This is a genomic window from Pseudarthrobacter raffinosi, from assembly GCF_023913835.1.
Lineage (GTDB): Bacteria > Actinomycetota > Actinomycetes > Actinomycetales > Micrococcaceae > Arthrobacter > Arthrobacter raffinosi.
This window is the reverse complement of record NZ_JAMXBG010000022.1, coordinates 1-57671: the sequence shown is the minus strand read 5'-3', so window position 1 is coordinate 57671 and position 57671 is coordinate 1. Positions and strand designations below refer to the sequence as shown.

General features: G+C 64.1%; 49 protein-coding genes and 2 pseudogenes (1 of these 51 running past the window's edge). 28 read left to right on the top strand and 23 right to left on the bottom strand.

Annotated elements, in window-relative coordinates:
* The 7 genes from NG697_RS18055 to NG697_RS18025 form a co-directional block, all read left to right on the top strand.
* Positions 1-727, top strand: the 3' portion of a protein-coding gene (locus NG697_RS18055; RefSeq protein WP_252608268.1) for a sugar ABC transporter substrate-binding protein. It extends 446 nt beyond the left edge of the window; 727 of the gene's 1173 nt are visible here — the last part of the coding sequence; its start codon lies beyond the left edge, outside the window; its stop codon occupies positions 725-727.
* A 93-nt stretch (positions 728-820) separates the two neighbouring features.
* Positions 821-2503 carry a GMC oxidoreductase gene (locus tag NG697_RS18050; protein ID WP_252608267.1) on the top strand — a complete coding sequence of 561 codons (1683 nt, stop codon included), beginning with the start codon at positions 821-823 and terminating at the stop codon, positions 2501-2503.
* A gap of 14 nt (positions 2504-2517) precedes the next feature.
* Entirely contained in the window at positions 2518-3249 is a 732-nt protein-coding gene (locus NG697_RS18045; RefSeq protein WP_252608265.1) for a gluconate 2-dehydrogenase subunit 3 family protein, read from the top strand.
* Between the two features lie 87 nt (positions 3250-3336).
* Complete coding sequence (locus NG697_RS18040) at positions 3337-4107, top strand: cysteine hydrolase family protein (protein WP_252608264.1); 771 nt, start codon at positions 3337-3339, stop codon at positions 4105-4107.
* 208 nt (positions 4108-4315) lie between these two features.
* Positions 4316-5269, top strand: coding sequence for an aldo/keto reductase (locus NG697_RS18035; RefSeq protein WP_308293016.1), 954 nt, complete (start codon positions 4316-4318; stop codon positions 5267-5269).
* 27 nt (positions 5270-5296) lie between these two features.
* Positions 5297-5695, top strand: coding sequence for a GlcG/HbpS family heme-binding protein (locus NG697_RS18030; protein WP_252608260.1), 399 nt, complete (start codon positions 5297-5299; stop codon positions 5693-5695).
* Positions 5696-5778: 83 nt separating this feature from the next.
* Complete coding sequence (locus NG697_RS18025) at positions 5779-6219, top strand: nuclear transport factor 2 family protein (protein WP_252608259.1); 441 nt, start codon at positions 5779-5781, stop codon at positions 6217-6219.
* Between the two features lie 427 nt (positions 6220-6646).
* Here NG697_RS18025 and NG697_RS18020 read toward each other — a convergent pair whose 3' ends face one another.
* From NG697_RS18020 to NG697_RS18000, 5 genes are all read right to left on the bottom strand, one after another.
* Positions 6647-8683 carry an ABC transporter ATP-binding protein gene (locus NG697_RS18020; protein WP_305884357.1) on the bottom strand — a complete coding sequence of 679 codons (2037 nt, stop codon included), beginning with the start codon at positions 8681-8683 and terminating at the stop codon, positions 6647-6649.
* Positions 8680-10428 (bottom strand): ABC transporter ATP-binding protein, encoded by a 1749-nt coding sequence (locus tag NG697_RS18015; RefSeq protein ID WP_252614860.1) that lies wholly within the window; start codon positions 10426-10428, stop codon positions 8680-8682. The genes NG697_RS18020 and NG697_RS18015 overlap by 4 nt, the downstream gene beginning before the upstream one ends.
* Before the next feature lie 377 nt (positions 10429-10805).
* The gene (locus tag NG697_RS18010; RefSeq protein WP_252614858.1) at positions 10806-11684 is read right to left on the bottom strand and encodes a 3-hydroxyacyl-CoA dehydrogenase family protein; all 879 of its coding nucleotides are present in this window, start codon (positions 11682-11684) and stop codon (positions 10806-10808) included.
* A 201-nt stretch (positions 11685-11885) separates the two neighbouring features.
* On the bottom strand, positions 11886-13115 hold the full coding sequence (locus NG697_RS18005; protein WP_252614857.1) for an acyl-CoA dehydrogenase family protein: 1230 nt from the start codon (positions 13113-13115) through the stop codon (positions 11886-11888).
* 129 nt (positions 13116-13244) lie between these two features.
* Positions 13245-14147 carry a LysR substrate-binding domain-containing protein gene (locus NG697_RS18000; protein ID WP_252614855.1) on the bottom strand — a complete coding sequence of 301 codons (903 nt, stop codon included), beginning with the start codon at positions 14145-14147 and terminating at the stop codon, positions 13245-13247.
* Positions 14148-14353: 206 nt separating this feature from the next.
* On the opposite strand from NG697_RS18000, the gene NG697_RS17995 reads away from it, so the two are divergent.
* The 12 genes from NG697_RS17995 to NG697_RS17940 all read left to right on the top strand — a co-directional run bounded on the left by NG697_RS17995 (position 14354) and on the right by NG697_RS17940 (position 25917).
* Positions 14354-15562, top strand: coding sequence for a CaiB/BaiF CoA transferase family protein (locus NG697_RS17995; RefSeq protein WP_252614853.1), 1209 nt, complete (start codon positions 14354-14356; stop codon positions 15560-15562).
* The gene (locus NG697_RS17990; RefSeq protein WP_252608250.1) at positions 15555-15968 is read left to right on the top strand and encodes an acyl-CoA thioesterase; all 414 of its coding nucleotides are present in this window, start codon (positions 15555-15557) and stop codon (positions 15966-15968) included. The genes NG697_RS17995 and NG697_RS17990 overlap by 8 nt, the downstream gene beginning before the upstream one ends.
* A gap of 69 nt (positions 15969-16037) precedes the next feature.
* Positions 16038-17231, top strand: coding sequence for an acyl-CoA dehydrogenase family protein (locus NG697_RS17985; protein ID WP_308293015.1), 1194 nt, complete (start codon positions 16038-16040; stop codon positions 17229-17231).
* A 64-nt stretch (positions 17232-17295) separates the two neighbouring features.
* Positions 17296-18072, top strand: a complete 777-nt coding sequence (fabG, locus tag NG697_RS17980; RefSeq protein ID WP_252608249.1) for a 3-oxoacyl-ACP reductase FabG — start codon at positions 17296-17298, stop codon at positions 18070-18072.
* Positions 18072-19256, top strand: a complete 1185-nt coding sequence (locus NG697_RS17975; protein WP_252608248.1) for a thiolase family protein — start codon at positions 18072-18074, stop codon at positions 19254-19256. Before fabG ends, NG697_RS17975 begins: the two co-directional genes overlap by 1 nt.
* Positions 19257-19482: 226 nt before the next feature.
* The gene (locus NG697_RS17970) at positions 19483-20481 is read left to right on the top strand and encodes a tripartite tricarboxylate transporter substrate binding protein (RefSeq protein WP_252614851.1); all 999 of its coding nucleotides are present in this window, start codon (positions 19483-19485) and stop codon (positions 20479-20481) included.
* Between the two features lie 22 nt (positions 20482-20503).
* Positions 20504-21037 (top strand): tripartite tricarboxylate transporter TctB family protein, encoded by a 534-nt coding sequence (locus NG697_RS17965; protein WP_252608245.1) that lies wholly within the window; start codon positions 20504-20506, stop codon positions 21035-21037.
* 1 nt (position 21038) lies between these two features.
* Positions 21039-22625: a tripartite tricarboxylate transporter permease gene (locus NG697_RS17960; RefSeq protein WP_252608243.1), complete on the top strand. Its 1587-nt coding sequence runs from the start codon at positions 21039-21041 to the stop codon at positions 22623-22625.
* Entirely contained in the window at positions 22622-23611 is a 990-nt protein-coding gene (locus NG697_RS17955) for a tripartite tricarboxylate transporter substrate binding protein (RefSeq protein WP_252614849.1), read from the top strand. Before NG697_RS17960 ends, NG697_RS17955 begins: the two co-directional genes overlap by 4 nt.
* Before the next feature lie 76 nt (positions 23612-23687).
* Positions 23688-24143 carry a MaoC family dehydratase gene (locus NG697_RS17950; RefSeq protein WP_252614847.1) on the top strand — a complete coding sequence of 152 codons (456 nt, stop codon included), beginning with the start codon at positions 23688-23690 and terminating at the stop codon, positions 24141-24143.
* A gap of 11 nt (positions 24144-24154) precedes the next feature.
* A complete protein-coding gene (locus tag NG697_RS17945; RefSeq protein ID WP_252614846.1) occupies positions 24155-25075 on the top strand; it encodes a CoA transferase subunit A in 921 nt (306 codons plus the stop codon).
* The gene (locus NG697_RS17940; protein WP_252614845.1) at positions 25072-25917 is read left to right on the top strand and encodes a CoA-transferase subunit beta; all 846 of its coding nucleotides are present in this window, start codon (positions 25072-25074) and stop codon (positions 25915-25917) included. Before NG697_RS17945 ends, NG697_RS17940 begins: the two co-directional genes overlap by 4 nt.
* 118 nt (positions 25918-26035) lie before the next feature.
* Here the strand turns inward: NG697_RS17940 and NG697_RS17935 are convergent, their stop codons facing one another.
* From NG697_RS17935 to NG697_RS17900, 8 genes are all read right to left on the bottom strand, one after another.
* Positions 26036-27502, bottom strand: a complete 1467-nt coding sequence (locus NG697_RS17935) for an MFS transporter (RefSeq protein ID WP_256473068.1) — start codon at positions 27500-27502, stop codon at positions 26036-26038.
* An 11-nt stretch (positions 27503-27513) separates the two neighbouring features.
* Positions 27514-29160, bottom strand: a complete 1647-nt coding sequence (locus NG697_RS17930) for a tripartite tricarboxylate transporter permease (RefSeq protein WP_252614843.1) — start codon at positions 29158-29160, stop codon at positions 27514-27516.
* A gap of 14 nt (positions 29161-29174) precedes the next feature.
* A complete protein-coding gene (locus NG697_RS17925; protein ID WP_252608229.1) occupies positions 29175-29687 on the bottom strand; it encodes a tripartite tricarboxylate transporter TctB family protein in 513 nt (170 codons plus the stop codon).
* A gap of 56 nt (positions 29688-29743) precedes the next feature.
* Positions 29744-30715: a tripartite tricarboxylate transporter substrate binding protein gene (locus NG697_RS17920; protein WP_252614842.1), complete on the bottom strand. Its 972-nt coding sequence runs from the start codon at positions 30713-30715 to the stop codon at positions 29744-29746.
* Positions 30716-30823: 108 nt separating this feature from the next.
* A complete protein-coding gene (locus NG697_RS17915; protein WP_252614841.1) occupies positions 30824-31693 on the bottom strand; it encodes an SDR family NAD(P)-dependent oxidoreductase in 870 nt (289 codons plus the stop codon).
* 11 nt (positions 31694-31704) lie between these two features.
* The gene (locus NG697_RS17910; RefSeq protein WP_252608223.1) at positions 31705-32475 is read right to left on the bottom strand and encodes an SDR family NAD(P)-dependent oxidoreductase; all 771 of its coding nucleotides are present in this window, start codon (positions 32473-32475) and stop codon (positions 31705-31707) included.
* A 64-nt stretch (positions 32476-32539) separates the two neighbouring features.
* Positions 32540-34054, bottom strand: a complete 1515-nt coding sequence (locus NG697_RS17905) for a flavin-containing monooxygenase (RefSeq protein WP_252608221.1) — start codon at positions 34052-34054, stop codon at positions 32540-32542.
* 58 nt (positions 34055-34112) lie between these two features.
* Positions 34113-34955: an alpha/beta fold hydrolase gene (locus tag NG697_RS17900; RefSeq protein ID WP_252614837.1), complete on the bottom strand. Its 843-nt coding sequence runs from the start codon at positions 34953-34955 to the stop codon at positions 34113-34115.
* Between the two features lie 163 nt (positions 34956-35118).
* Between NG697_RS17900 and NG697_RS17895 the strand changes: the two genes are divergently transcribed.
* The 4 genes and pseudogenes from NG697_RS17895 (at position 35119) to NG697_RS17880 (ending at position 38555) form a co-directional block, all read left to right on the top strand.
* Positions 35119-36240 carry an alcohol dehydrogenase catalytic domain-containing protein gene (locus NG697_RS17895; RefSeq protein WP_252614836.1) on the top strand — a complete coding sequence of 374 codons (1122 nt, stop codon included), beginning with the start codon at positions 35119-35121 and terminating at the stop codon, positions 36238-36240.
* Positions 36241-36331: 91 nt separating this feature from the next.
* Positions 36332-36985 carry a TetR/AcrR family transcriptional regulator gene (locus NG697_RS17890; RefSeq protein WP_252608215.1) on the top strand — a complete coding sequence of 218 codons (654 nt, stop codon included), beginning with the start codon at positions 36332-36334 and terminating at the stop codon, positions 36983-36985.
* Between the two features lie 335 nt (positions 36986-37320).
* Positions 37321-37437 (top strand): annotated as a pseudogene (locus tag NG697_RS17885) (carbohydrate ABC transporter permease); the annotation flags it as partial.
* 38 nt (positions 37438-37475) lie between these two features.
* Complete coding sequence (locus NG697_RS17880; RefSeq protein WP_083510369.1) at positions 37476-38555, top strand: LacI family DNA-binding transcriptional regulator; 1080 nt, start codon at positions 37476-37478, stop codon at positions 38553-38555.
* Positions 38556-38715: 160 nt separating this feature from the next.
* Here the strand turns inward: NG697_RS17880 and NG697_RS17875 are convergent, their stop codons facing one another.
* From NG697_RS17875 to NG697_RS17860, 4 genes are all read right to left on the bottom strand, one after another.
* Positions 38716-39303, bottom strand: coding sequence for an adenylate kinase (locus NG697_RS17875; RefSeq protein WP_252608304.1), 588 nt, complete (start codon positions 39301-39303; stop codon positions 38716-38718).
* 169 nt (positions 39304-39472) lie between these two features.
* Positions 39473-40996: an acetaldehyde dehydrogenase ExaC gene (gene exaC / locus NG697_RS17870; protein ID WP_252608213.1), complete on the bottom strand. Its 1524-nt coding sequence runs from the start codon at positions 40994-40996 to the stop codon at positions 39473-39475.
* A gap of 160 nt (positions 40997-41156) precedes the next feature.
* Complete coding sequence (locus NG697_RS17865; RefSeq protein ID WP_252614835.1) at positions 41157-41654, bottom strand: nucleoside deaminase; 498 nt, start codon at positions 41652-41654, stop codon at positions 41157-41159.
* Between the two features lie 362 nt (positions 41655-42016).
* The gene (locus tag NG697_RS17860) at positions 42017-42400 is read right to left on the bottom strand and encodes a MarR family winged helix-turn-helix transcriptional regulator (RefSeq protein ID WP_252598947.1); all 384 of its coding nucleotides are present in this window, start codon (positions 42398-42400) and stop codon (positions 42017-42019) included.
* Positions 42401-42484: 84 nt separating this feature from the next.
* On the opposite strand from NG697_RS17860, the gene NG697_RS17855 reads away from it, so the two are divergent.
* The 3 genes from NG697_RS17855 to NG697_RS17845 all read left to right on the top strand — a co-directional run bounded on the left by NG697_RS17855 (position 42485) and on the right by NG697_RS17845 (position 47378).
* Positions 42485-44008, top strand: a complete 1524-nt coding sequence (locus NG697_RS17855; RefSeq protein ID WP_252614833.1) for an MFS transporter — start codon at positions 42485-42487, stop codon at positions 44006-44008.
* Positions 44009-44427: 419 nt separating this feature from the next.
* Positions 44428-46071 carry an alkaline phosphatase D family protein gene (locus tag NG697_RS17850; protein ID WP_252614832.1) on the top strand — a complete coding sequence of 548 codons (1644 nt, stop codon included), beginning with the start codon at positions 44428-44430 and terminating at the stop codon, positions 46069-46071.
* Positions 46068-47378: an alkaline phosphatase family protein gene (locus tag NG697_RS17845; protein ID WP_252614831.1), complete on the top strand. Its 1311-nt coding sequence runs from the start codon at positions 46068-46070 to the stop codon at positions 47376-47378. Before NG697_RS17850 ends, NG697_RS17845 begins: the two co-directional genes overlap by 4 nt.
* Before the next feature lie 217 nt (positions 47379-47595).
* Here the strand turns inward: NG697_RS17845 and NG697_RS17840 are convergent, their stop codons facing one another.
* The 4 genes and pseudogenes from NG697_RS17840 to NG697_RS17825 all read right to left on the bottom strand — a co-directional run bounded on the left by NG697_RS17840 (position 47596) and on the right by NG697_RS17825 (position 53503).
* Positions 47596-49350: a thiamine pyrophosphate-dependent enzyme gene (locus tag NG697_RS17840; protein WP_252614830.1), complete on the bottom strand. Its 1755-nt coding sequence runs from the start codon at positions 49348-49350 to the stop codon at positions 47596-47598.
* A gap of 55 nt (positions 49351-49405) precedes the next feature.
* Positions 49406-50892, bottom strand: a pseudogene (locus NG697_RS17835) (amino acid permease).
* Positions 50893-50975: 83 nt separating this feature from the next.
* Positions 50976-51908 (bottom strand): glutaminase, encoded by a 933-nt coding sequence (locus tag NG697_RS17830; protein ID WP_252614828.1) that lies wholly within the window; start codon positions 51906-51908, stop codon positions 50976-50978.
* Positions 51905-53503, bottom strand: coding sequence for a PucR family transcriptional regulator (locus tag NG697_RS17825; protein ID WP_252614825.1), 1599 nt, complete (start codon positions 53501-53503; stop codon positions 51905-51907). The genes NG697_RS17830 and NG697_RS17825 overlap by 4 nt, the downstream gene beginning before the upstream one ends.
* A 323-nt stretch (positions 53504-53826) precedes the next feature.
* Between NG697_RS17825 and NG697_RS17820 the strand changes: the two genes are divergently transcribed.
* Entirely contained in the window at positions 53827-54825 is a 999-nt protein-coding gene (locus NG697_RS17820; RefSeq protein WP_252614823.1) for an aldo/keto reductase, read from the top strand.
* Positions 54826-55015: 190 nt separating this feature from the next.
* Here NG697_RS17820 and NG697_RS17815 read toward each other — a convergent pair whose 3' ends face one another.
* Positions 55016-55759 (bottom strand): hypothetical protein, encoded by a 744-nt coding sequence (locus NG697_RS17815; protein ID WP_252608195.1) that lies wholly within the window; start codon positions 55757-55759, stop codon positions 55016-55018.
* A complete protein-coding gene (locus tag NG697_RS17810) occupies positions 55759-56643 on the bottom strand; it encodes a LysR substrate-binding domain-containing protein (protein WP_252614821.1) in 885 nt (294 codons plus the stop codon). Before NG697_RS17810 ends, NG697_RS17815 begins: the two co-directional genes overlap by 1 nt.
* A gap of 35 nt (positions 56644-56678) precedes the next feature.
* Here NG697_RS17810 and NG697_RS17805 point away from each other — a divergent pair, with 35 nt between their 5' ends.
* Positions 56679-57506 carry an EamA family transporter gene (locus NG697_RS17805; protein ID WP_252608191.1) on the top strand — a complete coding sequence of 276 codons (828 nt, stop codon included), beginning with the start codon at positions 56679-56681 and terminating at the stop codon, positions 57504-57506.
* The last annotated feature ends 165 nt before the right edge of the window (positions 57507-57671 follow it).

The window sequence follows — 57671 nt, the reverse complement described above, 5'->3', positions numbered from 1 at the left end:
GATGCAGACCCTTTACAAGCAGGGGTCCGAAAAAGGCATTGACTTCTACCAGTTCAACTCCACCGAAGAACTGGCCAACCCATCCCAGGCCGAAGACCCGACCGGAGGCCTGTCCACGGTATCAAATATCGGCTACGACGACCGCTGGCAGTCCGGATACCTGGCCGGCAAGTACATCGCCGAGCAACTCAAAGGCGAAGGTTCCATCATCCAAATCATGGGACCGTCCGGTTCGGACTGGACAAAGCTGCGCCAGCAGGGCTTCAAGAAGGCCATCGCCGAACACCCCGGCCTCAAGATCGTTGGTGAAGCCGACGGCGGATATGTTCGGGATAAGGGCCTCACAGCCGCCCAGGACCTGCTGACCAAGTTCCCGGACGTAAAGGCCATCTACGGCGAGAACGAGGATATGGCGCTGGGTGCTTCCCAGGCCATTGACGCCCGAGGCCTGAAGCACTGGGACGGCACCGGCGGCATCATCACCATCGGCGCCGACGGCCTGGTCTCCGGTATGGGCGCCATCAAAGCCGGCAAGCTCACCGCAACGGTGGACGTCAACAGCGCGGAGATGGGCAGCCGGATGATCGAAAGCCTCTTCGCCCATGAATTCCTGAACCAGGAAATCAACCAGTTCATCCGCATCCCCACCGGCGTGGTGGACAAGTCCAACGTGGACTGGCATGAGGGTGTTCTCAAGAACGTGCTCAGCGGCCCCGGCAAATACTGACCAACCAGATTCCCTGTCCGGCCCGCACCTCCGGGCCGGACCCGGAGTCGAAACCTCACCGTTTGCCCAAGGTATAGAAGAAAGGTTCGCGCGATGAAGCGAAAAATGGACCCGGTCGATGTCGTAATCGTAGGGCTGGGAGCCGGCGGTGGTCCGGCAGCGAAAGTACTCAGTGAAGCCGGATACAAAGTTGTCGGATTCGACAAGGGACCCTGGTTGCGGCCTGAAGAGCACTACTCCGGTGACGAACTAAAGTTCCAGAACCGCAGCTACCTGTGGCCGGATGTAAATCTCATGCCACGCACCGTGCGCAGTGACGCGAACTCCGAGGCCCGCATCTTCAACTTCTCCCCGGTCCCCTCGAACGTGGGTGGCGGAACCAGCCATATGGCGGGATGGATGCCCCGCCCGCGTGTGTCTGACTTCATCTTCCACTCCCTCCACGGAGATCTTGAGGGAGCAAGCCTCGCGGACTGGCCGTACCGCTACGAACATCTTGAGCCCTATCTGACGAAAGTCGAGTGGAGCTACGGTATCTCCGGTCTCGCGGGAGCTGACAAAGGTGAAGGCTTCCGCAGCAAGGCCTATCCCAGCGCCCCGCTGCCGCCCACCAGGTTCGGCAAGAAGTTCTATGAAGGCTCCAACAAGCTCGGCATCAACTCTTTCCCGCTGCCGATGTCGCATCTGACTGAAGGCAATGCCCTCGGACGCCCGGCGGTAAACCGAACCAGTTTCTGGAACCAGTACGGGGACCCGACCCAGACCCGCTCCAGTGTGGCCACCACCTACATTCCCGAAGCCTTGGCCACCGGTAACTTCGAAGTCAGGGCAGACAGCTTCGTTAGGGAGGTAAAGGTCGGTAAGGACGGTAAGGCTACCGGAGTCATCTACATTGACCCCAGCGGCGCTGAGATTGAACAGGATGCCCGAGTGGTGATTCTTGCCCTTGGCGCCATCGAATCCGCCCGCCTTATGCTCCTGTCTTCCTCCAACCATTTCCCCGACGGGCTGGCGAACGACTCAGGGCTGGTAGGTAAGAATGCCACCTTCCACGAGTACATCTTCGCCGTTGGACTTTTTGACAGGGACATGGAAGACCCCTTGAACGGGTGGACCGGGAACTACCAAAGCGGCGGATCCACACACTTCTACGAAACGGACGAGAGCCGCGGGCACATCGGTGGCGGGATCATCGCCACTACCCAGATCGGACAGGCCATCAACGCCATCATGCCCGGCCGCCCAGCCTGGGGCCAGGCGATGAAGGATGCTGACCGTGACTACTTCGACTATTCCATGAAAATCGGCTTCATCCTCCAAGACATGCCCCAGGAGACCAACAGGGTCGATCTGGATCCCACCGTCAAAGACGCCTGGGGGATGCCGGTCGCGCGCATCACCAACAAACCTCACGCGAACGACATAGCAATGAGCAAGTGGCAGATCGATCAGAACCAGGAGATCCTCCAGGCGGCCGGCGCGAAGAAGACCGTGCCCGTCTACCTCGGGGACGAATTCACCGGCAACGCCTGCCACCAGCAGGGCACCGTCCGGATGGGAACCGACCCTGCCAAATCGGTGCTGAACGAGTGGGGCCAAGCGCACTCCGTCGAGAACCTCTTCGTCCTCGATGGGGCAGGTTTTCCAACCGCGCTCGGTGTGAACCCGACGCTCACCATCATGGCCCATTCCTGGCGGTGCGCGGACTACATCGCCAACACCTACATGAAGGGCCGCTCCGAACGGCTGACCCTGTCCCCGATCAAGAAATCCTAGAAGGAGGAGAACAAATGGTGTCAAAAGCTGACTGGGAAATCGCTCCCATCCGCATCGATCCTGATACGACCGAAAAGCTATTCTTCACCGATCACGAGTGGGACACGATTGAAGCCGCAGCGGCAAGGATCATGCCCACTGACCAAGATCCAGGAGCACGCGAGGCGCGCGTCATCGTCTTCATCGACAGGTATCTATTTGGCATCGCTTACCTCTACGCTGCAGCGGACGGAAGCGGCTTCCTGCAACTGGCAGACAAAGACGCGCACGCGGCCCGGGCCAGGAATGCCAACATGCAGCGCCTGTACCGGGAAGGCATACACGAACTGGACAAGAAGGCGCGGGAACTTCGTGCCCCCTCCTTCAAGGAGGCATCCGAACAGACTCAGGACGAGGTTCTCGAACAAATCAGCGGGGTGCCAAAACCAATCCCGGTCTCGCTGACATCCCGGGAGGTGTACTACTCACGCCTTCAGGGAAACACTGACGAAGGCAAGAGTTTCTTCGACACCCTCTGCCTCCACGTCCGCCAGGGTTTCTACGGCGACCCCGTGTATGGGGGGAATAAGGACCAGATGGGCTGGAAAACAGTCGGTTTCGTCGGGCCTAAAAGCCTGAAGGACACCATGGACGGCACTTACAGTACCGCCGAGTTCTTCATCCAGGAGTACGACTGGGAAGACCTGGTCCCAGGCTTCAAACACAGCCAGGATCCCACCTCCAAACAGGAGCAGGACGGTCAGTGACCGTCCCGGACAACCAAGCAACCCCCGTCGCCGGCGCTGCACAGCCGACCATGGACCATCTGAAATAAATCGAGAGGAAAGACGACAATGACCGCCTTCGAAGACAAGCTCAACAAGTACGTTGACCGTTCCAACCGCTTCATCCCGGACACCATCGACCTCAGCAAGACCGTCGTGCACGCCCTGGACATCCAGAATCTCTGCCTTGACCCCAAGGGCGCCGACTACGTTGAAAGTGTTGGGGGCGCCCCCTCCGGCCAGGAATCCCTCGGACCTGCAAAGCGGATCGTGGAACTCGCCCGGGAAAAGGGCATTAAGGTGAACTGGTCGCTCTGGGGCATGAACCCTGACGGCGCGGACCTGGGTATCTGGGGGCTTAAGTACCCCTCCTGGAAGGAACCGGATTCCCCCTTCAACCACGGCACCTGGAACGGGGCGCTGGTAGACGGATTCGAACCCCAAAAGGGCGAACCCGTCTTCCAGAAGCACCGCAACAGCAGCTTTTACGGAACCGCCTTCAACGAGTACCTGATGCAGGACCACGCGGAATACCTGGTCATCATCGGGTCCTCAACGGCCAACTGCGTCCCCACCACCGCCCGCGACGGTTTCGACCGCGGCTACAAAGTCATTGTCGTTGCGGACGCCGGAACTGCGATCCCAGTCAACTCGCACGGCCGCAACCCGGAATTCGATCACGAAACACCCGAAGGCTACGGCCAGTACTGGGAATCCCTGCGCAACATCCAGGCACAGTACGCCGACGTGATGTCCAGCGACGAGTTCGCAGCCCTGGTTGAACGCTCCTCCGCCGCCCAGACAAAGTCCAACGAACAGCTCACCAGCGCAGCACGCTAAATCACCACCCCGGGGCCACCCGCGTCCTGACACTGGACGCGGGTGGCTCCATTAAAGCGCCGCCGCCATCCGGCTCAATCATTGTCTAACCAATAAATCCCTGGCTTTACGCCCACCGATAGGAAAACCATTGGGACCATTCCATGTCACAGAACAACGCAAGTTTGGGAGCTCCGGCTGGTCCACCTCCCTGGCCGGTTTCGGATCCGTGGCCCTCGGGAATATGGGAAAGGTGATGACCACGGAAACGGCACGCTCCCTGGTCCGGCACGCCTGGGATTCGGGAGTGCGCCTGTTCGACACCGCACCGATGTACGGTCACGGGCTCGCCGAATACCGGCTTGCCGACGACCTCATGGACCGGGACCGGAATGACTACACGCTGATTACCAAGGTCGGCCGCACCCTTCACCCCGCTCCCAAAGGGACCTTCGACACTGGACCCTGGCTGCAGACACCGTCGATGCGAATGGAATACGACTACTCCTATGACGGTGTCATGAGACAGGTCGAAGACAGCCTGCAGAGAATGGGCACAGACCGCTTCGACGTATTGCTCGTCCACGACACCGACCGGTGGACCCACGGAGACCAATACCTCCAACGGTTCCACGAAGCAGTGAACGGTGCATTCAAAGCACTCGAATCACTGCGCGAGCAGAAAGTCGCCTCCGCCATAGGAATCGGGGTCAACGAGACAGACGTCTGCATTGCAGCAGCCAACGCCGCGGACATCGACTGCATACTCATCGCCGGGACATATAACCTCCTGGATCAGCAGGCCAATACTGAACTCCTCCCCCTGTGCCGGGAACGAGGCATCGCAGTCATCAACGGCCGAATCTTCGGATCCGGCATCCTCGCCACAGGAACCCAACCCAACGCCCGCTTCAACTACGCTCCCGCCAGCGCTGACGTCATCGCCAAGGTACGGCCCATCGAAGACATATGCCACAGCTACAACGTTCCCCTTGGAGCCGTCGCCGCCCAATTCGCAGCAGCCCACCCGGCCATCACCAACATCTGCATGGGAGCAGGCAGCATCGAACAACAGAACCAAAACTATTCCTGGCTCGAGCAGGACATACCCCAAGAGCTCTGGAACCAGCTGGCGGCCGAAGGACTGCTGGACCCGAATGTCCCCACTCCTGCCTACACATAGAAAACCTTCCAGCACAAGGAAATCCACATGATTGAAGAAGCACAAAAAATCGCCGCGGCCGCTGAAACAGCAGCCAAAGAGGCCGGCCTGAGTATCGTCGTCAGCATCGTAGACACCCACGGAAACCAGGTCCTCCTGCACAGAATGGACGGAGCACCCCTGCACTCACTGGATATGGCATTCCGCAAAGCCTACACAGCAGCATCATTCGACGTTGCAACCGAGGAACTCACGGACCAGGTGCAGCCCGGCCAGCCGCTGTATGGACTCGCCGTCAACTCAGGAAGCAAACTCATTGCCTTCGGCGGTGGCGCACCTGTCAGCCTCGTAGAAGGCGAGAAAGTTGGGGTCGGGATTTCCGGCGGCTCCACTCAAGAGGACATCGACATCCTCAGGAAAGCACTCAACGCCACCACCCAGCCTTAGCCCAAAGAAGGGTGAACTTGCCGTGCTGCAGTCGTAAAGGTTCCCTCGAGACGATAGAGTCCCAGCTGCACTAGCCTTGAGAGGTGAACATCAATAGCGCGGCAGCCACGCTTCCTACGCGCGTCCTGGCAGAATCTCTAACGGCCTGGAAGCTCGCTTTTGACCGCCATACGCCTGCAGGCATGGTCGAACTCTTTTCACTCGATGCGCTCTTTCAAGGGCTCAGCCCAACTCTGCTCACCGGACGTAACGAGGTTTTCGACTACTACGATGCCCTGCCCCCCGGAATCACGGCCAGTTTCCAAGTAATCCAAGGCCGCCAACTAACCCCGCATCTCGTCTCCGGATTCGCCGCCGTCCACTTCACCTACCCAGCCGGAAGAACGGTGCCGGTGCAGCTATCCCTCGTGCTCCGCAGGGACGGTCAGACATGGTTCATTGTTCAGTACCACGCCTCAACGCTGTCCTCAGCGAAGCAGAGCGGGACAGTCACGCTAGCCAGCCATGATGAATTTATTTACTGATGGCAAAGACTGAAAGGGGCAGGCTTTTCGGAAACCACCCCCCGTTTTCCCCGACGCTCGACAGCTGGCGGCCCGGCCCAGAGTGAGGCAGGTCCCGGGATCCTGCTGAGCGGTTGCTGATCCATCTTCCAGCCATGGCCGCCAGTGACGCACGCCTTCAGCTTTTGCCCTCGGTCTCAGAGAGGTACACCCCAACCTGACGTCAGGCAGCTATTCAAACGCCGTCAGAATAGGGTCCAAAAAGCGTTCCCGCACGACCCCAGTGGACACTCTTGAATCCCAATCTGACACGGGGCGGCAGAAACGCCTGCCTATCTGGCTGGAACTTGCCCGTCTTAAGTTCGATGATCACGTAGCGAGTTAAGCGCATCTGAAAACGAACAGCAGGCCGACGCAGAAGCGGTCGGGATGCTCAATTGCACGATACCTAAACCTCCGCCACCGGAGCCGCGAACTGCGCCTCGTACAACCGGGCATAGGCCCCACCCGCGGCCAGTAGTGAAGCGTGCGTCCCCTGCTCCACGATTTGGCCGGCTTCCATCACCAGGATGAGGTCGGCGTCGCGGATCGTGGACAGGCGGTGCGCGATCACGAAGCTCGTCCGGTCCGACCGCAGGGCCTTCATCGCCTTTTGCACCAGCACCTCGGTGCGGGTGTCCACCGAGCTCGTCGCCTCATCCAGGATCAGCACCGAGGGCCGGGCCAGGAACGCCCGCGCAATCGTCAGCAACTGCTTCTCCCCCGCGGACACGTTGGAGCCCTCGTCCTCCAGCACGGTGTCGTACCCCTCCGGCAGCGAGTGCACGAACCGGTCCACGTACGTCGCCCGCGCGGCCTCCAGGATCTCGTCCTCCGTGGCAGTAGGCCGACCGTACGCGATATTGTCCCGGATGGTCCCACCGAACAGCCACGTATCCTGCAGCACCATGCCCAGCCGCGAGCGCAGCTCACGCCGCGGCACTGAGGTGACGTCCACGCCGTCGAGCGTTATCCGCCCCGCATCCAGCTCGTAGAACCGCATCATCAGGTTCACCAGCGTGGTCTTCCCCGCCCCGGTGGGTCCCACAATCGCCACCGTCTGCCCCGGCTCCGCCACCAAAGAAAGCGAGGAGATCAGCGGCTTGTCCGGCGAGTAGGAGAAGGACACGTCCTCGAACACCAGCCGCCCCCGCCCAAAAGCAGGAGCACCACCGGGAGGCTCAGCAGACTCCTCGTCCTCATCCAGCAACGAGAACACCCGCTCCGCCGACGCCACCCCGGACTGCAGCAGGTTGGCCATGGACCCCAGCTGCGCCAGCGGCATGGTGAACTGCCGCGAGTACTGGATGAACGCCTGCACGTCGCCCAGCTGCATGGCCCCGGACGCCACCTGCAGGCCGCCCACCACCGCGATCCCCACGTACACCAGGTTCCCGATGAACGTCATGGCCGGCATGATCAGCCCGGAAATGAACTGCGCGCCGAAGCTCGCGTCGTACAGCTCCACGTTCTTCTGCCGGAACCGCTCCTCCACCTCGCGCTGCCGGCCGAACACCTTCACCAGCGCATGCCCGGTGTACGTCTCCTCGATCTGCCCGTTCAGCTCCCCCGTGTGCTTCCACTGCGCCACAAACAGCTTCTGCGAGCGCTTGGCGATCAGCGCCGTGATCCCCAGCGTCAGCGGCACGGTCACCAGCGCGATCAGCGCCAGCGTGGGCGAGAGGATGAACATCATCACCAGCACGCCCACCACCGTCAGCACCGACGTGACCGCCTGGCTGATGGACTGCTGCAGGCTCTGGGAGATGTTGTCGACGTCGTTGGTCACCCGGCTCAGCAGCTCGCCGCGCTGGATCGAATCGAAATACCGCAGCGGCAGCCGGTGGATCTTCGCCTCGATCTCCTCGCGCAGCCCGAACACCGTCCGCTGCACCACCCCGTTCAGCACATACGCCTGCACCCACATAAACGCCGACGCCAGCACGTACAGCACCAGCGCCCACAACAGCACGCCGGACAGCGCCGCGAAGTCGATCCCCTGCCCCGGCGTCAGCGCCATGGGCGTCAGCATGTCCGCCCTCTGGTTCTCCCCCGCGGTCCGCAGCTGCGCAATCAGCTCCGCCTTGCTCACCCCGGCGGGCAGCTCCCGCGACACCACCCCGGCGAAAATCAGGTTGGTGCCCTCCCCCAGCAGCCGCGGCCCGATCACCGAGAGCGTCACGCTGGCCACCCCCATGATCAGCACCAGCAGCAGCCACGCCCGCTCCGGCCGCAGCGTGCCCACCAGCCGCCTGGCCGACGGCCCGAAGTTCATCGCCTTCTCCGCCGGGACGTTCATCCCCGCGAACGGCCCGCCGCGTCCCGGTCCGCCCGCCGGACGGGGAATACGTACGACGTCGGCAGTCCCGGTTTTCGAGGCCGCCGCGGTTCCGCCGGGGGCGGCTGTGTGGGTGGCGCCCGACGTCGGCCGGTTGTGCGTGCTCATACCGTCTCCTCCGCTGCCAGCTGGGAGGAGACAATCTCCCGGTACGTCTCGGACGTCTCCAGCAGCCCGCGGTGCGTTCCGCGCCCCACGATCCTGCCGTCGTCGAGCACTAATATCTGGTCCGCGTCCACGATGCTGGATACCCGCTGGGCGATGATCACCAGCGTGGCGCCGGCGGTGCTGCGCTTGAGGGCCTGGCGCAGCCGGGCGTCCGTGCCGGTGTCGAGTGAGGAGAACGAGTCGTCGAAAATGTACACCTCGGGCCGTTTCACCAGGGCCCGGGCGATGGCCAGCCGCTGCCGCTGCCCGCCGGAGATGTTGGTGCCGCCCTGGGAGATGGGCGCATCCAGCCCGCCCTTCATCTCCTCCACGAAGTCGCGCGCCTGGGCAATCTCCAGGGCGTCCCAGAGCTCGTCCTCGGTGGCATCCGGCTTGCCGTACTGCAGGTTGCTGCGGACGGTGCCGGTGAACAGGTAGGGCCGCTGCGGCACCAGGCCGATGTGTCCCCAGAGGAGGTCCGGGTGCAGCTCGCGGACGTCCACGCCGTCGATGCGGACCGAGCCGGTGGTGGCGTCGAACAGCCGCGGCATGAGGTTCACCAGGGTGGTCTTGCCCGCGCCGGTGCTGCCGATGATCGCCGTCGTCTGCCCGGCCCTGGCGGTGAAGCTGAGCCCGGAGAGGACGGGCTGGTCGGCACCCGGGTAGGCGAATCCGACGTCGCGCATTTCCAGCTCTCCGCGGCGCCGCCCGCCGGACGGAACCGCGCTGCTCACGGGCTTCAGCGGCGGCCGCACACTGGATTCGGTCCCCAGCACCTCGCCGATCCGGTCCGCCGAGACGGCGGCGCGCGGGATCATCACGGCCATGAAGGTGGCCATCATGACGGACATCAGGATCTGCATCAGGTAGCTCAGGAAGGCGATGAGGGTGCCCACCTGCATGGAGCCGTCCTCGATCCGGAACGAGCCGAACCAGATCACGGCCACGCTGGAAACGTTCAGCACCAGCATCACCACGGGGAACGCGAGCGCCATCAGCCGGCCGGCACGTAGCGCGGTGTCCGTGACGTCCTCGTTGGCCTGGGCGAAGCGGGCGCTTTCGATGTCCTCGCGGACGAACGCGCGCACCACGCGGATGCCGGTGAGCTGCTCGCGGAGCACCCGGTTCACCGTGTCGATCCGCTTCTGCATCTTCCGGAACAGCGGCACCATCCGGGTGATGATCAGCCCTACGCCGATCATGAGCACGGGCACGGCGACGGCGATCAGCCAGGACAGCTGCACGTCCTGCCGGACGGCCATAATCACGCCGCCGACGGCGAGCATCGGCGCGGCAACCATCATGGTGGCGGCCATCAGCACCAGCTGCTGCACCTGCTGGACGTCGTTGGTGGACCGGGTGATCAGGCTGGGCGCGCCGAACTTCGTGACTTCCTGCTCGGAGAACTCCCCCACCCTCGTGAAGATGGCCCCGCGCAGATCCCGGCCCGCCCCCATGGCCGCCTTCGCCCCAAAGTACACGGCAATCACGGCGCACACGATCTGCAGCAGCGTGATCCCCAGCATCAGGCCACCCAGGCTCAGGATGACGCCGGTGTCCCCCTTGGCCACCCCCTCATCGATGATGTCCGCGTTCAGGGTGGGCAGGTACAGCGACGCGATGGACTGCGCCAGCTGGAAAACCACGACGGCGATCAGCAGCTGCCGGTGCGGCCGCAGGTATTCAACAAGCAGTTTCCAGAGCATGGGCGGCTCCAAAGGTTCTGTCCCGCTGGTGTTCGAGCTGGAGGTGGTGCGAAGGTCAGTTTACGTCCGGAGGCTGGGAACGATCCCTGCCTGTGGAGGAGAAGTTGGGCGGGTTTTTGTGGTGCTGCCCTGAGTACCTACGGTGCGGGAGAAGGGCAACAGCATCTGCAGAGGGGAGACTGCCAAGGGTTTCGGCCTTGTCTTGGGTCCGAAGATCGCGAGGACAATTGCGCCGTGCACGGCTCGTGGACTCGACGCCGCCAGCCACGTCAGTGTCAGCGGCCCCGGCCTTGATCATGGGTGAGGCCATGATGATGACGCTGAGGACCGGTCTTGCGTGGGTTTGTGGGGTGGTCCTGCCGGGTTTCGCCGGCGCATTACTGGATGCGGGTTCCGGACTGGTCATATCGGTACCAGCCATGCGCGGTTTTCCGGCCGTAATTCCCTTGTTCGTAAAGCTCCTTCAGGGCCGGGTGAGGCAGGTCTGCCGGGTCCTGCGTTTCCTCGAAGGTCGCTTGCCGGATCAGGTAGCTCACGTCCAGGCCCACCAGGTCCATCAGCTCAAACGGCCCCATGGGGTGGCCCAGCGCCGTCTTGGCCGCAGTGTCGATGTCGCTGACACTGGCGATGCCGTCCGCGTAAAGCCGGAGTGCCTCGTCCCGGATGGCGCCCATGAGCCTGTTGGCCACAAAACCCGGGATCTCGCGGTCGATAAGCACGGGCGACTTGCCCAATGAACGCGCCAGCTTCATGGTGGTGTCCACCGTGTCCGGAGATGTTTTGCCGTGGCGGACCACCTCAACACATTTCATGACCAGGGCGGGGTTGAAGAAATGCATATTGCAGACCTGTTCCGGCCGCCCTGTCTCCTCGGCCACTTTTGAGGAGCCCAGCGTGGAGGAATTCGTGGCCAGAATGGCGTGTGCCGGGGCTGCCCGTCCCAACGCCGCGAAGATGCTGCGCTTCACTTCGAGTTTCTCGGTGGCGGCCTCGATCACGAAGTCGACGTCCGCCGCGCCGGCCTCCAGGGACGTGGTGAAGGTGAGCCGCGCCAGGGCGGCCTCGGCGTCCTGTCGGCTCCTGCGCCCCTTGACCACGCTGCTGTCCATCCGGTCGGTGAGCTGGCTCCGGGCGGCGGCCAGCATGTCTGCCGCGACATCCTGAATGGTGACCTGGTATCCGGCCAGGGCGCACACCATGCCGATCTGTGAGCCCATGGCTCCGGCTCCGACCACCAAAATCTTGTTGATCTGCATAATTTCTCTTCTCCTAGTGCGCAAAGGGAATTTCCATGACGTTCCGGCGCTGAGAATTACTGCCCGGAAAACCGTCCCGGACAACGATGTTTCGGTTGGGGGACGGCGGACCGGCCTCAGGCCGGGTCCTGTCTGATGAGGTGACAGTCATGTACCGCCGAGGCCGGCCAACGACTCCGCGGCGGCCGCGCAATCCTCTGCTCAGCGGAAAGCGGGAATGCCGGTGATGTGGTTACCCAGGATGAGGGTGTGGACCTCGTCGGTGCCTTCGTAGGTCCGGACAGACTCCAGGTTGTTGGCGTGGCGCAGGGGCGAATGGTCCAGTGTGATGCCGTTGCCGCCGAGGATGGCGCGGGCGTCGCGGCAAATCTTGATGGCTTCCCGGACGTTGTTGAGTTTGCCGACGGAGATCTGTACGGGCGCAAGGGTGCCAGCATCCTTGAGCCGGCCGGTGTGGATCGCCAGCAGCGTGCCCTTCTGGATTTCCAGCAGCATGTTCACCAACTTTTGCTGCGTGATCTGGTAGGCGGCCAGCGGTTTGTCGAACTGCATCCGCTCCAGTGAGTAGTCCAGGGCCTGCTCGTAGCTGTCCCGGGCAGCACCCATGGCACCCCAGATGATGCCGTAGCGGGCTTCATTCAGGCAGGAGAACGGGCCGCGGAGGCCCTCGGCGCCTGGCAATCTGGCGGTGTCATCCACTGTGACGTTCTCGAGGGTGATGTCGCACTGGATCGATGCGCGCATGGAGAGCTTTGGCTCTATCGGTGTGGCGGTGAAACCGGGAGCGTCGGTGGGAACCAGGAATCCGCGGACGCCGTCCTCCGTGGCGGCCCAGATGACTGCGATCTGCGCGACGGAGGCCAAACCGATCCACCGTTTCGCGCCGCTAATAACCCACTGGTTGCCGTCGCGGCGGGCAAAGGTCTGCATGCTGGAAGGATCCGAGCCTGCCGTGGGCTCGGTGAGGCCAAAGCAGCCGATAATTTCACCCTTCGCCATGCCGGGCAAATACTGGTTCTTCTGATCCTCCGAACCCCATTTGTGGATAGCGCTCATCGCCAAGGAGCCCTGGACCGAGACGAACGTCCGCAGCCCGGAGTCTCCGGCTTCCAGTTCCATCGCCGCTAAACCGTATTCGACTGCGGACCGGCCCGGGCAGCCGTAACCCTTCAGATGCATTCCCAAGAGCCCGAGGGCACCCATCTCTCGCGAAATTTCCACAGGGAAGTGCGCAGCTTCGTACCAGTCCTTGATGTTCGGCTTGATGCGTTCGCGCACGAACCGGCGGACTGTGTCCCGTAGCTGCAGCTCGTCACTGCTGAGCAGCCCCCGCAGGTCCAGCACGTCCGAGCGGATCTCGTCGGCGGGGCCGGCAGCGGTGGAAATAGTCCGCAGTTCCGGTTCGGACAGGGTTTCTGGTGTGACGCTCATCTTTGATCCTCCGACAGTGACGGCCTGAAGGGCGTCGGTTTGCGTTCGCCCCGTTCACTCTGACAGCAATTTATGCTCGGAGCCAATACCAAATGACGGCGCTATTGATCCGTCTGGCGCATTAGTTTCTCATGCGAGTTCGGGCGTTGGCAGCGCTATTTCAGAGAGCCTCAGGACCTCACGGAGGGCGGGGCTGGTGTTGTCCTTGCGCCAAATTATCCGCAGCAAGACGGGGTCCACGGGGTCCTCCAGGGGCAGGAACAACACGCCCGGATAGTGAATATTCTCCGCAACGGAAGATACGGTCATCGCCACCCCGATTTCCGCAGCCACCAGTGAGACCAGCGTCAGTGAATCCGGGGCTACCTGCACAATCGATGGCAGGAATCCGGCATCGCTGGCGAGCTTGAGGAGGTGGTCGCGCAGGACGGCGCCGGGGTCCGCGGGCAGGGTCACGAATGGCTCACCATCCAAGTCAGCCATCCGCACGGACGCTCGCCCCGCCAGCGGGTGGCCGGCGTGCACGGCTATGACGAGTTTTTCATTGGCAATGACCCGCGAGCTGAGGGCGGCCGGTATGAAATTCCACCGTCCCAGACCGATTTCCATGGCACCGTTGGCGACTTTGTCCAGGGCCGGGATGGCGAAATTCGAGCTGTACAGCTCGAAGTCGATGCCCGGGTGTGTCTTGCGGACAAGCTTGGCCAGCTTGCCGACCATGACGTGCGACGACGCTCCGGCGAAAGCGACCCTCACGCGTCCGGTCTCGCCCTTGCCGGCATTGGTCACCATGGTCCTGGCTCGCCGGCAGGCATCGAGAATATCCGTCGCCGGCTGGATCAGGGCCTCGCCTGCCGGGGTGAGCCGCACAGAGCGTGTGCTGCGCTCAAAGAGGGCGGCGCCGAGCTCCCGTTCCAGATTCTGAACGGCACGGCTGACCGGAGGCTGGGCCATATGCATCTGCTGGGCGGCCCGCCCGAAATGCAGTTCCTGGGCAACGGCCAGGAACGCGCGGATCTGTTGAATCTCCATAGGGGCAAATTATGCGTCAGACAGATAGAAGCGTCAAACGCTAAGAGCGTTTCAGCATCAATGTTCTTCGCCGGGCCTGCGAAAGGATGGCTCGACAAGGATGTTTATTGCGCTTTGGGCATCAAACAGGGCCGGAATACGTATTGGACGCGACGTAATGGGTTTGGGACAGTGGGTGATGTGGAGCACAAACCGGAAGGCATGACATGAATCGAACTGACGCTGCATCAAGGCTGAACCAGGCTTTCGGCCGCTCCGGCAGCGGGCCGCTGAGCGGCCTGGTGGTTGCGGACTTCACCCGCGTCCTGGCCGGGCCCTACTGCACCATGTTGCTGGCGGACATGGGGGCTACGGTGATTAAAGTCGAAAGCCCGCACGGCGATGACACCCGCGGCTGGAAGCCGCCCGTCCGTGAAGACGAAGCCACGTTCTATCTGTCGGTCAACCGCAACAAGCATTCGATTGTGCTGGACCTCAAGGACGAGTCAGACCTTGAAGTCGCCCATGAACTGGCCGCCAAGGCAGATGTCCTCGTGGAGAACTTCAAGCCTGGTGGACTGGATCAGTTCAAGCTGGACTACGACTGCGTTTCCGCGGTGAACCCGGATGTCATCTACGCGTCCATTACCGGCTTCGGCACCGCCGGTGGCGCAGGCTTGCCGGGCTATGATCTGTTGGTCCAGGCGGTGTCCGGAATGATGAACCTCACCGGCGGGCAGGACACCGAGCCATACCGCGCCGGACTGGCCATATTCGACGTGATCACCGGCCTGCATGCCAGCATCGGCATTGTGGGGGCACTCCACCACAAGGACAATACCGGCCAAGGGCAGCGTGTTGAGCTGAACCTGCTCTCGTCGGCCCTGTCAGGAATGGTTAATCAGTCCGCGGCGTACGTCACCGGCGGGGTGGTACCCACCCGCATGGGCAACGAGCATCCAAGCCTGTACCCCTATGAGCCGATGCCTACGGGCGACGGAATGCTGATCGTGGTGGCCGGAAACAACGGCCAGTTCACCAAACTCTGCGATGCTCTGGGCATTCCCGAAATTGCCGCCGATCCGCGCTTCGGCAACCCGCAGGAGCGCAACGCCAACCGTGAGCAGTTGCGGCCCATTCTCCAAGACCGCCTGGCCGCGCGTTCCGCGGCGGAGTGGTTTGAACACCTCTCCGCATTAGGCCTGCCATGCGCTCCCATCCAGGACGTCAGGGGTGGCATTGAACTTGCCCGGAAGCTGGGGCTGGAACCGGTCGTCATGGCTGGAAACGGCGAACGCCGGATTCCCTCCGTGCGCCACCCGGTTGCCTTCTCCCAAACCCCGGTCAGTTATGAACTGGCTCCGCCGGAACTCAATGCCAGCTCCGACTTGGTCCGCACCTGGCTGGCCGCCAAGGAGGTGCGGCTCGTTGGCTGAGGAATTCCGCGCACAGGTGTTAGTCCGCTGGTCCGATCAGGACATCAACGGCCATGTGAACAATGCGCGCGTGGCAACGCTGCTGGAAGAGGCCCGGATTCAGTGGCGGCGCCACGCGGCCTCCGCGGCCGCTGCCGCGGAGACAGCCACGCTGGTGGCGTCCCTGACGCTGCACTACCGCCGGCCCATCGAGTTTGGCCAGGATGTCGACGTGCACATCTGGGTGGTCCGCATCGGGGCCAGGTCCTACACCATGGGCTACGCCGGATACCAGGAAGGGAATCTGGTCCTGGACGCCTCAACGGTCATGGTTTCGCTCGACGACGCGACCGGGAGGGCCCGCGCGCTGAACGCCGGGGAAAGAGACTACCTGGAGCGCTATCTACGCACCGAAGTGCCGGTCTGAGCGCCACCCAAACAACAACCGGACGAACACTACCGGCGAGCCCGGCTGTCCAGAAACAAAGGAAAAACTGTGGTTACAGAAGAGATCAACAGCGACTACTTCATGGTCGATGACTTCCTCTCCGAAGACGAACGGATCATCCGGAAGAAGGTCCGTAATTTTGTCGAAACCGACCTTCTGCCGGTCATCAATGACTATTGGGACCGGGCGGAGTTTCCGTTCGTCCTCGTCCCCAAGATCGCGGCACTCGGCATCGTCGGCACCACCATCGAAGGCTACGGCTGCCCCGGCATGAGCCGCCTCGCTGCCGGAATGGTGGCCATGGAGATGGCCCGGGGCGACGGCTCCATCAACACCTTCATCGGGGTCCAGTCCGGCCTGGCGATGGGCACCATCAATACGCTCGGCAGCGACGAGCAGAAGCAGCGGTGGCTTCCCGGGATGGCAAGGCTGGAAAAGATCGGGGCCTTTGGACTCACCGAGCCGGACCACGGCTCGGACTCCGTGAGGCTGGAAACGAGCGCGCGCCGGGACGGTGACCACTACATCCTGAATGGGCGCAAACGCTGGATCGGCAACGCGAGCTTCGCCGACGTCGTCGTGCTCTGGGCCCGGGATGAGGCGGACGGCAAGGTCAAGGCGTTCATTCTGGAAAAAAACAGCGACGGTACCTACCCGGCGGGCTACCAGGCCGAGGTGATCACCGGCAAGATCGGCAAAAGGGCGATCCTGCAGCCCGATATCACTATCGAAAACCTGCGGATTCCGGCGGAGAACAAGCTCGTCGAGGCGAACTCCTTCCGCGATGTCACCCGAGTGCTCACCGCGACCCGCGGCGGTGCTTCCTGGGAATCAGTGGGCCACGGGATCGCCGCTTACGAGGCCGCAGTGAAATACGCGAAGGAACGCGTGCAGTTCGGCAAGCCTATTGCCAGTTATCAGCTGGTGCAGAACAAGCTCGCCAACATGCTGGCCGAGTTGACCGCCATGCAGCTGATCTGCTTTCGGCTGGCCGCGCTCGCCGACCAGGGGAAGATGACCGGCCCGATGGCGTCCCTGGCCAAGATGCACACCGCTCAGAAGGCGCGCTGGATCTGCCAGGAAGCCCGCGACATCCTGGGCGGCAACGGGCTGCTGCTGGAGAACCATGTGGCGCGCCATATGACCGATATGGAAGTCGTCCACACCTACGAGGGAACGGACTCCATCCAGTCGCTGCTGATCGGCCGCGACATCACCGGGATCTCCGCATTCTCCGGATGACGCCGCACCCCTGTTGCAAAGACCAAGCCAATCGAAACGTAAAGCAAACCAAGAGGGAGAGCCAATGAACAGGCTGAAAAACAAGACTGCCATCGTCACCGGCGGCGCGCAGGGCATCGGCGCTGCCACGGCCCTCCGGCTGGCCGCGGAGGGCGCAACAGTTGCCATCCTGGACTTGAATGCCGAGAGGGCAGCGGCCACGGCCGCCGGGATCAGCTCTAACGCCGCCGTCGTGGCGGCCGGAGGTTCGGCAGTCAGCGCCGTCTGCGATGTCACCAGCGAGGAACAGGTTGCCGAGGTCTTTGAGCGGATCTTCACCGATCACGGATGCGTCGACATCCTGGTCAACAACGCAGGCATCACCCGGGACAACATGTTGTTCAAAATGGACCGTCCGGACTGGGATTCCGTCCTGGCCACGAACCTGACCAGCGCCTACCTCTGCGCCAAGGCCGCGCAGAAGTTCATGGTGCCGGCCCGGTACGGAAAGATTGTCAGCCTGAGCAGCCGCTCCGCGCTCGGCAACCGCGGGCAGGCTAACTATGCTGCCGCCAAAGCGGGGATCCAGGGACTCACCGCCACGCTGGCACTGGAACTGGGTCCGTTCAATATCAACGTCAACGCCGTGGCACCTGGTTACATCGCCACGGCCATGACTGCCGCGACTGCTGGACGGGTCGGCAGCACGCCGGAGGAGCACCAGAAATCCGTGGCCGAACGCACTCCGTTGGGTCGGGTCGGGGAGCCGGAGGAAGTGGCCGCCGCCATTGCGTTCTTCGCCAGCGATGATTCCTCATATGTCTCCGGGCAGACGCTCTATATCAATGGAGGAGCACGTTGATGGCTGAAGCATTCCTGGTGGGCGGGGTGCGCACCCCGGTCGGGCGCTACGGTGGCTCACTGTCCGGTGTCCGGCCGGATGACCTGGCGGCGCTCGTTCTCGGCGAAGCTGTCCGGCGGGCAGGAATCGAGGCTGCCGACGTCGATGAGGTCATCCTGGGCAACACCAACCAGGCGGGAGAGGACAACCGCAATGTGGCGCGGATGGCATCCCTGCTCGCAGGGTTCCCTGACAGTGTCCCGGGGATGACCGTGAACCGGCTCTGCGCCTCCGGACTCAGCGCCATCATCATCGCATCGCAGATGATCAAGTCAGGTGCGGCGGATATTGTGGTGGCCGGCGGAGTGGAATCCATGTCCCGGGCCCCCTGGGTGCTGGCGAAGCCCGAAAAGGCATTCGGACGCCCGGGCGAAATAGCCGATACCTCCATCGGTTCACGCTTCTTAAATCCGAAGTTCCATGAACGCCCCAAATCCACCTTTTCAATGCCCGAAACGGCAGAGGAGCTGGCGCGTGTGGATGGTATCTCCCGGGAGGATGCAGATGCTTTCGCGTTCCGTTCGCATCAACGGGCCCTGGCTGCTGTGGACGAAGGCCGCTTCCTGGCGGAGATCGTTCCGGTGGAGACCAAGAGGGGAGCCGTCAAGGAGGACGAGGGCCCCCGACGGGAAACGACCCTCGAAGCGCTGGCGGGTCTGCGCTCGGTGGTGCGCCCCGGCGGCGTCGTGACCGCCGGAAACTCCAGTTCGCTCAACGATGGTGCCTCCGCCGTCGTCGTTGCCAGCGGACGTGCCGTCGAGCGGCTGAACCTTCACGCGCGGGCACGAATCGTCGATGGCGCCTCCGCGGGTGTGCCGCCGGAGATCATGGGCATCGGCCCGGTGCCGGCCACGCTCAAGGTGCTCGGGCGGGCCGGCTGGTCACTCGATGACGTGGGTGCGATCGAGCTCAATGAGGCCTTCGCGGTGCAGGCATTGGCCTGCATGCGCAGGCTGGGAATGAACGAGGAGATCGTGAACCGGGACGGCGGCGCAATCGCGCTCGGCCACCCCCTTGGTTCCTCCGGTGCACGAATCGCCGTTACTCTGCTGGGCAGGATGGAGCGCGAAGGCGCGGCCAGGGGCCTGGCAACCATGTGCGTGGGGCTCGGGCAAGGTACCGCGATGTTGCTCGAAAGAGTTTGACGCGGATTTTTCGCTGAAATCGCGGAATAAAGCCGACGACGGGTGACTTTGCAGCGCCGGTTGTCGCCGCGACAATCCGCCTGGCGATTGATGCTCACAACACATCAATCGGCGTCCCATTTGGTATTGGATTCGAATGGGACACTCTGCGAGAGTGATCTAGCTAACACAGCAGCAACCAAAACAACGTGCAAAACCACCACCAACCCAAACGACGATGAGGTCCGTGTTGAAAAAGCGAAGCGAAATGCATTTGAAGGTCTCTGTGGGCCTCGTGGGGCTCTGCCTGGCTCTTGTGGGCTGCGGAGGCGGCGGGGCAGCCAGTGCCAAGGAGGGCGGAACGGACTACCCAAAAAAGCCCGTACGCTTCCTGGTCCCCTTCGCCGCCGGCGGCCCCTCGTCGTTGACGGCCCTGGCTTACGCGTCCTGCCTCGAAGGCAGCCTCGGCCAGCCTGTCCTGGTTGAGAACAAGCCTGGCGGCAGCGGCGCGGTAGCCATGCAGGAGTTGGCCAGCGCCAAGCCGGACGGCCACACGCTCGGGCTCGGCACCAACGGCCCGCTGGTTATGAACCCGATCGTCAATGAGTTGGGCTACAGCCTTGCTGACTTCACCTCGGTCGGAGTCATGGCCGAGATGCCCACGGTGCTCGTGGTCGGTGCTGATTCGCCGTATGCCAATGCGCAGGAATTTTTCGCGGCGGCCAAGGCCACTCCCGGAAAGTTCAGCGTCGCGGTTCCCGGGGCGACAACCTCCGCGGCGATCGAGCTGAAGCGGCTGAAGGACGAATACGGCATCGAGGTCACGGCAGTTCCGACCGCCGGCAACGCGGAAATGACCACGAACCTGCTCGGCGGCCATGTCGACGCACTGTTCATTACGGACCATTCCGACGTTGCGGCGCGGATCGAGGACGGTTCCTTTAAGCCGCTTGCAATCAGCAGCCCGGAACGCGCCGCCTGGTACCCCCAGGTTCCGACGCTGGCCGAAGTTGGATTCAAGGAACTGGTCAACGCCGTTTCGGTGTTCGGCGTCATCGGTCCCAAGGGCATGCCGGCGGCCGTTCTCTCCAAGCTCGAGGCGGAGCTTGAAACGTGCGCCGCTGATCCGGCCATTGTCGAGCAGATCGGCGACCGGTTTGTACCCGACGAGTTCGACGGGTCGGAGGAGCTGCAGACTGCGTTCACCGCAATGCAGGACCTCTACAAACCGATCCTAGGGCAGTAGCAAATCAGCAATGGGCATGGATATGACGAAGCTCGCTCTTGGACCTGCGGAACTGGAGTATGACCGCCCGCCGGCAGGAAAGAATGACCGGCCAGGGCATCAGCAGCGCCGCCTTGTTCCGCTTGTCCTGGTCGCGGCCGGCGTCTCGGCCGTGATCGGTTCGTGGCGGCTCTCGCTGGGAGAACTGAACAGCCCCGGCCCCGGCCTGTGGCCGTTTATCGTTTCGATAGCGGTGACTATCACCGCGGCCATCCTCACACTCGTTCCGGACTCGGCGGTTCCCGAAACCTGGACCCGACGGACGGCGGGTATTGCAGGCGGTGTGGGCAGCCTGTGCGTGTTTGTAGTGCTTTTTGAGTCCATCGGCTTCCTGATTCCGGCATTTTTGATGCTAATGCTCTGGCTGCGGGCCTTCGGCCGTGAGCCGTGGCGCTGGACCATACCACTTGCCGTCGGAGGCGCCGTCGTGCTGCACGTTATCTTTGCGGGCCTGCTCGGTGTTCCGTTTCCGGACGACATCGTAGTCACCACCCTGCCCCGGACGATCGGATTCTGATATGGACGCCCTGAACAACCTGGGCCAGGGCTTCTCTGTAGCCTTCGACCCGATGAACCTGCTGTTCGTCTTCATCGGCGTGGTCATCGGAACCGCCATCGGCGTTTTGCCGGGGCTGGGTCCGACCGCCACCATCGCGCTCCTGCTGCCGATCACCTACACGATGGATCCGGTCGGGGCGGTGATCATGCTGGCCGGTATCTACTACGGCTCCATGTACGGCGGCACGATTACCTCGGTACTGCTGCGTCTTCCCGGCGAGGCCGCCTCGGTGGTTACCACCTTTGACGGTTATCAAATGACCAAGCAGGGCAGGGCCGGGACAGCGCTGGGCATTTCCGCGATCGGATCCTTCATCGGCGGTACGGTAGCCATTGTCGGCCTGACCTTCCTGGCCCCGCTGCTTTCCAAGGTAGCCGTCGCGGTCGGCCCGGCCGGCTACGTCGCCATCATGATTCTGGGACTCTTCCTGGTGACCTCCCTCGGCACCGGTTCAACGGTCAAGAGCCTGTTCATGGCAGGAGTCGGCCTCCTGCTCTCGACCGTGGGCCAGGACCCCGTTACCGGAACCGCACGCTTCACATTCGGCCAGACGTCGCTGCTGGGCGGGTTGGATTTCGTCGCTATCGCCATGGGACTTTTCGGCGTAGGAGAACTGCTCCACAGCCTCGAGCGGAGCGAAAAGGGCCAGGCCGTCACCACCAAAATCAAAAATATCTGGCCCTCCCGCAAAGACTTCAAGGATTCCTCCGGCGCCATAGCCCGTGGTTCCGTGCTGGGCTTCTTCATCGGCGTCCTGCCCGGCGGCGGCGGCGTCATCTCATCGCTCGCGTCCTATGCCATGGAGAAACGCCGCGCCAAGGATCCCAGCAGGTTCGGCAAGGGGGCCATCGAGGGTGTCGCCGGTCCCGAGACAGCGAATAACGCATCGTCGACCTCGGCATTCATTCCGCTGCTCGTTTTAGGCATCCCGTCCAACGTGGTGCTGGCCTTGATCTACGGAGCGCTCCTGCTGCACGGCATCACCCCGGGGCCGCAGCTGATCAATGACCATCCAAATGTCTTCTGGGGTGTCGTGGCGTCAATGTACATCGGCAATCTGATGCTGATCATCCTCAACATTCCCCTGGTCGGAGTCTTTATCCAGATGCTCCGTGTACGGGCGGGGATCCTTTCGACCTTCGCGCTGCTGGTGGTCATGGTCGGCGTCTTCTCCATCAACAACAACCCGTTCGACATGTGGGTGGTGTTGGTGTTCGGGGTTCTTGGCTGGGTCATGATCAAGGCACACTTTGACCCCGGCCCGCTGGTGCTGGCGTTCATCCTGGGTCCGATCCTGGAGAAATCCTTCCGCCAGACGATGCTGATCTCCGAAGGCAGCTTCGGCATTTTCGCCTCGGATCCGGTGTCCGCGGCGATCTTTATCCTGATCGGGCTGTTCATTTTGTACGGATTCATCACCCGCAGCCGGCGGCGGCAGGGCACGCGCCGCGCAGCCGCTGCAGGCCCGGAAGAGAGCAATACGCTCGTCCACGCTCCCGCCGCGCTATCAAATTCAATTCGACAGAAAGACAAGGGAGCACCTTGAAGAACGCATTACGCCTCCAAATAACCGCCGGGCTTGCCTTGGCATCCCTGGCCTTGGCATCATGCGGGGCGAACGGTTCCGGCACCGCCCGGAACGCCGGATCCGACTACCCTGCGAAGCCGGTCACCATCCTCATGCCCTATGCCGCCGGCGGACCTTCGGATCTTACCGCCCGTTCGGTTGCAGCCTGTTTGGGGGACAGCCTCGGGGAGGCCTTCGTCGTCGAAAACAAGCCCGGCGGCAGCGGCGCCGTGGCGATGCAGGAGCTGGCGAGCGCTAAACCCGACGGCCAGACCCTGGCGCTCGGTACTACCGGCACGCTCGTCATGGCCCCTCTGGTCAACTCGCTGAGCTACAGTCTTGCGGACGTTGAACCCATCGGTGTGATGGCCGATAATCCGACCCTGATCGTCGTCGGAACGGACTCCCCGTATAAGGACGCAGCAGAGCTCTTCGAAGCGGCCAGGGCGGATCCCGGAGCAATCACGATGGGGGTTCCGGGCGCTACGAGTCCAGCAGCCATCGAACTGCAGCGGCTGAAAAATGACTACGGCGTTGAGGTCACCGCCGTACCAGCCTCGGGCAACGCGGAAATGACCACCAATCTGTTGGGCGGGCATGTGGATGCGCTTTTCATCAATGACCATCCGGACGTCCAGGCACGGATCGCCGACGGGTCCTTCCTTCCGTTTGCCGCCACCACCCCTGAACGGCTTGGCTGGCTCCCCGACATACCGACGTTGGCCGAACTGGGGTTCCCGGACCTGGTGAATGCAACGTCGATTTACGGCTTGTTCGGTCCCAAGGGCCTCCCGGACGCCGTCGTTTCCACACTGGAACGCGAACTCGAAACGTGCCTCGGTGATCCGAAGGTCGTTGCGCAGATCGGAAAGAACTTTGTGCCGAAGAAATTTATTGGTGCCGACGAGCTGGGCGCCAACTTTGCGCAGATCAAGGCGCTTTATGAACCGATCCTTGGCCGGTGAACCGGCGACTGGGCCGCAGTAGCTTTCGGTCACGTTCAGGCCAACAAATCCGCAACAAATCAAATGGGAGATTTTCATGGTGAGGGAACTACATGGCCTATCTGACCTCGAGCCGCTCATCGGCGCAGAACTGGGTGTGAGCGGGTGGCACAGTGTCCAGCAGGACCGGATTCAAGGTTTTGCCGATGTGACCGGTGACCATCAGTGGATCCACGTCGATCCGGAGAGAGCGGCAACCGGGCCGTTTAGGCGTCCTGTCGCCCATGGCTATCTGACCCTGTCGATGATCCCGTTCTTTGCAAAAGAGGTTTACCAGGTAAACGGACTGAAGATGATCGTCAACTACGGGCTGAACAAGGTCCGTTTCCCCAGCCCTGTCCCGGTGGGTTCCCGGGTCCGCAGCCGCCTCACACTCGTCTCCGTGACGCCAGGCGCCCAAGGAAGCCAGGTGGTGATCCGTCACGAGATTGAGCTTGAGCACGGGATCAGACCAGCCTGTGTGGCCGAAACAGTTTCCTTGATGGTCGGCTGAGGGGGGACAGCATGGCGGTGGACAAGAGTGCAACCCTTAGCGAGGCCGTGGCGGAACACGTCCGGGACGGCCAGACCGTGGCAATCGAGGGATTCGGGCACCTGGTTCCGGTGGCGGCGGCCCACGAAATAATCCGGCAGGGGTTCCGTGACCTGACGCTGGCCAGGATGACCGGGGACGTGCTGATCGATCAACTCCTGGCGGCCGACTGCCTGAGGGGGGTCATCAGCTCCTTTGTAGGCAACAGTTCGGCGGGTTCACTCCACGAACTGCGGCGGCGGGTGGAGAACTCGGACCCGGCTCCGCTGGACCTTGAGGAATACAGCCATGGGGGCATGGTTTGCCGGTACCTTGCGGGCGCCTCGAAGCTTCCCTTTTATCCGATCAACTCCTACCGGGGGAGCGATCTGGTGGCGCTGAACGGGCGGATCCGATCCGTCACGGATCCATACGGCGGGGAGGAGATCCACGTGGTCCCGGCACTTAATCCCGACGTGACGATCATTCACGCGCAGCGGGCCGACACGGCGGGCAACATCCAGGCCTGGGGCATTCTCGGGGTGCAGGCCGAAGCTGCGTTCGCCGCCAGGAAGGTCATCGTTACCGTTGAGGAAATAGTCGACGACGCCGTCATCCGCTCGGATCCGAACCGCACCATCGTTCCATCCCACGCAGTCGACGCAGTGGTCCACTGTCCCCGTGGCGCGCATCCTCATTCGGTCCAGGGCTACTATGACCGCGACGACGGGTTCAGCCGCCGCTGGTCCGAGCTCGCCCGCGATCCGCAGCGGTTACGCGACTGGCTGCAGGAAAACATCCACGGCACCCGGGACCACGGGGAGTACATTGCCCGGCTCGGACCGGATTATTGGGATCGCTTGGAGGTCGAAGCGGCACTTTCCGTTCCGGTCAACTACGGAGGCCGTAAATGAACGTCACGAAATTACCGGATCCGCGGGAACAACCACCGGCCCGCTTCCCCGGCCGCCGGACGGAACCCTTGCCGCTGGAGGCGACCAGCAGCGAGCTGCTCACTACCCTGTCCGCCCGTGCCCTGGAAGGAAAGCATGTGGTGTTCGCCGGACACGGACTTCCCACCCTGGCAGTGTCCTTGGCGCAGCGGACCGTTTCTCCCGGCGTCGAAATAATCTATGAGTCAGGCGTTACCGGCGCGCAGCCGGCAGATCTGCCGCGGAGTATTTCGGATTCGGTCCTCGTCACCGGTGCGGCCGGGGTCCTGCCTATGGCGCAGCTGTTCAACTTCGTGCTGCAGGGACAGCGCGTGGACGTCGGATTCCTTGGTGCCGCCCAGGTGGACAAATTCGGCAGCCTGAACTCAAGCCTGATCGGTAAGGACTGGGACGCGCCGGTTACGAAACTACCCGGCTCCGGGGGCGCCATCGAAGCGATGGCCGGCGCCGGCGAGGTCTTCGTGGTGATGCGCCGGCACAATCCCCGATCCCTTGTGGAGGACCTCGACTTCTGCACCACGCCCGGACCTCGCCGGGCTGCGGCGGGACGCGGTGGTGTGATGCCCGCGGGCTTGGGCGTAACCACCGTCATTACGGATCTGGGCATCATGACGCGCCGGGGCATCGACGAAGAGCTTGTCCTTTCCGCTGTACATCCGGGTGTCGAGGTGGACGACGTCAGGGCAGCCACGGAGTGGGACCTGCAAGTCTCGGAGAACCTGGTCACCACCGTCCCGCCGACCGGCTGGGAGCTGGCCCTGCTGCGGGACGTGCTGGATCCGGAACGGGTATACCTGCGCTGAGCCTTGATTCGGTATACGCGACATTCCTGCACTGATATGGGCGGTGTCGCAGTTAACGCGGTGGGCAGGACGACATTGCGGGGCATGCGCCGCCCTGGACCTGCCACTGCCACTGCCATCACATTGCCGGCGCTGTTTTCCTGCTGCGGTCGATCCGGCCGAAGTTCCCGGTTGATGTGGGGCGTTGCCGGGGCAGGAAGCTTGCCAGTACCGCAGCAGTAAGGGCTGCTGCCGCGGCAATCCAGAAGACGTGTTCGAACGCTCGGAAGGATGGGTGCTCTGTTCCGTCAAGGGTCAGTGTGGTGGAGGCCAGAAGCACGGCTACCGCGGCGCTGCCGACTGTCGTTCCGATGATGCGCAGCACGGCATTGAGCCCGTTCGCAGCGGCGGTAACGGTCATGGGGACGGATCCCATGATCAGGGTCGGCATCGCGGCATAGGCGATCGCGTTGCCGGTGCCGATGACAGCGGCCCCCACCATCACCATCCAGAGCTCCTCGGTCAGGAAGAGACGGCCGGTGTATCCGGCGGCAGAGACTAGGGCGCCGATGATCAGGGCCGTCTTGGCGCCGTAGCGGCGGGTGCCCAGAGCGGACACCGGACTGATGATCATCATGGCCAGCCCGGTGGGAACCATGCAGAGGCCGGCGGCCATCACGCTCAGGCCGAACCCGTACCCGGCCGCCTCGGGCATTTGCAGCTGCTGAGTGGTGGAGAGCAGGTTGGAGTACATCGAGTAACCCACGAGCACCGCCACCATGTTGGTCAGGAGCACAGGCCTCCGGGCGGAGGTTCGCAGGTCGAGCATCGGCTGGCTGATTTTCAGTTCGACCGGGACCCATACTGCCAAGCCGACGACGGCGGTTGCGGCAGCTACCAGCGTTGGTGCACTGGTCCAGCCCCAGGTGCCGCCCTTAGTCAAGGCAAGGAGCGCCGCGGTCAGGGCGATCGAGAGCAGGATGGCGCCTCCGTAGTCGAACCTGCCCGGGGTGCGCACGCCGGATTTCGGCATCACCAACGGCGTCAACGCGATCAGGACGATGCCAGCTGCGGCGGCACTCCAGAAGATGGACTGCCAGCCGAGGAACTCATACAGCACACCGGCCAGCGGAAGGCCCAGAGCGCTCCCGAAACCCAGGGTGGCGCTGATCATCGCGACGGCCGGAGCGAGTCTTGTGCCGGGCAGCTCCTCCCGAAGGATGCTGATGCCCACGGGCACAAGCGCTGCTGCGGATCCCTGGAGCGCCCGGCCTGCGATCATGGCCGGAAAACCCAGATCCAGAGCCGCCAATGCCGAGCCGGCGGTCATCATGATCAGGCAGGCGAGCATGATCCGGCGCTTGCCCACCATGTCTGCCAAACGGCTCAGTACCGGGGTGGCCACCGCGCTGGCCAGCAGGGTGGCCGTGAGGACCCACGAGGCGTCCTCGACGGAGATTCCGAGCAGGCGCGGCAGCTCGGGAAGCAGGGGAACAACCGTGGCCTGCTGGAGGGTCACGGTTGTTCCGCACAGGCAGAGCACCGGCACAAGGAGCCTGCTGACTGCCCTGGGCTTGGATGCTCTGCCTTTCCCGCGAGGAGGCATTCCCGTGGCGATCAGGGTGCGGTGGGGCTGTGTTGCTTGTCGGCATGCTGGGCTGCCGGCGCCCCCTCACCCGTTCCCGGTGGCGCGGCAGGGAACGCTGCCGGCCCACCGCCGTCGGACGTGGCCCGCGGATCTTCCTCCTCCGCCACCGGCGCTTGGGGGGAAGCCTTGGCTCCGGCAAAGCGGTGCCGGAACCCGCTGATGGCTTTGATGACGATGCCGGCGAGGATCAGGCTGAAGATGATCGCCGCGGCCGGATCGGTCACGAAGATGTCCAGGCTGCCGCCGGAAATCAGCATGGACTGGCGGAAGGATTTCTCCAGGATCGGGCCCAGGACGAAGGCCAGCACCAGCGGGCCGGCGTCGAAGCCTGTCTTGGACATGATCCAGCCCAGGACGCCGAAGGCCAGCACAACCCACATGTCAAAGGACGTGTTGTTGATCGAGTAGACGCCGATCAGCACGATCAGCAGGGAAAAGGCGACCAGGATGCCTTGGCGCACGCGCAGCATCTGGATGAAGATGCCCACGAGCGGAATGTTGAGGATGAGCAGCATCAGGTTGCCGATGTACATCGACGCGATGACGCCCCAGAAGAGTCCGGAGTGATCGGTCATCAGCCGCGGTCCCGGCGTGATGCCGTGCATCAGCAGGGCGCCGAAGATCATTGCCAGCACCACGTTGGAGGGAATACCAAGGACCAGCAGGGGAATGAACGCGGTGGTCGAGGAGGCGTTGTTCGCCGTTTCCGGCCCGGCCACTCCTTCGATGGCGCCCTTGCCGAACCGGCTGGGATCCTTCGCCCGCCGCTTCTCCAGCGCGTAGGAGGCCAAGGATGAAATGACACCACCACCACCGGGAAGGATGCCGATGAAGAAACCGAGAACCGAGCCGCGGCCGATGGCACCGGCGGAGTCCTTCATGTCCTTCCGCGTGGGCCAGATGTTCTTGATCTTGGTCTTGATGATCTGGGCTTTTTCGGTCTGTTCCAGGGACCGCAGGAGTTCAGCGACGCCGAACAGGCCCATCGCCACGGCCACGAAGTCCAGGCCGCTCAGCAGCGGCGCCTGACCGAACGTGAAACGCGCCGACCCGTTGACGGGATCCTGCCCGACCGTGGACAGCAGCAGGCCGACGGCGGCCATGCACACGCTCTTGATGGCGGATCCGGTGCCCAGGGACGTGACCAGGAACAGGCCCATGACCATGAGGGCAACAAAGCCGGCCGGACCCATCGACAGGGCGATCTTGCCCAGCGCGGGGGCCAGGAACGTCAGGCCGATGACGGCCACGGTGCCGCCGATGAAAGAACCTATGGCGGAGATGCCGAGGGCGGCACCGGCACGGCCCTGTTTGGTCATCTGGTAGCCATCGAAGGTGGTCACCACCGAGGCTGCCTCGCCCGGCAGGCGCAGCAGTACGGAGGTGATGGTGCCCCCGTACATCGACCCGTAGTAGATGCCCGCCAGCATGATGATCGAAGCGGTCGGATCCATCGTGTAGGTGATGGGCAGCAGCAGGGCAATCGTCGCGGTGGGGCCCAGGCCGGGCAGGACACCGATGGCGGTCCCCACCACCACGCCAATCAGTACGAACAGCAGGTTCACCGGGTCTAAGGCGACCGAGAAGCCTTCACCGAGGTTGCTCAGGATATCCATGTCATTTTCCGTTTCTAGACGAAGGCGTCAAGCGCCAGGTCGGCGGGGAAGGGTACGCCGAGGAGCCGGTCGAAGATGACGTAAAGCACTGCCGGGCCGGCCACAGCGAAAACCGCCGTCCAGCGCCACGACTCCCGGCCGAAAACGCGCAGCCATAGAAGGAGCATCAACACGGCCGGGATGAAGAAGCCGATCAGTTCGAAGAGCACCACGAACGCGGCAAGGCTGGCGATGCCGGCCACTACCGACAGGCTCTTCCGGCCCCAAGCCTCCACCGGCTCATGTCCCGGCCATACGATCAGGGCCGTGGCGCTGAGGACGATGGCCAGCGAGATGACGAACGGCCAGAGGCCCGGTGCCGGATTGTGCAGGGTGCCCAGCTTCAACTGCCATGACCCGGACGCTGCCCCGAGGCCCAGTGCGAGCAGGACGAGCGGAGCGATTCTGCGCTGCCAGCGCAGGGAGCCGGAGTGGGGCCTTTCCGGCTCCCTGATCTCGGCGGCCGCTTCCACGGGAGAAGAAACCATGGGTTCACCCTTCTTCGTGCCGGTCGTCGTTGGCCGGCGGTTGAGTCGTTGTCTTGTTACTTCGCCAGGAGGGGTTCGTAACGGGTGCGCATGTCGGCAAAGACCTGCTGGGTCGCTTCCGCATTTGAGAAGCTGTTAGGCACGAACCGGTCCCCGATCTGCTTGATGACCTCGGCGTCTTTGCTGCAGGTTTCGACGCCGCTTTCGAGCTTGTCGGAAACCTGCTGCGGCAGGCCCTTGGGGGCGAAGAGACCGTAGACCGAAGTCGTCTTGACGTCGTAGCCGGCCTCCTGGGTCGTGGGAGCGTCGGGGAAGGCCTCCGAGCGCGCTTCACCGGCAGCAGCGAGCGGGACGAGGGCGCCGTCCTTCACCTGGGCCTCAACGTCGACGTAGTCGTTGACGAATCCGGCGTCGATGTGGCCGCCCAGCAGGTTGGTGATGAGTTCGGCGCTGCCGGAGGTGGGAACCAGGGCGAACTCGATGCCGCTCTCCTTCTGCACGCGCTTGAGTTCAGTGGCCAGCGAGCTGGTTGCCCCGGGGACACCGATGGAGATCTTCCCCGGGTTCGCCTTGGCGGCGTCAAACAACTCCTGCAGGGTCTTGTACGAAGAGTCCTTTGGCACAGCGAACAAGGTGGGGATCGCTGCCATGGTGCCCAGGGCCTGGAAATCGTCCTGGGAGTAGGCCAGGTCGTTGCTCATTGGGTTCAGGACCATAGGCCCGTTGGTGCTGAGGCCTACGGTGTAACCGTCGGGCTTGGCGCCGGCCAGCTTTTGCATGGCCACCGCACCTGCTCCGCTGTCAAGGTTCTCCACCACGAAAGTGCCGCCCATCAGCTTTCCAAGGCAGGCCCCGTAGGCACGCGCCGTCGTGTCGGATGGACCTCCCGCGGCATAGGGCATAACGAACGTAATGGACTTGGTCGGGTAGCCCTCGGTCGATGCTTTAGAAGCACCGGAGCAGGCTGTAACGGTAAGGGCAAGGCCGGCGACAGTGACGGCAGCGGAGAACACGCGAGTCTTATTCAAGGTAACCTCTGATGATTTCGGGCTGAAGTTGAGAGTGCACTCCGCAAGGAGTGCCCTCTCAGTAAACAGGATTGTGACCCCGGGCACAACTGCCGCGGGTGATTTTAATCATTCGTTAAAAGATGCGGACTCAAGCTGGGAGACGCTCAGCGCCGCCCGGGGTTTCATGAAGGCGTCCCACAGCGGCCCGGTTGAGAGCCACCGCAGAGGATCCATCAGGGCCAGGCTGCGCGGGACGAATACCTTGCGCTGGCGCGCGGCCATCGCACCGACGAGCAGGCCGGCGCAGGCGTCCGTGCTGGACACCACGCTGAAGGGCCACGGAAGGGAGCGGCTCTCCCCGGCCCGGCTTCCCGCCCCGGAAATCATGCCGGTGCTCACCCATGCCGGATGCGCGACACCCACGTCAACGCCCTTATGGGCCAGTTCCAGCCGCAGCGCCCCGCCAAAGGCCTCCACGCCCGCCTTGGAGGCGGCATACGCGTTGGCCCGCGGAACATTCTTCAACGCGGCGGCCGAACTCATGAGCAGGTAATAGCCCCGGTTTGCGGTGACCTCCTCCAGGGTAGCCTTGACGGTCCTGATTACCCCGCCAAGATTTACGTCGACGATCCGCAGCAAGTCCTCGGTGCTGGAAGCGGCCACGGTGGAGGCACTGCCGATGCCGGCGCAGGCAAAGACGATGTCCAGCCGGCCGAAGTGCTCCACTGTCCGTCGGGCTGCGCCCTGCAAGGACACGTGGTCCGTCACATCCGCTGCCGTGGCCAGGTGGCCGTCACCCAGCGTGGAGACAAGCTGGTCCAGGGCTGGCTGGTCGCGGTCAACGAGGGATACGTATGCTCCTGCCGCGGCCAGCCGGTGAGCCGTGGCCACCGCGATACCTCCGGCACCGCCGGTGATCAGCACTACCTTGCCCCGCAGCCTGTCCGGCGCCGGCGACCGGCCAACCCCTCTCCCATCCGCCTTCGGGGGATTCATGGATTGGAATCTCATCCCATGTACGACCCTCCGTTGACGTCAACCGTGACACCCGTGACGAAGCCGTTTTCGACGGCGGCCAGGTACTGGACGGCCTGGGCGACATCACTGGCGAGTCCCAGCCGGCCTACCGGGATGCGGCTGAGATAGTTCCGGTTGACTTCATCGGAGACGCCGGCCGCCATGCCGGCGTCGATCCGCCCCGGGGCGATGGCGTTGACGGTGATGCCGAACGGTGCCAGTTCCCGGGCGAAGGAGCGGGTCAAGCCGAGCAGGCCCGTTTTGGTCGCGGCATAGTGGACCCCGCCGAGCCTGCCGCCGTCCCGTCCTGCCAGGGATGACATATTGACGATCCTGCCGAAACCGGTGTTCTTCATGTGCGGCACCAGCGCCTGGATACCCAGGAACGGTCCCGTGAGGTTCACCGACAGAACGCTCGTCCACTCGTCCAGGGGGACTTCATCACCCGGGATTTTCTGCCCGTCCCGTTTCGGGGAGATGCCGGCATTGTTGACCAGTACCGTAGGGGTTTCCGGGGTGGCCTCCACCGCCTCGGCAATCCGCTTCCAGTCGCCGGGCTCGGTGACATCACAGTGCAGCGTCTGCAGGGATCCGCCCTGCGGATGCAGGTCCGCCTGGAGGCCGGCCAGTGCGGAGTTCGAGGCATCCACGGCGATCACCCGGTCCCCGCTGGCCAGGAATGACTCCACGATGCTGCGGCCGATGCCCCCGGCCGCGCCGGTGACGACGGCTGTTCGTTGGTGCTGCGGGTTGTTACTCATGCTTTCTCCGTTCCTCGTTGAACGGGAGGCGTGCCTCCTTTTAGGCACCCCCCCGGTGGGGCCGTTAGCGCACTCCGGCCAGGGCTTCTTCCCTGGCTTCGTCCAGGGATCCGGCCAGATAGGGTTCAGGGTCAAAGGGTGCGTTGACCTGGCGGAAGGTATAGGCCGGTTCCGGCCACAGGGTGGTCAGCCGCCCGTTGCGGTGGTCCACGTACCAGCTGCTGCAGCCGCCGTCGAGCCATACAGTGCCCTGCGCCAGCTGGTCCACACGATCCATGAAGGCATCCTCCGCTTCCCTGCTCACCTCCAGTGCCGGCACCGCGGCTTGGTCGCGGAAGGTCACCGCGGCCATGATGTAGTCGATTTGGGCCTCGGCGATGTAGACGGCGGAGTTGTGGCCCAGCCCCGTGTTGGGCCCGTTGATGATCCACAGGTTCGGGAAACCGTGCACGGCCGTGGTGGCGTAGGCCTGCATGCCGTTCGCCCAGCGTTCACTGAGCGGCTGGCCGTCGCGGCCAAAGATACGGTAGGCGATGGGCAGATCCGTCGCTTCAAAACCCGTGCAGGCGATGATGACGTCCAGTTCGTGGCTGCCCCCGTCTCCGCCGACTACACGGTTGCCCTCCACACGCGTGACGCCGCCGGTTTCCAGGCGGACGTGGTCCTGCGTGAACGTGGGATAGTAATCGCTGGACTTCAGCACCCGCTTGCAGCCGAACGTATAGTCCGGGGTCAGCTTCCGGCGGAGTTCCGGATCCTCAATCTGCCGGTGCAGATGGTCCAGGGCAACCTGGGCTGCGGCGGAGACCAGCGTCGGGGTGCCCCGGCGCTGGGCGTAGCGCTCCTCGTTGGACCAGAACATCTCCTCCCGCAGTTCCTGCATCACCTCGGGCATCTTGCGGAAAAGACCCTTTTCCTCCTCGGTGTAGGAACGGTCCGGACGCGGAGTCACGTACGGGGCGGAACGCTGGAACACGACGACCTCCCCGGCGATCTTTGCCACCTCGGGCAAAACCTGGATGGCCGTGGCTCCCGAGCCGACGATGCCCACCCGCTTGCCCGCCAGGTCAATCCCGTCATTCCACTGCGCCGAGTGGAACACTTCGCCGGAGAAGTCAGCCAGTCCCTCTATGTCTGGCATCTTCGGTTCGGATAAGTGCCCGACGGCGGTCACCAGGGTTTTGGCTGCAAACTCACCCTTGGGGGTGCTGACTTTCCACAGCGCTTCCGCCTCATCCCACCGGGCATCGGTCAGTTCGGCGCCGAAGACGATCCGTTCAAGGAGGTTCTCTTCCCGGGCGACGCTGCGCAGGTAGTTCAGGATTTCCTCCTGGGGGGCGAACATCCGGGACCACTCAGGGTTGGGTCGGAAGGAAAACGAGTACAGGAGCGACGGCACGTCGCAGGCCGCGCCGGGGTAGTGGTTGTCACGCCAGGTGCCTCCCACGTCCTCCGCCCGTTCAAGAATGATGAATGACCGTTCGCCCTCGCGGGCCAGCTTCGCACCCATGCCGAGGCCTCCGAAGCCGGTGCCCACGATGATGACATCGACCGGCGAACCGGGCGCGGGGTATCCCATAGGGGTACTTTCCACTGTTCCTCCAATGTGTGTGTTGTTGTGTGCTGGTCCCGACGGGCTAGACAAAGAGTGCTTCCCGGATCCCGCCCGCAGGAGCAGCGGCGGGGTCCGTCACGAATTCGTTGATGAGCTGGAACAGCTGGGCCGGTCGCTCCTGCGGGACGGCGTGACCACTTTCGATGACCGCGTAGCGGGCATTGGGAAGGCCTCCGAAGAGGAGCTGGGTCTGCCGGGCCGGCACCATCTGGTCGTGGGCGCCGGCGATGACCAGGGACGGAGCGGTAATCGCTGCAAGCCTGCCACTCAGATCGGCGACGGCGTTGAGCCGCATCTGTCCGGCGATCCCGTCCGGGAAGGTCCGGGCATCAACCAGGGCCCGGATATCGGCCTCGCCCCGGCCGGCCAGGAACGGGTGTCCATAGGCTGTCCAGGTGACGAATTCGCGCAGGAGATCCTGGTCCGACTCGAAAAGCTGCTTCCAGATCCGGTTGCGAAGCCGCTGCTGGGTGTCGGCCCTGACCCAGCCGGCCACCAGGGTCAGGCTTGACACGCTCTCGGGGCGGGAAGCGGCGAGGTCGGCCGCGACCAGGGCTCCCAGGGAGTAGCCGACGACATGTACCGGCTGTGCAGGAGCGCGCTGGTCAATGACAGCGGCGACCTGCGCCGACAATCCACCGAGGGTCAGTTCCCCGTCGGGGCTCTGCAGGTCAAGGGCCAGGACACGGTACCTGGCGGCGAGCATGGGAAAGAGGGTACGGAAATGAGTCTTGGCGCTTCCACCCGTTCCGTGGACCAGGACCACAGTGTCCCGCGAGTCCTCCGGCGCAAGCGTGTCGTGGAAAGGAACCGAGAGGCCCCCGACGTGGACGGCACCCTCGTTTGCATCTGGATGAATCTTCAATTCCAATCCCTTCGAATTTGACTGGCCGGTGCTGATAGCGATGAGGGGATCCGACCGGGTGCAGGAAACGCGCATCGCGCGATATTGAAAGTGCACTCCGTGCGGATTACACTCTCATAAAAGCATAAGAGTGATACGAAGCACAATCCCTGGAAGGGAAACAATGAAGATTACCGGCGCGGTCCTTGAGACCATCGGCTCCCCCCGTCCGTACGCCCAGTCCCGCCCGCTTTCCGTTGCGGAGCTTGACCTTGCCGGGCCAGGGCCCGAGGAAGTCCTGATCCGGATGGAGGCTGCGGGCATCTGCCACTCGGACCTCTCCGTCGTCAACGGCGACCGCCCCCGTCCCCTGCCCATGCTGCTCGGCCACGAGGCCGCCGGTACGGTCGTCAGTGTCGGCGCGGGTGTCGATGACCTCGAACCGGGCCAGCGCGTGGTCACGGTTTTCCTGCCGCGCTGCGAGGAGTGCCCCAACTGCCGCACCGGGGGCAAGCTGCCTTGCAGCGTCGGAACAGAATCCAACGGGGCCGGAACACTGCCCGGCGGATCCATCCGGCTCACGCGCGCCGGCCAGCCGGTCCGTCACCACGTCGGAGTCTCCGGCTTTGCAACCCATGCCGTGCTCAACCGTCGCTCGGTGGTTCCGGTCGGAAGCGACGTGCCGCCGGCGGTCGCTGCACTTCTTGGGTGCGCCGTGCTGACCGGCGGCGGGGCCGTCATCAACGCGGGAAACCCCCAGGAGGGGCAGAACATCATGATCGTCGGCCTTGGAGGCGTCGGCATGGCAGCGCTGCTGACCGCCGTCGCAGTCTCCTCAGCGTGGGCTGAACCCGCCCGGATCATCGGCATCGACGCGAACCCGGAGAAACTGATCACAGCGCGGGAACTGGGGGCAACAGAAACGTACTCGCCTGCCGAGGCCGCGGAACTGGGCATCCGGGCCCACCTCGTCATCGAGGCGGCCGGCCACCCCCGGGCCTTCGAAACCGCGGTACAAGCCACGGCGCCCGGCGGCACCACGGTGACGGTCGGACTGCCGGCTCCGGGAGCGCTGTCATCCATTGAACCGCTGGGGATTACGGCCGAGGCCCGCACCATCGTCGGTTCCTACCTGGGCTCCGCAGTGCCCGCCCGGGATATTCCGGTCTACGCGCAGATGTGGCGCGAAGGAAGGCTGCCCGTCGAAAAGCTGGCCTCGTCGGTGATCACCCTGGACAAGATCAATGAGGCGATGGATGAACTCGCCGATGGAAACGCCATCCGCCAGATCGTGATGTTCAATTGAGTGTTATCGGCACCAGAACTGCAACCCGGCGGCTGCGAACGGCCGTCCGGTACCTAACCGCTGATAGGGGCGTTAATAAAGGATGAAGACGATGACTTCGGAGGCCACCGCCTCTGGTGCTCCCGTCGGGCTGCGTGAGAAGGCCCGGATCGAGCGCTACCAGAACATCCGCGCCGCAGCAGAACAGCTCTTCAACGAGCGGGGCTACGAGCACACCACCACCAAGGAAGTGGCCGAGCTTGCCGGGGTCGGAGAGGCCACCCTCTTCCGCTACGTCAGTAACAAGCACGAGCTGCTGCTGCTGGTTATCGGCGAGCGCATGGATATGACGCTCCAGGCCATCGAGGACGCGGACAAGGAACTTGCCGCCAATACTTCCACCGCGCGGGACTATGTGGAGCGGCTCTACGCCATCTTCCGTGCACGCGCCCGGTTCTACGCAACCGACCCGGAGAACGTCACGAGCTACCTGCACCACGGCTTCAAGGCCGGAAGCCAGCTTGGGGCCCAAAGCATTTCTCAGGGCGACCGGGTTATCGTTCTGATCGCCGCCATCCTCGACAACGCGAGGGACGCAGGGTACCTGAGCGCCGACGTCGACTCCCTGGTCGTTGCGCAGAATTGCAACGGAACCTACATCCACGAAGTTCTGCGCACCCCGGCGCGCGGATTCCGCCCAGAGGATCTCTGGGAAAAACTCCGCGAGCGCCTTCGCGTTCAGATCGAGCCGCTTTTCCGGTTTTGAAAGATCCAGTGCTAATCAGCTGCATGCTAAATCAGGAGCCACGTGCACCTGAGCGCACACGCCCAACTGTTCGCAAAGACGAAGCCTCCAAGCCCGTTCCCGTGCGCAGCTGCTCCCACATGGAGCAATAGGCGCAGCAGATGGAACTTGGGGCAAGCCCTACCTCTGAACAGAGTTAGGCCGAAGTTACGCAGGTTGAGACCCGATCGTCGCCGACGAGGCAGGCTACTGGGACATCGGGGCGGGTCTTGTTGACGTGAGAGTCCGATTTCTCTTGTCTTCCACCCTCGGCTTGGGGATGGCTCTTCGACCACTGTCCAGTTGGGTACACCCAAAACTGGACGGCCACGTTTGCCGCTGTCTGCATCACCATCACGCCCCTGCTGCTGGTCTTCCTCGTGCTGAACAAAGCCATGATCCAAGGCCTGGAGAGCGGGGGGAGCAAGGGATGACAGCAGGAACAGCCGGATATACTCCTCAAGGAGGGCTCATGAATTCGCAGGAGAATAGTTCGGTCACACCGCTGGGTGCGGCTGCACCCCTCGAACGTCCCGGGCGCCCTCAACCCGTCACGCTCCGGCAGGTAGCCGAGGCCGCGGGCGTTTCGACTGCCACCGTCTCCCTGGTAGTGAACAAGAAAAAGACTGCCCGGATATCCGACGAAACCCGCCAGCGCGTGCGGGACGCCATCCGGGACCTGGGCTATCGGCCGAATGCCATGGCGCAAACCCTGGTCAGCGGGAGTTCGCGGTTCATCGGGCTCGTAGCCGATGCCATTGCCACCACCCCTTTTGCCGGCCAGATCATCCACGGCGCCCAGGATGAAGCCTGGAAGCACGGCTACGCACTTCTCATCGCCAACACCGAAGGCAACCGCGAGCTGGAGACGGACGCGATTGCCATGATGCTCGAATACAAGGTGCGCGGAATCCTCTACTCCACCTGGTTCCACCGGCCCACGGACATCCCGGCCTCCCTTAAAGAGTCGGACTTCGTCCTCGTCAACTGCTTTTCCACGGAACCAGGCTCCCGGGCCGTGGTCCCGGATGAAATACAGGGCGGCCGTTCAGCCACGGAGATCCTGCTGAAACACGGTCACCGCCGGATCGCCTTCATCAACGCCACCATCCCGGCCCCAGCTAAGGACGGACGACTCCAGGGCTACAGGGAAGCGCTGGAAGCGGAAGGCATCCCGTTCGACGCGGGCCTGGTTTTGGAAGCCTACCCAGACCAGGAAGGCGGGTACGGAGCGACCGAGGAACTCCTCAAGCGCGAAGCCACTGCCGTGTACTGCTACAACGACCGAATGGCAATGGGGCTATACGACGGGCTACGCGAGCACGGGCTCTCCATCCCCGAGGACATAGCAGTGGTGGGATTCGATAACCAGGAAGTCATCGCCGCCCACGTCCGGCCCCCACTTTCCACCGTGGCTCTCCCCCACTACGAACTGGGCGCAGCCGGAGTGCGGATGCTGCTGGGCCTTGAAGAAGCACCGGCCGCTGACCCCACAAAAATCCACTGTCCCACCGTGGAACGAAACTCGGTGCGGGCTCTGGCCCCCGCCTAGCCGCACCCAGGAATTGGCCAGTGCCGCCGTCCGCCAGCGAGCGATGACGGCGACGAGCCGTGCGTTCGCCCGTACAGCCAGGTCGAGCCTGTCGGATTCCGGTGGTGGTTTCCGACAGGCTCGATCACCGCTACTCATCAGCGGTGCGGGCGGTTGAGTACTACCGTCCGATTACGGCGGAGACCCTAAGAAGATCTCCGAGCGTGCTCATCACCCTGTCCGTGACCTCGCCGACCCCGCCGATGCCGTCCACCTTCGTCAGGATGCCGCGGCCGGCATACTTGGCCACCACGGCCTCGGTCTGCTCGTGGTACAGGTCCAGCCGGTGCCGGATGACGGCTTCCGTGTCGTCGCTCCGGCCGGTTTCCTTGGCACGGCCCAGCAGGCGCGTGACCAGCTCCTCGTCGTCAGCGGTCAGCTGCAGGACAACGTCGAGCTTCTGGTCACCGTTGGCCAGGATTGAGTCAAGATAGTCCACCTGTGCCGTGGTCCGGGGGTAGCCGTCCAGGAGGAAGCCGGCGTCCACGTCATCCTCGCTGAGGCGCGACCTGACCATTTCGTTGGTGACGCTGTCAGGAACGAAATCCCCGTTGTCCATGTACTTTTTCGCCTCCACGCCCAGCGGTGTCTCGCCCTTGACGTTGGCGCGGAAGATGTCGCCGGTGGAGATCGCCACAACGCCGAGGCGTTCGGAGATCTGTTCCGCCTGCGTTCCCTTGCCCGAACCGGGCGGGCCAATAATCAGCATTCTGGTCATTCAGATGTCCCTTCGTAGTGCCGCTTTTTTGTCGGTGGTGCCCTCAAGCAGGGTACGACGGCGGGAGGTCCCGCCGTCGTCCCGGGCCTTTTGTGCTGCTACCGGTAGTTATGGTGCAGCGGGCGGTCAGGTGCGGGCGTGCCTGACAAGGGTGGTGCTTCTAGAAGAAGCCGAGCTTGTTCTCTGAGTGGCTGACCAGGAGGTTCTTAGTCTGCTGGTAGTGGTCCAGCATCATGGAGTGGTTTTCACGGCCGATGCCTGAGGACTTGTAGCCGCCGAACGCTGCCCCGGCAGGGTAGGCGTGGTAGTTGTTCACCCACACCCGGCCGGCCTGGATCTCGCGGCCGGCACGGTAGGCCACGTTGCCGTTGCGCGACCAGACGCCGGCGCCAAGGCCGTACAGAGTGTCGTTGGCGATGCTGACTGCGTCCTTGTAGTCGCCGAAGCGTGCCACGGAGACTACCGGGCCGAAGATCTCCTCCTGGAAGATCCGCATCCAGTTCTGACCTTCAAAAATGGTCGGCTGGACATAGAAACCGCCAGCCATGTCCCCGTCAAGCTCCGTCCGCGCACCGCCGGCCAGGATTTTGGCGCCCTCTTCGAGTCCGATGTCGATGTAGGAGAGGATCTTCTCCATCTGGCCCACGGAGGCCTGGGCGCCGATCTGGGTGTTGGTGTCCAGCGGGTTGCCCTGGATGATCTGTTCTGTCCTGGCCACGGCATCAGCCATGAAGGAATCGTAGATACCGTCCTGGACGAGGGCACGGGACGGGCTGCTGCAGACTTCGCCCTGGTTGAAGGCGTACAGGGTGAAGCCCTCCAGTGCCTTGTCGTAGAAGGCATCGTTGGTGTCCGCGACGTCGTTGAAGAAGATGTTCGGGCTCTTGCCGCCGAGCTCCAGCGTGACCGGGATCAGGTTTGCGCTGGCGTACTGGCTGATGAGGCGCCCGGTGGAGGTCTCGCCGGTGAACGCGATCTTGCGGATACGGGGGCTGGAGGCCAGCGGCTTACCCACTTCCGCCCCGAAGCCGTTGACGATATTCAGCAGGCCCGCAGGCAGCAGGTCCGCAATGAGTTCCGCCAGGACCAGGATGGAGGCCGGGGTGTTGGAAGCGGGCTTGAGCACCACCGCGTTGCCGGCCGCCAGGGCAGGAGCCATCTTCCAGACGGCCATCAGGATGGGGAAATTCCACGGGATAATCTGACCCACGACGCCGAGGGGTTCGTGGAAGTGGTAGGCCGTGGTGTCGTCGTCGAGCTGGGACAGCCGTCCTTCCTGGGCGCGGATGGCGGAGGCAAAGTAGCGGAAGTGGTCCGCCGCGAGCGGAATGTCCGCATTCAACGTTTCGCGGATCGGCTTGCCGTTGTCCCACGATTCGGCGACGGCGAGCATCTCAAGGTTCGCGTCGATCCGGTCGGCGATCTTGTTCAGCACGGCGGCGCGCTCGGTGGCCGAAGCCTTGCCCCACGCCGGTGCGGCCTTGTGCGCGGCATCGAGTGCGAGCTCAACGTCCGCGGCGGCGCCGCGGGCCACCTCGGTGAATTGCTTTCCGTTCACCGGGGAAACGTTCTCGATGTATCGGCCGGTCGTTGGAGCCACCCATTCTCCGCCGATCCAGTTCTCATAGCGGTCCTTGAACTGGACCTTGGATCCTGATTGGCCGGGCTGTACATAAACAGTCATGGTCACTCCTCTGGAAAACAGACGTCTTCGTCCTGGCCCCCATGCTAGAACTTCAAAGGTTGCGACCAGGCTGCGAAGGGTACTGCCAGCTACCGACCTCGGACCGGACGCGTCGTCCCCGTCACTTGACTCGGCGGCCGCGACAACCTTGGCCCGTTCCCTACGGAAAGGCCCGCCAGGGACCTCCGGCGCAGGGCGAGATATCAGGCGTTTCTGCGCTTTTCGCCCTTATGTACATTCCTGCGCATATCCGCGCGGACCTTGCACATTTCCTCTTCGAGGGCGGAGCGCCTTCTACTGGCCCGCCCGAAAACGTCCAGCAGGGGCAGCTCAAGGGGAACGTCTCGGCCTCGCCCACCATCACGCGCGGAATCTTGAATTGGATGATAGTCCCGGCACACATGGCACACGGCGCCAGGGTGGTGTAGAGGGTTGTGTCCCGGTAGCTCTTCTGGCGTCCGGCAGCCCGCAGAGCAGACATCTCGCCGTGGGCGATTGGATCGCCATGCTGGACACGCTTGTTGTGGCCGCTGGCAATGACCACCCCGCCTCTGGCCAAGGCAGCACCGATCGGGATGCCGCCCTCTCGGAGGCTCTTTTGTGCAGCCTCGTAGGCAGCCTCGAAGACCGGGTCTGTGGTTCGTTCAGTTTCAGACATGGGTGCAGTCTAAATCGCGCGCGTCGAAGAATTGTTGCTGACCGCTGACATAGGCGGTCAGCGGGCAAACGTCCCGCGAAAGCATGCGGAATCGGATGGTGGACCACGTGGAGCGACGTGAGTACCCTGGGTCAACTATCCATCCTTGCCGTGGAGGCAGCCCAGGAAGGCATCGAGGCAACCGCCGACGACGTCACCTCCAAGCTCCGCAGCCTCCGTCCCGTTCGCAGCTAACCCACGGCCCCGAACTCTCCCTACTTCGCGTGCGGGCCGGCGTCGTACGGCTACAGCGTGTTCACCAGAATCGCAGTCAGTGGGGCCCGGATGAAGAAGATCCCGGCCAGGACGGCAAGGGCTGACGGTTAGTCGTTGCCCAGGTTTTCCCTGAGCAGGGCGCGGTGTTCGATGGCGGCTTCCCGGTGGAGCGCGCGGCCGGCGTCGGTGAGTTCCAGGAACAGCGAGCGCCGGTCATCTTCGCAGGACTGGCGGGAAATGAGTCCGGCTTTGTCGAGCCGGTCCACCACCTTGGACATGGCGCTCTGAGTCATGGGCGTGCGCTCACCGAGTTGCTTCATGCGGCATGCCGCATCGGTACTTTCGGCCACGAGGTCCAGGATTTCAAACTCCGTCAGGCCGATGCTGAACTTCGATTCCAGCGCACGGTCGATCGCGGCCGCGGTGCGGAAGTAGGTGCTCTGGATGCCGCGCCATTGATCAACCAGCTGGCGGTCCTGCGGTGTTGCCATGCAGCGATTCTAGTTCATGACGAATTAAAAGTCCACGTCATAATATTCCTTGTCATTCAATGACGTGTCATATAAGTTGTAGCCATGACTTCAACTTCCACCCTTGAAAGATCAGCCGGAGGCCGGCTTACAGCTGTGCGCTGGACCCGCGCACAATGGATGCTCCTCCTGGTCCTGTGCACCGTCCTGGCACTCGACGCACTGGACGTATCAATGGTCGGCGTGGCCCTGCCCTCGATCGGCACCGAACTTCATCTCGGAACCGAATCCCTCCAGTGGATCGTCTCCGCCTACGTACTCGGCTACGGAAGCCTGCTCCTGCTGGGCGGTCGCATGGCGGACCTGCTCGGCCGGCGGCGCATCTTCCTGATTGCGCTCAGCGTTTTCGCCGCAGCATCCCTGCTCGGCGGGCTGGTGGATGACCCGGCCCTGCTGATCGCGACCCGCTTCGTCAAGGGCCTGGCCGCCGCATTCACGGCTCCCGCCGCCTTCTCGATCATCACCACCAACTTCGCTGAAGGGCGCGAACGCAACCGTGCCCTATCCATCTTCACCACGTTCGGCGCCAGCGGATTCTCCCTCGGCCTGGTGGTAGGCGGCCTCATGACCGCCCTGAGCTGGCGCTGGACCTTCCTGGTCTCCGTTCCGGTGGCAGTCGCCGTTGTGATCCTTGGCCTGAGGTACATCCCCCGGGACGGAGCCGCAGGCAAGGCCGCAGGCAAGGCCGCAGACGGGGAACCAGAGAGCGGGCATGACGTCTGGGGCGCCATCACGCTCGCGGGCGGCATGCTGGGGCTGGTGTACACACTGGTTTCGGCGCCGGGGAACGGCTGGGGATCTGTGGCAACTATCGCCGGATTCGTGGCTTCCACCGCAGTCCTGGCAGCGTTCGCCGTGATCGAAAACCGCGTCAAACACCCCCTGATCCGGTTCAGCATCCTCAAGGAAGGCTGGGTTGCCCGGGCAAACCTCAGCGCGGTGGGGCTGTTCGGTTCCTACCTGAGTTTCCAGTTCATCCTGACGCTCTACCTGCAGTCCGTGCTGGGATGGAGCCCCCTTGGCATGGCCCTGGCGCTGCTCCCGACCGGCCTGCTGGTTGCCTCGAGCGCACCCTTCGCGGACCGGCTCATCGAGAGATTCGGCGCCCCGCGGCTGATCCTGACGGGACTGGCGTCGTTGACGCTTGGCTACGTCCTGTTCCTTCGCGTAGGGACCTCGCCCAATTATGTGACCGACATTCTGCCGTCCGTCCTGCTGCTGGGCGTCGGTTTCGCGCTGGCCTTCCCGTCCATCAACGTCCAGGCCACCACTGGCATCCGGGATGCCGAGCAAGGCCTGGCCGCAGGCCTGATCCAGACGAGCACCCAGGTCGGCGCCGCCCTGGTGCTGGCCGTCACCACGGCAATGGTGAGCGGTCACGGCAATGCGCCCGAGGCAGGTGCCGCCGTCGATGCGGCCGCGATGCTGGAACAGTACCGGCCGGGCCTGATCCTGAGCGCCGCGGTGGCCGTGGCTGCCCTCCTGATCGCCGCGACGCCCAGTCTATCGCGGGGCCCGAGGCAAGAGCCGGGAGCGGAAAGCGACGGGCGTCCATTGGATCCACAATGAGCCTTGAGGAACTGTGAGCAGCTGAGACGGACCCAAACGGAACCCCCTGAATCGGAGCTCAGCTGGCCTCAGCTCACAACTGTCCAGCAGCCCATCGACCAGATTGCCGAAGCAGCGCTCTCTGCCAACCATTCCGACGGCAAGGTCCAACTCCTCCCCGCAGAGCTCATCATTCGCCGGTCCTGCGGCTGCGCCAGTGGATTGATGACCCTGGGCCAGTGACCGGGCCGGCACGGCGGGCCTCGTCAATCCACTGCGGATGCCAACCAGCGAGGGGATGTGGGCGGAGAACCTCTCGCTTCCCTAGTGCTGGATAAGCCAGGATATGGACTGCGCCACGGAAAACACTGGGTGAACGTCTGGCTAACCAGGTCAAAAAGCCGCCCCTTGACCCTTTGAGCGTGCGGATACTGGAAGGCATGACTAACTTTACTCGTCGTCAAGTTCTGCGCTCAGCAGGGGTCGCTGCCGTGGCTGGGGCCATGGTCTCCGGCACCGCAGCAAGTGGCTTTTCCGCCTCCCATGGTGGCGTCTTCTGCCAAGGGGTCGCCTCGGGAGACCCGATGGCGGACAGCGTGCTGCTTTGGACCCGCGTGACACCAGCGCCCGCAGCGCTGCCAGGCACCGGGCTGGGCCCGGATGTGTCCGTCGGCTGGGAAATCGCTGCGGACGCTGGCTTCAAGAAGATCGTGGCCAGGGGTACTGCCGCCACCGGCGCGGCCCGGGACCATACGGTCAAGGTCATCGCCGGCCGGCTGGCCGCCGCCACCAACTACTGGTACCGCTTCACGCTGGGACAGTCCGTATCGCCGGCGGGCCGTACCCGCACCGCCCCCGCGGCGGGTGCGGTCGTGGACCGGCTGAAGTTCGGCGTCGTGTCGTGCGCCAACTGGCAGGCGGGCTATTTTTCGTCCTACCGGCATCTCGCCGCCCGCGGCGACCTCGACGCCGTGCTTCACCTCGGCGACTACCTCTACGAATACGGGCCCGGCGAATACCAGGCGCGCGACGTCGTCGTCCGCCCCCACGAACCCGCCCACGAAATGACACAGCTCGAGCACTATCGGCGCCGTCACGCCCAGTACAAAACCGACCCTGACCTGCAAGCCCTGCACGCCGCCGCCCCGTTCATCGTGACCTGGGATGATCATGAATCGGCCAACGACGCCTGGAAGGGCGGCGCCGAAAACCACACCGAGGGCGCCGAAGGCGCGTGGAGCGAGCGCGTCGCCGCCGCGCAGAAGGCTTACACCGAATGGATGCCCGTGCGCTATGAGCCGGGGGGCCAACTGTACCGACGCCTGGACTTCGGCTCCCTCGCCAGCCTGTCCATGCTGGACCTGCGCTCCTACCGTGACCAGCAGGCCGCCAACGGTGCGGATCCCTCTATCAGCAGCCCCGCCCGCACTATCACCGGCGCCGCTCAGATGGACTGGCTGCTGGGCAACCTCAAGTCCACGGGCCCGCAATGGAAGCTTGTGGGCAATCCCGTCATGATTGCGCCCGTCCGCGTTCCCTCGACCCTGAACACCGCAGAACTGGCCGGTGTCCAAAAGCTGATGGGCGGCACGAGCATCAGCGGCGTGCCTTATAACGTGGACCAATGGGACGGCTACGAGGCGGACCGCAACCGCGTGGTCCGCCACCTGCGGGATAACGCCGTCAAGGACACCGTGTTCCTCACCGGCGACATCCACTCCGGCTGGGCATGCGACATCCCCGCCGACCCGGCCAGCTACCCGGCCACCGGCGATTCCGTTGCCGCGGAACTGGTCTGCACCTCCGTCACGAGCGACAACCTCGACGACATCCTGAACGTTCCGCCCCGGACCGGATCCGTCGGCGTCGAGAACGCCATCAAGGCGGCCAACCCGCATGTGAAGTACCTGGACTTCGACTCGCACGGCTACTCCGTCCTCGACGTGACCGCCGCCGGCGTTCGGATGGACTGGTACGTCCTCGCCGAACGCACCTCCGCCAACTCAGGCTCCACACTGTCCACGTCATTCAACGTCCAAGCCAACTCCGGCAAAGTCACCCCGACGCAGGGAGGACTCCAATGAGCCGTTCACCGCAGCAGGGCACGCCCGCCAGCAGCAGACTTTCGACGCCGGGACGCCGGCAGTTCCTGCAAATCGCCGCCGCCGGCGGGGCCGCCGTCGTCCTTTCGGCGGCACCGGGCACCGCCTGGGCTGCCCCCGCCGCTGGACGGACCCGAAGCTACGTGCTGGTGGTGGACGGCTGCCGGCCGGACGAAATCACGCCCGCGCTGACGCCGAGGCTGGCTGCACTGCGCGATGCAGGCACAAATTTCCCGGCGGCACGCTCCCTGCCGGTGATGGAGACCATCCCCAACCACGTCATGATGATGACGGGTGTCCGCCCGGACCGCTCGGGCGTGCCGGCCAACTCCATCTTCGACCGGACCGACGGCGTTGTCCGCAACCTCGACCGGCCCACGGACCTGCACTTCCCGACCCTCCTAGAGCGGCTGCAGGAGCTCGGCCTCACCACCGGCTCCGTGCTTAGCAAGAAGTACCTTTACGGCATCTTCGGTGCCCGCGCCAGCTATCGGTGGGAACCCCAGCCAGTGCTTCCCGTAACCGGCCACGCGCCCGACGCCGCCACCATGGACGCCCTGCTGGCGATGGTGAACGGGCCGGACCCGGACTTTGTGTTCACCAATCTGGGCGACATCGACCGCGTGGGCCACTCAGACCTTTCCGGAACCACGCTGCGGGCGGCGCGTGAGGCTGCCCTGGCGGAAACAGACCTGCAGGTGGGCCGCTTCATCGACCACCTCAAGAACGCCGGCAAATGGGACTCCAGCCTGGTGATGGTGCTTGCCGACCATTCCATGGACTGGTCCATCCCCAGCAACCTCATCTCTGTCAACCTCATCCTCCAGTCCCGTCCGGAGCTGCAGTCGAACATCACGATTGCCCAGAACGGCGGCGCGGACCTGCTCTACTGGACCGGCCCGGAACCGGACCGTATCGCCGGGCTGGCCGCCGTCGAACAGCTGGTCAGAGCGCATGAGGGCGTGCTCTCGGTCAACAAGCCGGCGGACCTGCGGCTGGGCGACGAGGCCGGAGACCTGGTGGCCTACTGCCGGGCGGGCTGGCGCTTCTCCGACCCGTACGTCGCATCCAACCCGATCCCTGGCAACCACGGTCACCCCGCCACAGAGCCCATTCCCTTCTTCATATCAGGCGGCAGCCCCGCGGTGGTCAAAGGCTCGGTATCCTCCGAACCAGCCCGGACCGTCGACGTCGCGCCCACCATTGGCAGCATCTACGGACTCAAGGCCCCGGCGGGTGGCTACGACGGCACGGGCCGGGTCTCTGCCCTGACGAAACCGCGCAACTGAGGACGCACTGTTAGGCTCTGCTGCCTGGTTGGTGGTTCCCATGCGCGGTCTCGCCGTAGCCCATGGGAAATTTCCGGCTCCGCGTCCAGCAGATGCCGGGCTAGTTGAGACTGTGCACAGCCGGGGCGGGTGAGCCAGATGCCTGACTTCGGGCAAGGCGTAAGGATCGTACTGAGCAGTCCCGCCGTCGTCCGCTGTTCTGTCAGGATTACCGGGCTCAGTAGGCCTTAACGCGCTGTTCCACGATGAGATGGATGAGGGCGAAGACACCGTCCTCGTCGATGGCCGCCAAGGCGGCCTCCAGCGCGGCCGGAACGTCACAGTCCTCGGTGACAGTGATCCCGAAACCGCCGAAGGCCCGGGCCATCAGGCCGAAGTCCGGATTCTTCAGCTGGGTTCCGGAGACGCGCGAGGGATAGTGACGCTCCTGGTGGGTGCGGATGGTGCCGTATTCCTGGTTGTCCATAACGATCACCAGCGGCGTGGCCCCGTACTGGGCCGCGGTTGCCAGTTCCTGGCCGTTCATGAGGAACTCGCCGTCCCCGGCGATGGTGACCACTCGGCGTCTGGGTTCGGCCAGCGAAGCGGCGATGGCCGAGGGGACGGAGTAGCCCATGGAGCCGTTGCGGGCGCTGATCATGGAGGCGTAGCGGCGGGTGGGGAAGTAGCGGTGGGCCCAGTTGGTGTGCTCCCCCGCGCCGAACGTCACCAGTGAATCCTCGGGCAGCTTTGGCACCAGGTTCGCCATCAAAGTGTCCATCCTCGCCTGCCCCGCTGCCGGCGCCGCCGGCGGTAGCGCGGCGAACCGCTCCTGCTCGCCCCGCATCTGGTCCGTCCACGCTTTCCACTCTTCCTTCACCGGCAGGTCGATCCCCACAAGGTCGCGGACAAAGGCCTCGGGCTTGGCTAGAATCTGCCGTGAAACGGGCCCCGACCGGCCACGGAGTGAGGGGTCGGCTGTGACCAGGAAGTTCTTTTTGTTCCAGTCCTGCCGGCAGACGAACCCGTCCGTAATCACGTCGCCCGGCACTGTCCCCACAAACACCAGCAGGTCGGTTTCCTCCAGGAGGTCGTAGGTGGGGCGGGGCCGGCCGTAGCCAATGGGGCCCACGTAGGACGGGGAATCGAAGGAGACCGTTCCCTGCGTCCGCCATTCAGCTGCTGCCGGGATATGGTGCCGTTCCAGCCATCCGGTCAGCTGGTCCGCGGCTGCCTGCGTCCAGTCGTTGCCGCCGGTGACAAAGAGCGGCTTGCTGGACTCCGCCAGCGCAGCCTCCAAGGCGGCGGCGTCGGAGCTGCTCATGCCCCCGGCCGCCACCGGAATGGCGGGATGCAGCGCCGGGTCAATCTGCTGCCGGATGATGTCCTCCGGCAGGCCCACCACCACAGGGCCAGGCCGCCCGCTCATGGCCGCAAACATCGCCTCGGCCACGATCTCGGACGCCCGCTCCGCGTGGTCAAGGACCATGACGCGCTTCGCGCCCGTACCGAACCAGGCCTTGATGTCGAACTCCTGAAACGCCTCCCGGTCCCGGTGCGCGAACGGGATCAGGCCGACGAACAGCAGCATGGGGGTGGAGTCCTGCCACGCAGTGTGCAGCCCCACATGCGCGTTGGCCGCGCCGGGCCCCCGGGTCACCATCGCTATGCCCGGGCGCTGGTGCATCTTGCCGTCGGCCTCGGCCATGTAGGCGGCGCCGCCCTCGTGCCGGCAGACGATTGTTTCAATATCCGAGTTGTGCAGGCCGTCCAGGACGTCCAGGAGGCTCTCGCCGGGAACCACATAGGTGCGCTCCACACCATGGGCCACCAGCGAATCAACAATCACGTGCCCGGCTGATTTCAGTGCCTGGCCGGCGCCGGCGTGGGGCTCCTCCGAATGGCGTGCCTGCCGGGAGCCTTGCTCGGAATTCCCGACGGCGGCGGGCAGGGTGTGGGATGCGGTCAGGGTTGCTTCGGTTTCCGTTGTCATGGGCTTTCTTTGGCTGTTTGGACTGGTTTGGCGTTCGTAGTGGATGGTGCGGGGTTTATCTGAAGGTCTCCGCAGGCANGGTGAAGCCTTCGCGGGTTTCGGCGATCTCACGGATTCGTTGGCGGCAGGCGTACCAGCCGACGACCATGAGTGCGGAGGCGATGGCGGTGACGAGCATGGTGAGGGGTGAGTCGATGAAGACCATCACCAGGACGCTCGCGAGGAAGAGCAGTGAGAGGTAGCCGGTGTACGGGGCGCCGAACATCCGGAAGGAGGGGCGTTTGAGCCAGCCTTTGTTCGCCCAGCGTTGGAGCTGGATCTGGCAGAGCACAATGGTTGCCCAGGTCATGACGATGCCCACGGACGCGACGTTCAGCACGATTTCGAAGGCCTGCGCGGGTACGAGGTAGTTCAGCGGGACGCCGAGGAGGGACACTCCGGCGATGATGGCGATGCCGCCGTAGGGGACGCCGGCTTTGTTCATGCGGCCCGCGAATTTCGGGGCGGAGCCGTTCACGGACATGGACCGGAGTATGCGGCCGGTGGAGTATAGGCCGGCGTTGAGGGAGGAGAGCGCGGCGGTGAGGACCACGAGGTTCATGATGATGTCCACGCCCTGGATGCCGATGGAGCCGAAGAATGTCACGAACGGGCTGACGCCCTTTTCGTAGGACGTATAGGGCAGCAGGAGGGCGAGCAGGATGACGGAGCCGACGTAGAAGACCGCGATCCGGAAGACTACGGAGTTGATGGCCTTGGGCATGATCTTTTCCGGGTTTTCGGTCTCGCCGGCGGCGGTGCCCACGAGTTCAATGGAGGCGTAGGCGAACAGGACGCCTTGCATCAGGATGATCATGGGGAGCAGGCCGTTGGGGAAGACGCCGCCGTTGTCCGAGAGGAGGCTCAGGCCCACGGGCTGGCCGTCGACGGGGGTGCCGAAGATGACGAAGTAGGTGCCGACGACGAGGAAGACCACGAGGGCGGCGACCTTGATCAGGGCGAACCAGAATTCGAGTTCGCCGAAGACCTTGACGGAGACGAGGTTCAGGGCGAGGACCACCAGCAGGGCGATCAGGGCCCAGGCCCATTGCGGGACGGCCGCCATCCAGGGGATGTAGTTGCCGAAGAAGTTCATGTACAGGGCGGCGGCGGTGATGTCCACGATGGTGGTGGTGGCCCAGTTGATCCAGTAGAACCAGCCGGAAACGAACGCGGCCTTCTCGCCGTAGAATTCACGGGCGTAGGAGACGAACGAGCCTGATGAGGGGCGGTGCAGGACCAGTTCGCCCAGGGCCCGCAGGATGAGGAACGCGAAGAAACCGCAGACGGCGTAGGCGAGGGGCCGGCGGCGTTGAGGCGGCCGCCGGCGCCGAGGAACAGGCCGGTGCCGATCGCCCCGCCGATGGCGATCATCTGGATCTGCCGCGGTTTGAGGTTCTTGTGGTAACCCTTGTCCTCGGCATGCAGCGCCGATTCAGAGGCGTGAGCGTGGCCGCCGTCGGCCTGTTGCAGTACAACCTCGTCATTGGGGTTGATGGGCATGGTTGATCCTTTCGATACGGAGAAGATCCTGCTGGGTTGGGAAGAAGTTGTGGGGGTGTGCACCCGGCGGGTTAGAAAGCAGGTTAGAAAACGGACCAGCCGGTGCGGTCGGAAAGGTCGGCGAGAGCCGCGGTGCCGGCCAGGGAGTTTCCTTTGGCGTCCAGCCGAGGGCTCCAGACGCAAATGGCGCATTCACCCGGAACAATGACCAGGATCCCGCCGCCCACACCGCTTTTTCCGGGAAGGCCCACGCGGTAGGCGAACTCTCCCGCAGCGTCGTACATACCGCACGTCAGCATGATGGAGCAGATGCGTTTCGCTTCGCTGCGGGAAACCACTGTTCCGAGCGTTCCCTGGCCGTCCCGGGCAAGGAAGAGTCCGGCCTTGGCGAGTTCAACGCAGGTCATCATGATGGAGCATTGGCGGACGTAGTTTTCCACCACTGATTCCGCGGCCTGCTTCAGGTTGCCGAAGTCCTTCAGGAAGTGCGCCAACGCCAGATTGCGGCTGCTGCTGGAAAGCTCGCTGGCTGCGGCGGCCTCATCGATGAAGGGCCCAGTGCTTGCTGCCTGGGCGGTGAGGAACCGCAACACCTGGGTGGCGGCGTCGGACGTTTCTTCCATCAGGTGATCGGTAACCACCAGGGCGCCGGCGTTGATGAACGGGTTCCGCGGGATGCCGTGCTCCACCTCCAGCTGCACCAGGGAGTTGAACGAGGTGCCGGAGGGTTCGCGCAGGACGCGGGACCACAGTGTTCCTGAGCTGTCGCCCCGAAGCGCCATCGCCAGGGTGAACACCTTGGAGATGCTATGGATGGAGAACGCGACGTCGGCATCGCCGGAACTGAACACCTCGCCGGAAGCGGTGGCAACGGCTATCCCGAACCTGCTGAAGGGTACCGCTTCCAGAAAGGGGATGTTGGCCGGGACAGAACCGGTTTCCCGCTGTGGCCTGTGTCCGCGGACGATGTCGTCCAGTATTGCGTCCAACGGCGGTGCTTTGAGTGCTGTGGTCATTTCCTGCCCAGTTGTTCTTTAGGTGTGCCGGCCCATTCCTGGATGTGGAGCAGGGCCACCAGCGAGTCCCGCGGGTCGCCGAAGTTCAGGCCGGTCGCCCGGGATGCCTTGCTGATCCGGTAATAGACGGTGTTCTTGTGCAGCCCCATCCTGCTGGCGCACTCGGCGACATCGAGCGAGGCTTCGAAGTACGCGTGCAGGGTTTCCGCAAGTTCGGCGTCCTGCCGCAGCAGGGCGAAAAGACTGCGGTGGCGGAACGTGGAGGACGTGAAATTCCGAACCGCCTCGCGGAAGAGGATCTCCCCCTCGAAGTCGTCCACCGTGGCAACGCCCCTGTCCGAAGACGTGCCCACACAACTCAACAGGGCCTCGGTGATCCGGGTGGTTGTGTGCAGGGACAGCAGGTCCGGGACTACCGGGCCCACGGCTGCGAACGGGCTGATGCCGAGGTGCTTGCCGGCATCCCGGACGATGGACTCGGCCAGGCTCCGCAGTCCGGGCTCCGCGGAGGTTGACTGCAGGCCAGGGACAATGACGGCAGTGTCGCCCTTGAACTGGCCTACGACGGCGGACGCCTTGTAGGCGGCCGCGTGGATGGACGCCAGATTGGCCAGTTCGCCGTGCTTCAGTGCTGCGTCGTCGGCCTGAGCATCGGCAGCGGACATTCCTATCAGGATCAGTGCCGCCGGGCGCTTAGCGGAGATCTTCTCGCTGTGCGCACTGGCCGCGGCTTCCGCAGCACCTGACAAAATCCGCGCAATGCGGTCTTCGCGCATGTGTACGGACTGCTGGTTGCGGAAACGGATCAGCTCGGCGGAGGCCCGCGCAGCAGATCCGGTGAGCACGTGATCAACGTCCGTGCCGAAGCCCGCCCCCGTTTCCTGCAGCCAGATGTAGCCCATGATCCGGTCCCCGGCGAACAGTGTGACGGCCACTCGTTCCCGCAGCCCGTCCTGGGGACGGGCCGGTACCCGCACCGGCAGCCGGGTCCTGTGCAGTTCACGGTAGGCGCCCAGGTCCTTCAGCAGCAGCTCGTATTTACGCGGACCACGCCGGGCCAGGATGGAGGCCTTGCGCAGCTCGTCGATGTCGTTCGAAACGGTGGAGTATGCCAGGACCTTGTTGGCGGCGTCTTCGATGACCACGTGGCTGGATGTGAGCCGGGCGGTGGTCTGGGCGATCGCAAAAAGGTCCTCTTCCAGCAGCGTCAGCACTTCGCTCTGGTAGCTGCGCGGCTGGATGCGGTCCTTGGCAATGGACAGCAGCCGGTCCCAGTCAGCCCCCGGATCCACCAGAAGCAGGCCCGTGCCGGCATCGCGGAGCAGTTCTTCGGCCTCGGTGAGCTCTTCACGCCTTCCCTTGACGGCGACCACCGGCGGAGGGTTCTTCAGGAGCCGCCGCAGCGCGGGCAAAGCCGAGCGGCCGCGGACACCGATCAGCAGGACAAAGGCCGCGCCGCCGTCGTACGTTTCATCATCCGCATCCACGATCAGGAACCGTTCGATCGCAGAGCTGGCCGGGGCAGGCCGGAGGATGAGGCTGGCGAAACCCAGGGGGAGGTCCGAGAGAATATCGTCCACCGTAACCGCTGCCATGGGCTTCCTTCTGCGCCGATCTGGCCGGACGGCTCTGTCCGGTCACTTCATGCTATCGAGGCAGGCTCCCCCAAAATATGGAATGGAACCCAAATGCAGTGGCAGCTTTTCGGTTTGCGGACCAAGTTTCCACGGTTCATGGCCCTGTATGGCCTTCCAAACCCGAAGTGGCTGTCAGCACGCACAGGCCCCGGCCATGTGGAAGGGTGGTACTGACAGGCCCTCCCGCCGGTCTCGAAGTGCCGTTAGCGTTGTTGGAACGGGCAACTCCACTTCTCAGAAAGTGCGACCCGCCCCTCCCTTCGACCCCAGGAGCATGACATATGGACAAGCGCACCCTCGGCACCAGCGGCCTGGAGGTCTCCGCCATCGGGCTGGGCTGCATGAGCATGAGCGGCGGCTACAGCGACCGGCCCGACCGGCAGGAAATGATCGCGCTGATCCGCGCGGCCGTGGACCGCGGCGTCACCTTCTTTGATACGGCAGAGATCTACGGCCCCCACGCCAACGAGGAACTCGTCGGCCAGGCCCTCGCCCCACACCGGGACGAGGTGGTGATTGCCACCAAGTTCGGCTGGGACATCGACCCTACGCAACGCAAGGCGAGCGGGAGGGTCACCAGCCGTCCCGACGTCATCAAGCACGTGGTGGACGGGTCGCTCCAGCGGCTCGGCGTTGACGCCGTCGACCTGTACTACCAGCACCGGGTGGACCCCGATGTCCGTATCGAGGACGTGGCGGGCGCCGTCAAGGAACTGATCGACGCCGGCAAGGTCAAGTATTTCGGCATGTCCGAGGCCGCCGCCGGCACGATCCGCCGGGCCCACGCCATCCAGCCCGTGACCGCCGTCCAGAGCGAATACTCGCTGTGGTGGCGGCGCCCCGAAGAGGACGTCCTGGCCGCCTGCGAGGAACTGGGCATCGGATTTGTGCCTTTCAGCCCGCTGGGCAAGGGCTTCCTCACCGGGACGATCGACACCTCAACCAGCTTCGAGGCCGGCAACGACATCCGCGCCACCATCCCCCGCTTCACCCCCGCGGCCAGGGAGAACAACCGTGCCGTGGTGGACCTGCTGGCCGGGATCGCGGAGCGCAAGGGCGCCACTCCGGCCCAGATTGCGTTGGCCTGGCTGCTGGCGCAGAAACCGTGGATCGTCCCGATCCCCGGCACCCGGAAGCTGCACCGGCTGGACGAGAACCTCGGCGCCGCCAACGTAACCCTGTCCGCGGACGAACTCGCTGACATCGAGGACGCGGCCGCCAAAATCCAGGTTCAGGGTGGCCGTTACAACGAAGCCGGGGAACGGATGACCAACCTCTGACGTGGCAGCCCCAGCTGCAGGCCCCCTGGTTGGAAGCCCCCACGCGAGTTGAACTCAAGCGCGGGGACTTCCAGGGCTTCGGTGGGGGGACCGAAACCGAGATCAATCTACCGAATCCGTGCGGGCGCAAAGGTCGAAATTGGCCTGCCGGCACAAATCTTGTGTGAACCTTGAGCCAGCCCGCAGGCGCCTAATCCGCTGGCCGCAATGAGGTGATCATCCGCTTGATGTCCTGGTACTCCGGGGTCGCCGCGTACTTCTTGGCCTGCTCCAGGTACGGCAGAGACTCGGCCCCCGGCGTCACGTTGTTCTCGGGGTTGTAGAACGCGCCGAACATGGCAGCGGTGGGCGGCCACGTGAAGAAGTGGAAGATGGCGCAGGCCGAGTCGCCCGTGGGCGCCGCCCACGCGATGCCGTAGGCCGCGGCCGGCGTGTTGGCCGGACCCGGCGCAGCATCGTTGCCGCGGGTCTCAAAAACAAACCAGGGCGCCGGGCCGCCCTGCGCCAGCAGCGGCAATTCTTCAGACTCCAGCACCTCGTACGGGAACCGCTCCAGGCACGTGGACCCGGTGGCCATGTTGGTCCGGAGCGTCGCGAGCGGCTTACCGGCCTGGTTGGTCACCTCGGCGAAGGCACCGCCGCCCTCCGGCAGTTCGCCGGCCGGGTCCCGGACGCTCCACGCGGCCGGGTGTTCGAACGTCAGTTGGCCGTCCGCTGTCGTGTAGTTTGACCAAGCGGCCGACGCCGGCGCGGCGCCGGTGGCGCTCGGCGAGACTGTCGCCGTCGGCACGGCAGTGGTGGTTCCGGTGGCCGCGGACGTGACGGTGGGGCTGGGACTCGCCGTCGGGCCTGGCTGCGGGCCGCACCCCGCCAGCATCAGCGCCATCAGAATAGCTGTGGGAATTACCGCGGCTGACGCGGCGGGACTGCGCATCACACCCTCCTTTGGGTCCGAGTTTGGTCCTTAAATTGTGGTGCTGCCGGGCGCATTAGGATCCAGCAGCGGCCCGATTGGCGCCGAACCGTTGCGGGGATAACGAACGGATCCCGCAACGCCCGGGGCAGGAAGCAAACGCGCGGCTCAGGAATAGAGGGCCGCGAGCAGCTCGACGACGCCCTGCGTCCCCGCAGGCGGGTCGGACTTGGACCAGGCGACGTAAACGGGGACTGGGGCGGCGTCGCGCACGTGCCGGTAGACAACTCCTTGCGCCGGTACTGGTGCGCCGTTGATTCCGCAGTGATGCCCCGCGCCTTGCCGCTGCCGATCACCGTCAGCCAATCGTCGACGTCGTCCGTGGCGATAGTGCGCTGCGGCTGCTGACCTTCCGGCCACAGGTCCAGCCTGGTACTTCCGGTGCGCCGGTCCAGGGCAATCGGTTTGGCCGCGGCTTCTGCAAGGGTGATGCTTCGCTTGCCGGCAAGGGCGTCATCCGCTGCCATGGCGCAGAAGCGGCTCTCCAGCCCGATGAGCACAAGGCTGGTGGCCGCCGTGTCGGGGACCCGCCGCAGGATGGCGAAGTCGCTGGTTCCTTCCGCCAGTCCCGCCGTCGGGGTGTTGGTCCGGATGAGGCGCAGCTCCGTGTTGGGAAACGCGTCCGCCCACCTGCGCTGAAACTCCGTGGTGTGCCTGCCCAGGGCGGACCAGGCGTAGCCGATCCTTACCGTGCCGCCGCCGTCGGCCGCCTCCTGCTGGATGGCCTCCAGAATCGAGAGAACACGGCGCGCATGCCGGACGGTCCGGTCGCCGGCGGCCGTGAACTCAATGCTCCTGGTGGTGCGGTGCATGAGCTCGACGCATAAGAGAGCCCGTCTATGCATTTTGGAGGAACCTGCTGCGGCCCCACACTCCAAGGATGGACAACACATTAACTGCCGGCCGAGGCCGGGCTGGCGCCATCCTCGTGGCGAGCGCGCTCTCAAACCAGCTGGGTGCGGCCAGCGGTTCACTGGCCTTCCCCGCAATCGGCCCGGTGGGCGTCGTCGCGGCGCGGCAGTTCATTGCCGCGGCGGTGCTGCTCCCCCTTGTCCGGCCACGCGTCTTCTCCTTCACCCGCCACCAGTGGTGGCCCATTCTTCTGCTGGCACTGGTGTTCGGGACGATGAACCTCTCCCTGTACGCGGCCGTGGAGCGCATCGGGCTGGGCCTTGCGGTCACGCTCGAATTCCTGGGTCCGCTGGCCCTCGCCCTGATCGGTTCACGGACCAAGGCGAGCGCCGCCTGTGCCCTCCTTGCCGCGGCCGGGGTTGTGGCCATCACTCAGCCGGAGGCGTCCACGGACTACGCGGGCATCGGCATGGGACTGGTCGCCGCGTGCAGCTGGGCCGCCTACATTCTCCTGAACAGGACGGTGGGCAAGCGGATCCCGGGCATCCAGGGGACGGCTGCCGCAACCGGCGTGTCGGCCGCTCTCTTCCTCCCCGTGGGGCTGGTGACGTTCATCAACCACCAGCCGGACACCTTCACCATCCTCTGCGCAGCAGGCGCCGGCGTACTGGCGTCCGTGGTCCCGTACGTCGCGGACGTGATCACCCTGCGCCGTATCCCCACCAGCCTGTTCGGGGTCCTGATGAGCATCAACCCCGTCTTCGCGGCATTGGTCGGGGCGCTGGCCCTGGGTGAAGCCCTGGGCATGGTGCAGTGGGCCGGCATTTTCCTGATCGCAGCGGCCAACGCTGCCTGACCGCCGGGGCCGGTCGGCGCCCACCGGTGCCCGGGATGCCGGCGGCGAACTCCCCGAAAAATTGGCTCTCCTGACTCTTCCGTGGGTTAATTTCGGCCCGGGAGCATTGGTTTGGGACCGCCGAGGCTGAGCATGGCCAACGCGATGAGTGCGTCTGGGGATTTG

Coding starts and splice junctions, on each gene's coding strand:
- NG697_RS18050 (WP_252608267.1), top strand. CDS start 821: ATGAAGCGAAAAATGGACCCGGTCGATGTCGTAATCGTAGGGCTGGGA.
- NG697_RS18045 (WP_252608265.1), top strand. CDS start 2,518: ATGGTGTCAAAAGCTGACTGGGAAATCGCTCCCATCCGCATCGATCCT.
- NG697_RS18040 (WP_252608264.1), top strand. CDS start 3,337: ATGACCGCCTTCGAAGACAAGCTCAACAAGTACGTTGACCGTTCCAAC.
- NG697_RS18030 (WP_252608260.1), top strand. CDS start 5,297: ATGATTGAAGAAGCACAAAAAATCGCCGCGGCCGCTGAAACAGCAGCC.
- NG697_RS18020 (WP_305884357.1), bottom strand. CDS start 8,683: ATGAGCACGCACAACCGGCCGACGTCGGGCGCCACCCACACAGCCGCC.
- NG697_RS18015 (WP_252614860.1), bottom strand. CDS start 10,428: ATGCTCTGGAAACTGCTTGTTGAATACCTGCGGCCGCACCGGCAGCTG.
- NG697_RS18010 (WP_252614858.1), bottom strand. CDS start 11,684: ATGCAGATCAACAAGATTTTGGTGGTCGGAGCCGGAGCCATGGGCTCA.
- NG697_RS18005 (WP_252614857.1), bottom strand. CDS start 13,115: ATGAGCGTCACACCAGAAACCCTGTCCGAACCGGAACTGCGGACTATT.
- NG697_RS18000 (WP_252614855.1), bottom strand. CDS start 14,147: ATGGAGATTCAACAGATCCGCGCGTTCCTGGCCGTTGCCCAGGAACTG.
- NG697_RS17995 (WP_252614853.1), top strand. CDS start 14,354: ATGAATCGAACTGACGCTGCATCAAGGCTGAACCAGGCTTTCGGCCGC.
- fabG (WP_252608249.1), top strand. CDS start 17,296: ATGAACAGGCTGAAAAACAAGACTGCCATCGTCACCGGCGGCGCGCAG.
- NG697_RS17975 (WP_252608248.1), top strand. CDS start 18,072: ATGGCTGAAGCATTCCTGGTGGGCGGGGTGCGCACCCCGGTCGGGCGC.
- NG697_RS17965 (WP_252608245.1), top strand. CDS start 20,504: ATGACGAAGCTCGCTCTTGGACCTGCGGAACTGGAGTATGACCGCCCG.
- NG697_RS17960 (WP_252608243.1), top strand. CDS start 21,039: ATGGACGCCCTGAACAACCTGGGCCAGGGCTTCTCTGTAGCCTTCGAC.
- NG697_RS17950 (WP_252614847.1), top strand. CDS start 23,688: ATGGTGAGGGAACTACATGGCCTATCTGACCTCGAGCCGCTCATCGGC.
- NG697_RS17945 (WP_252614846.1), top strand. CDS start 24,155: ATGGCGGTGGACAAGAGTGCAACCCTTAGCGAGGCCGTGGCGGAACAC.
- NG697_RS17940 (WP_252614845.1), top strand. CDS start 25,072: ATGAACGTCACGAAATTACCGGATCCGCGGGAACAACCACCGGCCCGC.
- NG697_RS17935 (WP_256473068.1), bottom strand. CDS start 27,502: ATGCCTCCTCGCGGGAAAGGCAGAGCATCCAAGCCCAGGGCAGTCAGC.
- NG697_RS17930 (WP_252614843.1), bottom strand. CDS start 29,160: ATGGATATCCTGAGCAACCTCGGTGAAGGCTTCTCGGTCGCCTTAGAC.
- NG697_RS17925 (WP_252608229.1), bottom strand. CDS start 29,687: ATGGTTTCTTCTCCCGTGGAAGCGGCCGCCGAGATCAGGGAGCCGGAA.
- NG697_RS17915 (WP_252614841.1), bottom strand. CDS start 31,693: ATGAATCCCCCGAAGGCGGATGGGAGAGGGGTTGGCCGGTCGCCGGCG.
- NG697_RS17910 (WP_252608223.1), bottom strand. CDS start 32,475: ATGAGTAACAACCCGCAGCACCAACGAACAGCCGTCGTCACCGGCGCG.
- NG697_RS17905 (WP_252608221.1), bottom strand. CDS start 34,054: ATGGGATACCCCGCGCCCGGTTCGCCGGTCGATGTCATCATCGTGGGC.
- NG697_RS17895 (WP_252614836.1), top strand. CDS start 35,119: ATGAAGATTACCGGCGCGGTCCTTGAGACCATCGGCTCCCCCCGTCCG.
- NG697_RS17890 (WP_252608215.1), top strand. CDS start 36,332: ATGACTTCGGAGGCCACCGCCTCTGGTGCTCCCGTCGGGCTGCGTGAG.
- NG697_RS17880 (WP_083510369.1), top strand. CDS start 37,476: ATGAATTCGCAGGAGAATAGTTCGGTCACACCGCTGGGTGCGGCTGCA.
- NG697_RS17875 (WP_252608304.1), bottom strand. CDS start 39,303: ATGCTGATTATTGGCCCGCCCGGTTCGGGCAAGGGAACGCAGGCGGAA.
- exaC (WP_252608213.1), bottom strand. CDS start 40,996: ATGACTGTTTATGTACAGCCCGGCCAATCAGGATCCAAGGTCCAGTTC.
- NG697_RS17865 (WP_252614835.1), bottom strand. CDS start 41,654: ATGTCTGAAACTGAACGAACCACAGACCCGGTCTTCGAGGCTGCCTAC.
- NG697_RS17860 (WP_252598947.1), bottom strand. CDS start 42,400: ATGGCAACACCGCAGGACCGCCAGCTGGTTGATCAATGGCGCGGCATC.
- NG697_RS17855 (WP_252614833.1), top strand. CDS start 42,485: ATGACTTCAACTTCCACCCTTGAAAGATCAGCCGGAGGCCGGCTTACA.
- NG697_RS17850 (WP_252614832.1), top strand. CDS start 44,428: ATGACTAACTTTACTCGTCGTCAAGTTCTGCGCTCAGCAGGGGTCGCT.
- NG697_RS17845 (WP_252614831.1), top strand. CDS start 46,068: ATGAGCCGTTCACCGCAGCAGGGCACGCCCGCCAGCAGCAGACTTTCG.
- NG697_RS17840 (WP_252614830.1), bottom strand. CDS start 49,350: ATGACAACGGAAACCGAAGCAACCCTGACCGCATCCCACACCCTGCCC.
- NG697_RS17830 (WP_252614828.1), bottom strand. CDS start 51,908: ATGACCACAGCACTCAAAGCACCGCCGTTGGACGCAATACTGGACGAC.
- NG697_RS17825 (WP_252614825.1), bottom strand. CDS start 53,503: ATGGCAGCGGTTACGGTGGACGATATTCTCTCGGACCTCCCCCTGGGT.
- NG697_RS17820 (WP_252614823.1), top strand. CDS start 53,827: ATGGACAAGCGCACCCTCGGCACCAGCGGCCTGGAGGTCTCCGCCATC.
- NG697_RS17815 (WP_252608195.1), bottom strand. CDS start 55,759: ATGCGCAGTCCCGCCGCGTCAGCCGCGGTAATTCCCACAGCTATTCTG.
- NG697_RS17810 (WP_252614821.1), bottom strand. CDS start 56,643: ATGCATAGACGGGCTCTCTTATGCGTCGAGCTCATGCACCGCACCACC.
- NG697_RS17805 (WP_252608191.1), top strand. CDS start 56,679: ATGGACAACACATTAACTGCCGGCCGAGGCCGGGCTGGCGCCATCCTC.